This window comes from Micromonospora sp. BS32 (assembly GCF_059089345.1).
Genome location: NZ_JBSSHR010000030.1, coordinates 1 through 52,987 on the forward strand (window position 1 = coordinate 1; position 52,987 = coordinate 52,987).

50 protein-coding genes, 1 tRNA gene and 1 pseudogene are annotated in these 52,987 nt (G+C 72.4%); 17 read left to right on the forward strand and 35 right to left on the reverse strand.

The annotated features are described in order from the left end of the window. Positions 1 to 135: 135 nt before the first annotated feature. Positions 136 to 438, forward strand: a complete 303-nt coding sequence (locus AC5RWQ_RS28380; protein WP_494285698.1) for a DUF4190 domain-containing protein — start codon at positions 136 to 138, stop codon at positions 436 to 438. Positions 439 to 1,017: 579 nt separating this feature from the next. Here the strand turns inward: AC5RWQ_RS28380 and AC5RWQ_RS28385 are convergent. Continuing rightward, complete coding sequence (locus AC5RWQ_RS28385) at positions 1,018 to 1,434, reverse strand: hypothetical protein (protein WP_494285699.1); 417 nt, start codon at positions 1,432 to 1,434, stop codon at positions 1,018 to 1,020. 145 nt (positions 1,435 to 1,579) lie between these two features. Here AC5RWQ_RS28385 and AC5RWQ_RS28390 point away from each other — a divergent pair, with 145 nt between their 5' ends. Next, positions 1,580 to 1,837 (forward strand): hypothetical protein, encoded by a 258-nt coding sequence (locus tag AC5RWQ_RS28390; protein ID WP_494285700.1) that lies wholly within the window; start codon positions 1,580 to 1,582, stop codon positions 1,835 to 1,837. A 301-nt stretch (positions 1,838 to 2,138) separates the two neighbouring features. On the opposite strand, the gene AC5RWQ_RS28395 is transcribed toward AC5RWQ_RS28390, so the two are convergent. Both AC5RWQ_RS28395 and AC5RWQ_RS28400 read right to left on the reverse strand, forming a co-directional pair. Continuing rightward, positions 2,139 to 2,606, reverse strand: coding sequence for a DUF5959 family protein (locus tag AC5RWQ_RS28395; RefSeq protein WP_494285701.1), 468 nt, complete (start codon positions 2,604 to 2,606; stop codon positions 2,139 to 2,141). Positions 2,607 to 3,035: 429 nt separating this feature from the next. Beyond that, the gene (locus tag AC5RWQ_RS28400; protein WP_494285702.1) at positions 3,036 to 3,635 is read right to left on the reverse strand and encodes a TMEM175 family protein; all 600 of its coding nucleotides are present in this window, start codon (positions 3,633 to 3,635) and stop codon (positions 3,036 to 3,038) included. Positions 3,636 to 4,039: 404 nt separating this feature from the next. On the opposite strand from AC5RWQ_RS28400, the gene AC5RWQ_RS28405 reads away from it, so the two are divergent. Further along, entirely contained in the window at positions 4,040 to 4,354 is a 315-nt protein-coding gene (locus AC5RWQ_RS28405; protein ID WP_494285703.1) for a helix-turn-helix domain-containing protein, read from the forward strand. Between the two features lie 95 nt (positions 4,355 to 4,449). Here AC5RWQ_RS28405 and AC5RWQ_RS28410 read toward each other — a convergent pair whose 3' ends face one another. Beyond that, entirely contained in the window at positions 4,450 to 5,502 is a 1,053-nt protein-coding gene (locus AC5RWQ_RS28410) for an FUSC family protein (protein ID WP_494285704.1), read from the reverse strand. Between the two features lie 536 nt (positions 5,503 to 6,038). On the opposite strand from AC5RWQ_RS28410, the gene AC5RWQ_RS28415 reads away from it, so the two are divergent. Both AC5RWQ_RS28415 and AC5RWQ_RS28420 read left to right on the forward strand, forming a co-directional pair. Then, positions 6,039 to 6,383 carry a site-specific integrase gene (locus tag AC5RWQ_RS28415; protein WP_494285705.1) on the forward strand — a complete coding sequence of 115 codons (345 nt, stop codon included), beginning with the start codon at positions 6,039 to 6,041 and terminating at the stop codon, positions 6,381 to 6,383. Further along, complete coding sequence (locus AC5RWQ_RS28420) at positions 6,356 to 6,541, forward strand: hypothetical protein (RefSeq protein ID WP_494285741.1); 186 nt, start codon at positions 6,356 to 6,358, stop codon at positions 6,539 to 6,541. Before AC5RWQ_RS28415 ends, AC5RWQ_RS28420 begins: the two co-directional genes overlap by 28 nt. A gap of 17 nt (positions 6,542 to 6,558) precedes the next feature. On the opposite strand, the gene AC5RWQ_RS28425 is transcribed toward AC5RWQ_RS28420, so the two are convergent. Beyond that, a tRNA-Thr gene (locus AC5RWQ_RS28425) sits at positions 6,559 to 6,632 on the reverse strand. A gap of 133 nt (positions 6,633 to 6,765) precedes the next feature. Between AC5RWQ_RS28425 and AC5RWQ_RS28430 the strand changes: the two genes are divergently transcribed. Next, the gene (locus AC5RWQ_RS28430; protein ID WP_494285706.1) at positions 6,766 to 8,508 is read left to right on the forward strand and encodes a metallophosphoesterase family protein; all 1,743 of its coding nucleotides are present in this window, start codon (positions 6,766 to 6,768) and stop codon (positions 8,506 to 8,508) included. An 18-nt stretch (positions 8,509 to 8,526) separates the two neighbouring features. Here AC5RWQ_RS28430 and AC5RWQ_RS28435 read toward each other — a convergent pair whose 3' ends face one another. The 6 genes from AC5RWQ_RS28435 to tmk form a co-directional block, all read right to left on the reverse strand. After that, the gene (locus tag AC5RWQ_RS28435) at positions 8,527 to 9,366 is read right to left on the reverse strand and encodes a PSP1 domain-containing protein (RefSeq protein WP_494285707.1); all 840 of its coding nucleotides are present in this window, start codon (positions 9,364 to 9,366) and stop codon (positions 8,527 to 8,529) included. A gap of 261 nt (positions 9,367 to 9,627) precedes the next feature. Continuing rightward, complete coding sequence (locus tag AC5RWQ_RS28440; RefSeq protein ID WP_494285708.1) at positions 9,628 to 10,281, reverse strand: hypothetical protein; 654 nt, start codon at positions 10,279 to 10,281, stop codon at positions 9,628 to 9,630. Then, on the reverse strand, positions 10,281 to 10,586 hold the full coding sequence (locus AC5RWQ_RS28445; protein WP_494285709.1) for a hypothetical protein: 306 nt from the start codon (positions 10,584 to 10,586) through the stop codon (positions 10,281 to 10,283). The genes AC5RWQ_RS28440 and AC5RWQ_RS28445 overlap by 1 nt, the downstream gene beginning before the upstream one ends. Position 10,587: 1 nt before the next feature. Continuing rightward, positions 10,588 to 10,914 (reverse strand): YbaB/EbfC family nucleoid-associated protein, encoded by a 327-nt coding sequence (locus tag AC5RWQ_RS28450; RefSeq protein WP_494285710.1) that lies wholly within the window; start codon positions 10,912 to 10,914, stop codon positions 10,588 to 10,590. A gap of 109 nt (positions 10,915 to 11,023) precedes the next feature. Further along, positions 11,024 to 12,322 carry a DNA polymerase III subunit delta' gene (locus AC5RWQ_RS28455; RefSeq protein ID WP_494285711.1) on the reverse strand — a complete coding sequence of 433 codons (1,299 nt, stop codon included), beginning with the start codon at positions 12,320 to 12,322 and terminating at the stop codon, positions 11,024 to 11,026. Continuing rightward, complete coding sequence (gene tmk / locus AC5RWQ_RS28460) at positions 12,322 to 14,385, reverse strand: dTMP kinase (RefSeq protein ID WP_494285742.1); 2,064 nt, start codon at positions 14,383 to 14,385, stop codon at positions 12,322 to 12,324. The genes AC5RWQ_RS28455 and tmk overlap by 1 nt, the downstream gene beginning before the upstream one ends. 336 nt (positions 14,386 to 14,721) lie before the next feature. Here tmk and AC5RWQ_RS28465 point away from each other — a divergent pair, with 336 nt between their 5' ends. After that, positions 14,722 to 15,930 carry an amino acid deaminase/aldolase gene (locus tag AC5RWQ_RS28465; protein ID WP_494285712.1) on the forward strand — a complete coding sequence of 403 codons (1,209 nt, stop codon included), beginning with the start codon at positions 14,722 to 14,724 and terminating at the stop codon, positions 15,928 to 15,930. A 24-nt stretch (positions 15,931 to 15,954) separates the two neighbouring features. On the opposite strand, the gene AC5RWQ_RS28470 is transcribed toward AC5RWQ_RS28465, so the two are convergent. Then, positions 15,955 to 16,530: a TetR/AcrR family transcriptional regulator gene (locus AC5RWQ_RS28470; RefSeq protein ID WP_494285713.1), complete on the reverse strand. Its 576-nt coding sequence runs from the start codon at positions 16,528 to 16,530 to the stop codon at positions 15,955 to 15,957. 226 nt (positions 16,531 to 16,756) lie between these two features. Between AC5RWQ_RS28470 and AC5RWQ_RS28475 the strand changes: the two genes are divergently transcribed. Then, the gene (locus tag AC5RWQ_RS28475; protein ID WP_494285714.1) at positions 16,757 to 18,058 is read left to right on the forward strand and encodes a D-arabinono-1,4-lactone oxidase; all 1,302 of its coding nucleotides are present in this window, start codon (positions 16,757 to 16,759) and stop codon (positions 18,056 to 18,058) included. A gap of 32 nt (positions 18,059 to 18,090) precedes the next feature. Here AC5RWQ_RS28475 and AC5RWQ_RS28480 read toward each other — a convergent pair whose 3' ends face one another. Beyond that, positions 18,091 to 19,113, reverse strand: coding sequence for an NlpC/P60 family protein (locus AC5RWQ_RS28480; protein ID WP_494285715.1), 1,023 nt, complete (start codon positions 19,111 to 19,113; stop codon positions 18,091 to 18,093). Positions 19,114 to 19,479: 366 nt separating this feature from the next. Here AC5RWQ_RS28480 and AC5RWQ_RS28485 point away from each other — a divergent pair, with 366 nt between their 5' ends. Further along, positions 19,480 to 20,400 carry a hypothetical protein gene (locus AC5RWQ_RS28485; RefSeq protein ID WP_494285716.1) on the forward strand — a complete coding sequence of 307 codons (921 nt, stop codon included), beginning with the start codon at positions 19,480 to 19,482 and terminating at the stop codon, positions 20,398 to 20,400. Between the two features lie 72 nt (positions 20,401 to 20,472). Here the strand turns inward: AC5RWQ_RS28485 and AC5RWQ_RS28490 are convergent, their stop codons facing one another. The 11 genes from AC5RWQ_RS28490 to AC5RWQ_RS28540 form a co-directional block, all read right to left on the reverse strand. Next, positions 20,473 to 21,513 carry an NlpC/P60 family protein gene (locus AC5RWQ_RS28490; RefSeq protein WP_494285717.1) on the reverse strand — a complete coding sequence of 347 codons (1,041 nt, stop codon included), beginning with the start codon at positions 21,511 to 21,513 and terminating at the stop codon, positions 20,473 to 20,475. A 49-nt stretch (positions 21,514 to 21,562) separates the two neighbouring features. Further along, the gene (locus AC5RWQ_RS28495) at positions 21,563 to 22,045 is read right to left on the reverse strand and encodes a poly-gamma-glutamate biosynthesis protein PgsC/CapC (RefSeq protein ID WP_494285718.1); all 483 of its coding nucleotides are present in this window, start codon (positions 22,043 to 22,045) and stop codon (positions 21,563 to 21,565) included. Further along, the gene (gene pgsB, locus AC5RWQ_RS28500; RefSeq protein ID WP_494285719.1) at positions 22,042 to 24,243 is read right to left on the reverse strand and encodes a poly-gamma-glutamate synthase PgsB; all 2,202 of its coding nucleotides are present in this window, start codon (positions 24,241 to 24,243) and stop codon (positions 22,042 to 22,044) included. Before pgsB ends, AC5RWQ_RS28495 begins: the two co-directional genes overlap by 4 nt. Continuing rightward, on the reverse strand, positions 24,236 to 26,491 hold the full coding sequence (locus AC5RWQ_RS28505; protein WP_494285720.1) for a cache domain-containing protein: 2,256 nt from the start codon (positions 26,489 to 26,491) through the stop codon (positions 24,236 to 24,238). The genes pgsB and AC5RWQ_RS28505 overlap by 8 nt, the downstream gene beginning before the upstream one ends. A gap of 145 nt (positions 26,492 to 26,636) precedes the next feature. Continuing rightward, positions 26,637 to 27,929, reverse strand: a complete 1,293-nt coding sequence (locus tag AC5RWQ_RS28510) for a CapA family protein (protein ID WP_494285721.1) — start codon at positions 27,927 to 27,929, stop codon at positions 26,637 to 26,639. A gap of 53 nt (positions 27,930 to 27,982) precedes the next feature. Continuing rightward, the gene (topA, locus tag AC5RWQ_RS28515; RefSeq protein ID WP_494285722.1) at positions 27,983 to 30,841 is read right to left on the reverse strand and encodes a type I DNA topoisomerase; all 2,859 of its coding nucleotides are present in this window, start codon (positions 30,839 to 30,841) and stop codon (positions 27,983 to 27,985) included. A 339-nt stretch (positions 30,842 to 31,180) separates the two neighbouring features. Continuing rightward, the gene (locus tag AC5RWQ_RS28520; RefSeq protein WP_494285723.1) at positions 31,181 to 31,798 is read right to left on the reverse strand and encodes a hypothetical protein; all 618 of its coding nucleotides are present in this window, start codon (positions 31,796 to 31,798) and stop codon (positions 31,181 to 31,183) included. Continuing rightward, complete coding sequence (locus tag AC5RWQ_RS28525; RefSeq protein WP_494285724.1) at positions 31,789 to 32,331, reverse strand: hypothetical protein; 543 nt, start codon at positions 32,329 to 32,331, stop codon at positions 31,789 to 31,791. The genes AC5RWQ_RS28520 and AC5RWQ_RS28525 overlap by 10 nt, the downstream gene beginning before the upstream one ends. Before the next feature lie 114 nt (positions 32,332 to 32,445). After that, a complete protein-coding gene (locus AC5RWQ_RS28530; protein WP_494285725.1) occupies positions 32,446 to 34,806 on the reverse strand; it encodes a sodium-translocating pyrophosphatase in 2,361 nt (786 codons plus the stop codon). Between the two features lie 315 nt (positions 34,807 to 35,121). Then, entirely contained in the window at positions 35,122 to 35,559 is a 438-nt protein-coding gene (locus AC5RWQ_RS28535) for an ATP-binding protein (protein ID WP_334491467.1), read from the reverse strand. Then, the gene (locus AC5RWQ_RS28540) at positions 35,556 to 35,903 is read right to left on the reverse strand and encodes an STAS domain-containing protein (RefSeq protein ID WP_334491466.1); all 348 of its coding nucleotides are present in this window, start codon (positions 35,901 to 35,903) and stop codon (positions 35,556 to 35,558) included. Before AC5RWQ_RS28540 ends, AC5RWQ_RS28535 begins: the two co-directional genes overlap by 4 nt. A gap of 141 nt (positions 35,904 to 36,044) precedes the next feature. Between AC5RWQ_RS28540 and AC5RWQ_RS28545 the strand changes: the two genes are divergently transcribed. The 3 genes from AC5RWQ_RS28545 (at position 36,045) to AC5RWQ_RS28555 (ending at position 39,441) form a co-directional block, all read left to right on the forward strand. Beyond that, a complete protein-coding gene (locus AC5RWQ_RS28545; RefSeq protein WP_494285726.1) occupies positions 36,045 to 38,531 on the forward strand; it encodes a DEAD/DEAH box helicase in 2,487 nt (828 codons plus the stop codon). A 77-nt stretch (positions 38,532 to 38,608) separates the two neighbouring features. Beyond that, a complete protein-coding gene (locus AC5RWQ_RS28550; RefSeq protein WP_334491464.1) occupies positions 38,609 to 38,815 on the forward strand; it encodes a hypothetical protein in 207 nt (68 codons plus the stop codon). Between the two features lie 47 nt (positions 38,816 to 38,862). Continuing rightward, positions 38,863 to 39,441, forward strand: a complete 579-nt coding sequence (locus AC5RWQ_RS28555) for an LURP-one-related family protein (RefSeq protein ID WP_494285727.1) — start codon at positions 38,863 to 38,865, stop codon at positions 39,439 to 39,441. 213 nt (positions 39,442 to 39,654) lie between these two features. Here the strand turns inward: AC5RWQ_RS28555 and AC5RWQ_RS28560 are convergent, their stop codons facing one another. The 7 genes and pseudogenes from AC5RWQ_RS28560 to ssd all read right to left on the reverse strand — a co-directional run bounded on the left by AC5RWQ_RS28560 (position 39,655) and on the right by ssd (position 44,679). Further along, the gene (locus AC5RWQ_RS28560; protein ID WP_494285728.1) at positions 39,655 to 40,128 is read right to left on the reverse strand and encodes an Rv3654c family TadE-like protein; all 474 of its coding nucleotides are present in this window, start codon (positions 40,126 to 40,128) and stop codon (positions 39,655 to 39,657) included. Beyond that, the gene (locus tag AC5RWQ_RS28565; protein ID WP_494285729.1) at positions 40,125 to 40,493 is read right to left on the reverse strand and encodes a TadE family type IV pilus minor pilin; all 369 of its coding nucleotides are present in this window, start codon (positions 40,491 to 40,493) and stop codon (positions 40,125 to 40,127) included. The genes AC5RWQ_RS28560 and AC5RWQ_RS28565 overlap by 4 nt, the downstream gene beginning before the upstream one ends. Next, positions 40,490 to 40,657 carry a DUF4244 domain-containing protein gene (locus AC5RWQ_RS28570; RefSeq protein ID WP_120727603.1) on the reverse strand — a complete coding sequence of 56 codons (168 nt, stop codon included), beginning with the start codon at positions 40,655 to 40,657 and terminating at the stop codon, positions 40,490 to 40,492. The genes AC5RWQ_RS28565 and AC5RWQ_RS28570 overlap by 4 nt, the downstream gene beginning before the upstream one ends. A gap of 25 nt (positions 40,658 to 40,682) precedes the next feature. Then, positions 40,683 to 41,318, reverse strand: coding sequence for a type II secretion system F family protein (locus tag AC5RWQ_RS28575; protein WP_494285743.1), 636 nt, complete (start codon positions 41,316 to 41,318; stop codon positions 40,683 to 40,685). 69 nt (positions 41,319 to 41,387) lie between these two features. After that, positions 41,388 to 42,341: pseudogene (locus tag AC5RWQ_RS28580) on the reverse strand (hypothetical protein); the annotation flags it as partial. Between the two features lie 5 nt (positions 42,342 to 42,346). Continuing rightward, entirely contained in the window at positions 42,347 to 43,579 is a 1,233-nt protein-coding gene (locus tag AC5RWQ_RS28585; RefSeq protein WP_494285730.1) for a TadA family conjugal transfer-associated ATPase, read from the reverse strand. Then, positions 43,576 to 44,679 (reverse strand): septum site-determining protein Ssd, encoded by a 1,104-nt coding sequence (gene ssd, locus AC5RWQ_RS28590; RefSeq protein ID WP_494285731.1) that lies wholly within the window; start codon positions 44,677 to 44,679, stop codon positions 43,576 to 43,578. Before ssd ends, AC5RWQ_RS28585 begins: the two co-directional genes overlap by 4 nt. A 396-nt stretch (positions 44,680 to 45,075) precedes the next feature. Between ssd and AC5RWQ_RS28595 the strand changes: the two genes are divergently transcribed. Further along, a complete protein-coding gene (locus tag AC5RWQ_RS28595) occupies positions 45,076 to 45,903 on the forward strand; it encodes a VHL beta domain-containing protein (RefSeq protein WP_494285732.1) in 828 nt (275 codons plus the stop codon). 115 nt (positions 45,904 to 46,018) lie between these two features. Beyond that, positions 46,019 to 46,921: a hypothetical protein gene (locus AC5RWQ_RS28600; protein ID WP_494285733.1), complete on the forward strand. Its 903-nt coding sequence runs from the start codon at positions 46,019 to 46,021 to the stop codon at positions 46,919 to 46,921. A 53-nt stretch (positions 46,922 to 46,974) separates the two neighbouring features. Here the strand turns inward: AC5RWQ_RS28600 and AC5RWQ_RS28605 are convergent, their stop codons facing one another. Then, on the reverse strand, positions 46,975 to 47,841 hold the full coding sequence (locus AC5RWQ_RS28605; RefSeq protein ID WP_494285734.1) for a sigma-70 family RNA polymerase sigma factor: 867 nt from the start codon (positions 47,839 to 47,841) through the stop codon (positions 46,975 to 46,977). A 148-nt stretch (positions 47,842 to 47,989) separates the two neighbouring features. Here AC5RWQ_RS28605 and AC5RWQ_RS28610 point away from each other — a divergent pair, with 148 nt between their 5' ends. Next, positions 47,990 to 48,454, forward strand: a complete 465-nt coding sequence (locus tag AC5RWQ_RS28610; RefSeq protein WP_494285735.1) for a carboxymuconolactone decarboxylase family protein — start codon at positions 47,990 to 47,992, stop codon at positions 48,452 to 48,454. Positions 48,455 to 48,531: 77 nt separating this feature from the next. On the opposite strand, the gene AC5RWQ_RS28615 is transcribed toward AC5RWQ_RS28610, so the two are convergent. Further along, positions 48,532 to 49,164 carry a VOC family protein gene (locus AC5RWQ_RS28615; protein WP_494285736.1) on the reverse strand — a complete coding sequence of 211 codons (633 nt, stop codon included), beginning with the start codon at positions 49,162 to 49,164 and terminating at the stop codon, positions 48,532 to 48,534. Between the two features lie 452 nt (positions 49,165 to 49,616). Between AC5RWQ_RS28615 and AC5RWQ_RS28620 the strand changes: the two genes are divergently transcribed. Continuing rightward, complete coding sequence (locus AC5RWQ_RS28620) at positions 49,617 to 50,177, forward strand: NADPH-dependent FMN reductase (RefSeq protein ID WP_494285737.1); 561 nt, start codon at positions 49,617 to 49,619, stop codon at positions 50,175 to 50,177. Between the two features lie 295 nt (positions 50,178 to 50,472). On the opposite strand, the gene AC5RWQ_RS28625 is transcribed toward AC5RWQ_RS28620, so the two are convergent. Both AC5RWQ_RS28625 and map read right to left on the reverse strand, forming a co-directional pair. After that, positions 50,473 to 50,841 carry a nitroreductase/quinone reductase family protein gene (locus AC5RWQ_RS28625; protein ID WP_494285738.1) on the reverse strand — a complete coding sequence of 123 codons (369 nt, stop codon included), beginning with the start codon at positions 50,839 to 50,841 and terminating at the stop codon, positions 50,473 to 50,475. Between the two features lie 226 nt (positions 50,842 to 51,067). Next, positions 51,068 to 51,850 carry a type I methionyl aminopeptidase gene (gene map, locus AC5RWQ_RS28630; protein WP_494285739.1) on the reverse strand — a complete coding sequence of 261 codons (783 nt, stop codon included), beginning with the start codon at positions 51,848 to 51,850 and terminating at the stop codon, positions 51,068 to 51,070. Between the two features lie 66 nt (positions 51,851 to 51,916). Here map and AC5RWQ_RS28635 point away from each other — a divergent pair, with 66 nt between their 5' ends. Next, entirely contained in the window at positions 51,917 to 52,237 is a 321-nt protein-coding gene (locus AC5RWQ_RS28635) for a helix-turn-helix transcriptional regulator (protein ID WP_494285740.1), read from the forward strand. Positions 52,238 to 52,987: the final 750 nt, after the last annotated feature.

Below are 52,987 nucleotides of genomic sequence, written 5' to 3' on the forward strand. Positions count from 1 at the left end.
TGACTGGGCGGCGTGACGGTCCGGGCCGCCCGCCTGTTCACGCCGCCCAGTCAGGGCATCGAGCAGCATGTTTGCGCGAGAGCCGAACCGGATAGCAGGGAGGCCCACACGTCACACTTCACAAAGGAGGCTTCGATGAGCCAGCCCGCATACACCGACCCCGGCGCCGAGCACGGCCACCCGGCTCCCGTCGCCGGCGGTCAGGTCCGCGGCACCAACGTCATGGCGATCCTGTCGCTGGTCTTCGCCTTCGTCTTCTCGCCGGTCGGCATCGTCTTCGGGCACATCGCCAAGAAGCAGATCCGCCGCACCGGCGAGCAGGGCAACGGCCTCGCCACCGCCGGGCTCGTGCTGAGCTACATCTTCACCATCCTCGGCGTCATCTGGTTCATCCTGGTCCTGGTCGCGGCCGCCAACTCGGGCACGACGGGCAGCTGAGCCGCCGGCCGGCACGGGCCTGGCGGGGGAGGGTTCGAACGGAGATGACCGGTACGGCGGGTGGCCACGGCCGCCCGCCGTACGCATGCCCGATGCCGATCGGCAGCGTCGTCACCTCTTGCCGTCACCTGTTCTCATCGATGCATGAGGCCCTAAGCGAACGGTGGCCTGCTATGCGACCCTGGCGAACACAGAAACCCGTGAGCGGGGGTCCTATGGCAACACTGCTTCTGACTCGACCGCGCGACTCGGGCGCCATACTCAGGCGGATCTGGGTAACGGTGGACGGGCGTCGAGTTGCCGGGCTGCGGCCAGGTCAATCCGTCAGCGTCACGGTCGAGGAAGGTCGACGTGTCGTTCGGGCGGCCCTGGACTGGATCCGCAGCGAAGACCTGACCTTGCAGTTGGGCGACAGCGACGCCGCTTCGCTGGAGGTGTCGTGCCCCGCGCGCGCCTACTGGCAGACGTGGTCCAAGCCAAGCCGGGCCTTGGACATACGGCGCACCTGACCTCTCTCGTGCTACCACCTTGTGGCCCGTGGATGGCCCACCATCCGACGCGAGCGAGAGCCGCGACCGACTACTGAGTGAGCTTGGTCCGTTCGTAGTGGGTCCTAAGGTCGAAGAAGCGCAGGCCGTCCACCGCCACGTCGTTAGCGATCTCTTCTGCGGCCCACGGATGGTCGGAGTAGTCGTCCGTTGCGATGCCGCCTTGAGCAAGCAGCGCCAACGTCAGGCGGCGGACCTCCGCTGTCCCGTCAACCCGGCCCGAGACATCGACCTGAAATGCCCAACTGGGTCGCTGGCGGCAGGCCCGGCTCAGACCCTGCACGGCCTCCGGCTCCCAGTCCCGGTACAGGGAGTCATCCTCGGTCGTCAGCTCCACGTACAGGCACCCATCCACCAGCCACGGATGTCTCTGGCCGGGAGACAGCCGGTCGAGCAGAGCAACGACGGCGGCCTGCTCGATGGACGGGAAGACGAAGACGCCACGCACGTCAAGAGCGTCGCACGCGCCAGCCGATCGGCACCCGGACCTCGGGCTGGCTCGTCGTTGCCTCTCAACGGTTCACACCTCCTGCGGCGCTCATCCGTACTGAACTCGTACTAGTTGATCAAGCGCAGCCCGCTACGCTCCTGCTGTGCGAAAGCGGACCAAGTTCGTCCTGGCGCTGACGCCCGCAGACACGCGCCAGGTTGAGGCGGTGCGAGCTGATCACTCGTTGCCGCTGCGCGAGATGGTTGGGCACGCCGTTCTAGACGACGGGGTCACGGCCCTGTGCGGAGCCGAGGTCATTCCGGCAGCGCCGAGAACCGACTTCTGGGATGACCTCATGGATGAGCAATGGGGGCCGATCCGCCTGTGCGGGCCGTGCAGCTCGGCCGCCTTGCCGGGTTGACGATCGAGCTCGCCGCCCCTCCTTGCGAAGATCAGGACTGCTGTCGGCGGCCGTCGGTGGCTGACGTTGACCTGCTCGCCGAGTCGTCCTGCGTCTGCCTATGACCGGCAGGGTCGGCCGGCTTGGCTGTACGGATGGCTGTACGGCGACCATCTGATCCGTAGATTCCCAAGACCGCTTCCAGCCCGTCCGGTACGTCCGAGATCCCGTGGTCGTCGCATGCTCGGCAGCCCAGTCGGTTCGGTTTGGTTCGGCTCAGTGGCTCCCACACGTAGCTCCCGGCGAAGACTTCCTAAGTGTGTCAGGTCCGCCAGGTCAGTGCGCCGTACGACGTCCTAATGACCTCGCTCGGCCATGTTCGCCGGACCAGCTGCAGCCGGTCGCGGTGATCGGTGAGCCACCCACTGGCCAGGCGCACGGCGACGCGAACCGAGGTCATCGACATCACGGGGTCGATCACGGCGACCTCAAGGTAGTCAGAGTCGTCGGTCCGCTCGACCTGGATCTCCGGGTTACGGCCATCGTCCATCCAGCGGACGCTCTCCCCGGTATCCAGCGCGCCCAACGCCCGCTCCCAGTCGTCAAGGTCGTCACGAGACAGGGGCGTGTCCAGCTGCCCGCGAGCGAATCCGCTATTCACGACGATTTCTGCCCGGAGGTGGTCGTGGAAGGTCAGGACCCCTGGCGAGAATCGGCCGAGGACACGGACGATGACGCTGTTCTCCTCGTCCGCGAATCGGATCAGCTCTACCGGGCTAGGCTCGGGCATCAAAGGTCTCCTTCAACGACTCCGCTCAGGATGCCAACACCTTGCGGAGACCGTTCCATAGGGCGCCACCCTCTGATCCGTAGGAGCGTCCAACGTCGGCCTCTCCCCCGCTCGCCTCGTCAGCCGGTCCGCGTCGTTGTTCTCGTGATGGCACTCGGTTGCGCCTCGCTGGGGTCAAGCGGGGGTCAGCTGACCCCCGCTTTGCAAAGATCAGGCGCTCTGTCCGCCGGCGTCGCTCATCGCCGCTGACCTGCATCGCTCGTCGGCCCGTGCCGCTCTCGGTCGCCTGTCGCCGGCCGGCTTGGCTGTACTCATGGCTGTACTGTGCGCGGTCCTCAAAGCCTGAGGCTCATAGCCAGGCAGCCAGTCTCTGTGAGGCCGTATCTGCTCCTAATGGCATGCCGGGCGCAGGCCGAGGACCCACAGCGCTTATTTGCCGGACCTGTGGCTGCGGGACAGCCGCCGTGCCACCTGTCGGAACGGGACGACCACGAACACCGCGAGAGCGAAGTACAACGCTACGGCCAGTTGTGGCAGGGCGAGCCCGATGAGGGTCGCGATCACATATCCGATGATGATCGGCAGAGATTTTCGTTGGTCTGTGCGCAGTTCCTCGTCGGCATCGGACGGCGAGTAGAGGTGTTGGCGGCGCGCGTACGCGTCCAGGCCGAACGCCAGGATGCGGACTGTCAGCAGCGTTAGCCCGTACACGGTGACGAACACCCGTTCGCTGGCGGGTTCGCCCACGGCGGCGGCCATGAGCCGGGTCGGGAACGGCAGGACTGCCACCCCGAGCAGAAGGAGGAGGTTCATGCGCAGGAAGATCGCGTCGACGCGTGTGAGCCGATCGGTCAATGCCATGTGGCCGAGCCACGCACCGCCGATCGTCAGGAAGCTGATGAGGTACGCCCCGTACGAGGGCCAACCGTGAAGTAGCTGCTGCAGCGGACCGCCTGGCGGATGAATTGCGAGAGATACCGCGAGCAGTGTGATGGCGAAGCCGAACACGCCGTCGCTGAATCCCTCCATCCGACCCTTGTTCAGCGTCCGGTGCGCTCGCGGTGGCTCTGCGTCAGGTGGCATGGCACTGCCTCCTTGGCGTCGGACGAGAGGCGGCGGCAACCTTGGATCCGGGCCGTCTGCAAGGAGAACCGAGCAGCGCTTCCAGACTGCCTGGCCGACGTCGATCATGTGACGACAATCCTGTAATCCCCGGCAGAACAGGCGACTACGATCACGCGATTCGGCTCTGACGATGACCTTGCGGAGCGCCGGCCTACCGATCCCGACGTGCCGCCCCTCGGCCACCGCGTCCCCCGCGCGATATCCGAATGCATCCAGTGGCGGGCGCAGCTCGACGCCGCGAGACGCGCCGCCGACCCGCCCGACGTTTCGGCAACTCCGCTCGACGCTCACGACAAGGAGGAGCAACGGTGATTGTCTCCGACATGCGCCCTATGCCGGCGCGGCTGTGGGAGCTGCCGACTGATGACCTGCCGCCGCTGCTGCTGCTCCGGCCGGAGCAGGTGGCCCGGGTGCTGAACATCGGCCGATCCAAGGTCTTCGACCTGATCCGTTCCGACCAACTGCGATCGGTCAAGGCCGACGGCTCGCGCCGGATTTCGGCAATCGCCCTGCGCGAGCACGTCGCTCGTGTGGAAGCCGGGGAGGACGATCGGCCGGAGATCGCCAGCAGGCCGGGCCGGGCCGGCGCGGCCCGCTATGCGGGCCGCCTTGAAGACGTATAGCGGGCGATGGTCGACCGGATGATGAAGACCTCGGCCGCTACGTGGCGTGACCTCACCGGAGCGGTCCGGCAGGAGTCGGATCGCAGGCGCCTTGGCTAGACGTCGGCCTTTAGGCCCGCCTGCTTGTTCGCCTCGGCTTGTGGCAGTCCGGAGGCTTGGAGCAGATCGCTGACGGTAGCGCGCACTCGCGTGGCGACCACTGTCCCGGAGAACTCGACGCCTTCGGCGCATGCCTCGTTGACGTCTTTGATCGCCTGCAGTGCCCGCGCGCGCATAGGATCCGGCTCCCGGCCGGCGAGGAAGTCACGGGACAGGAGCCTCAGCGCCTGGCCGACGTGCTCGATCGACGTGGGAAGGCCGGCCGGCACTGGCTCATCGGCGCGTATGGTCGCTGCCGCCCACTTCATCATCTCGCGTGCGCCGCTGTAGGCGTTTTCCAGGTGCTCCGCGGCGTGCTGGTACCGGCGCATTATGCCGAGCCGTCGTCTCCGCCACGGTGAGAGGACCGCGACCTGCTGCGCTGCGGCGACCAGCTCGGCCGTCTTCTGTCTGTGCTCCCATGCGGCGGAGAAGCGTTGTAGGGCGTCCTCGGCCTGTTGAAGGTCACGGTGGGCTAGTGCCGTGGCGGCAGTGGTCAGTTCGCGTGCGAAGACGTCCACCGTCGGACCGACGGTGCGATGTACGACGCGCATCGGGTTGAGCGGCAGGATCAGGTACGCGACGGCGATGGCGACCACACCACCGAGCACCGTACTTTCCGTTCTCGACACCGCCAGATCCGGTCCTTGCGCCACCGACCCCAACAGCAAAGCCGTGCCTCCTGCCTGCGCCGTGACCGCGCCGCCGCCGCGAAACACGACGGCCACCGAGATGGCCAGTGCCACCACCACGCCCGTTTGTACCGGCCCTGCCCCGATCGTCCGTGTGATCAAATGCGCGACCACCGCCCCCACGATCACCCCGGCAATGACCTCCAGCGTCCGCCTGATCCGATTACCGATGGCTCCCGCGATCGTGCCGACCGCGACGGCGGGCGCGAACAACGGCTCCGCACTGTCCAGCACATCGCGCGTGATGAACCAGGACAGCTCGGCCGCCAAACCCGCCTGCGCCGCGACGATGAGGTACGTGCGAAGCCGCTCGTACACATCTCGGCCTGTCCGCCGTACGCTCTCCCGCGAAGTACTCCGAAGCCGGCTGAACACCTTCACCTCCGCGAGTCCATCGGCTGCCCAACGACATCGTCCTATGCCAACAGACGTTGCATGCTCGAGATCCGTGAATCGGAAGTCGGATGCGGAGCGGTGGGAGGCGTCCGTCAAGGCTGCCGTTGCGCGGGGTGACTTGATCGACCCAGCTCGGGCTCGGGTGACGGTGGGCGCCTGGGTGGCGCAGTGGATGGCGGCTCAGGTGCAGCTCAAGCCGTCTACTCGCGCCCGGTACGAGCTGGCGCTACGGCGGCAGATCCTTCCGACGTGGGAGGACATCCCGCTTTCGGCAGTCTCGTACGCCGAGGTCGCGGCTTGGGTTCAACGGCTCACCGCATCAGGCCTCGCCCCGGCAACGGTCCGGTACGCGCACCGGGGTGCTGTCACTGCTCCTGGCGCACGCCGTGCGGGAGGGTCGCATGTCTCGGAACCCGGCAGAGGGCGTGCGGCTGCCTCGGGTGGTGCGGGAGGAACCGGTGTTCCTCGACCACGACCAGCTGGCGAGGCTCGCGCAGGCATGCGGGCGGTACGGGCTGCTCGTGCGGTTCCTGGCCTATACCGGGCTGGGGTGGGGTGAGGCATCCGCGCTGCGGGTGTCGCGGCTGGATCTGCTGCGGCGTCGGGTGACGGTCGCCGTGGCGTTCGCGGAGGTCGGCGGGGAACTGGTCGAGGGGACGCCGAAGAATCACCAGCGCCGGTCGGTGCCGATTCCGCGGTTCCTCGTTGACGAGCTGGCCGCACACGTCGCCGGGAAGCGCCGCGGCGGGCGCCAACGTGAAGGCGGGTGCAGCGGATGCTCGGCCATGCCTCGGCGTCGATGACCCTGGACGTGTATGCCGGCCTGTTCGGTGACGACCTGGACGCGGTCGCCGACCGCTTGGACGAGGCGGTAGCCGCACGGAATGCGGACTATTTGCGGACTGGCACCACGGACGGCAGCGTGATCAACCTTGAAAAACGGCGAAGCCCAGGTCGTTGACCTGGGCTTCTGTACCGAGCCGCCTGACGGAATCGAACCGTCGACCTACGCATTACGAGTGCGTCGCTCTAGCCGACTGAGCTAAGGCGGCAACGATCGTCAAGTGTACGGCACGCCCGGCCCACCGGCCGAGGGGGTTACCCGCCCCCGGGAACCGGACATCGGGCGCGACCGGGTCGTCTGCCGGACAGCGGTGGTCGCGGGTCGGGACTACGCTGCGGCGGGTGAGCGACGATCACCGTCCCCCCGCGCAGGATCCCGGTCACGACGAGCACGCCCCGGGCGAGCGCGCAGTCCGCCGGCCGCTCAGCGTCGATCCCCTCGAGCTGGGCTTCACACCCCGCAAGCCGGTGCCGTGGCTCGCGCCGGCGCTGCTGATCAGCACCGGCATCCGTACGCTGCTGGCGATGCTGTTCGGGGCGTACCTGGACAAGCGGGAACTGCAGAACGCGCTGGACTCCAAGATCGGCAAGCAGGTCGGGCCGGACGGCGGGCTCTGGCTGGATTACGTGGCCGACCTGGGCGACGGCTTCGACGCCACCTACTCGGTGGCGTACCTGCTGGCGCAGCCGGAGCTGGAGGTGGACGGGCACCACCTGCCCCGGGGCCGAACCCTGGTGATGGGGGGTGACCAGGTTTACCCGTCGGCGGACTACGCGGCGTACGAGGACCGGTGCAAGGGGCCGTACCAGGCGGCGCTGCCGGTGTCGCCGCCCGACCGGCCGACGCTCTTCGCCGTCCCCGGCAACCACGACTGGTACGACGGCCTGACGGCCTTCCTGCGGCTCTTCGTCCGCTCCCGGGACCGGCACTTCGGTGGCTGGAGCACCGGCCAGTCCCGGTCGTACTTCGCCGTCGAGCTGCCGGCCGACTGGTGGTTGCTGGGCCTGGACGACCAGTCCGGGTCCTACCTGGACGATCCGCAGCTCGCCTACTTCGACGAGGTGGCCGGCCGGCTGGGGCCGCAGAGCCGGTTGATCCTGGTGGTGCCGGCGCCGACCTGGGTGAAGTCCGTCGACCACCCCACCGCGTACGACTCGATCGACTACTTCATCCGGACGATCATCGCCCCCACCGGTGCGCACGTGCGGCTGCTGATCTCCGGCGACCTGCACCACTACGCCCGGTACGCCGGTCCGGAGCGACAGCTGATCACCTGTGGCGGCGGCGGGGCGTACCTCTACCCGACGCACAAGCTCCCGGAGCGGCTGGAGGTGCCGCCGAAGGACACCCTGTCCCGGCGGGCCAGCCAGACCCGCGGGTACGACCTGGTCGCCCGCTACCCCGACCCGGCCCGCTCCCGGCGGTACGGCTGGGGCATCTTCCACCGGCTGCCCCGGCGCAACCCGGGCTTCGGCACTCTGCTCGGCACCCTGCACACGCTGCTGATGCTGGCCATGGCCGGGGTGGCCGCGAACCGGATCGACACCACTGAGCAGCGGCTGTTCAGCGTCCCCCTGGTGATCATGTTGGCGGTGACGCTGCTCGGCGCGGGCTTCTTCGCCAAGCCACCGAGCGCCGGCGGGAAGCGGCATGCGCGGCACTGGATGCTCGGGGTGGGGCACGGGCTGGCCCACGTCGCCCTGGCCGCCGCCGGCACCTGGGCCTGGATCCACCTGCCCTTCTACGACTGGCCGTGGCCGCTGCCGGCGGTCGCCGCGGCGGTCCTCTACGGCCCGGTCGCCGGTCTGGTCGCCAGCCAGGTGGTGGCGGCCTACCTGCTGGTCGCCGGATCGCTCGGGGTGAACGTCAACGAGCTCTTCGCCGCCCAGGGCATCGAGGACGCCAAGTCGTTCCTGCGGATGCGGTTCGATCCGGACGGATCGCTGACGATCTATCCGGTGGCGGTGGACCGGGTGAACCACGACTGGGCGGTCAACCCGGACCAGGAACCGCACGCCTCCTGGCTGGTCCCGAAGGGGTCGCTGCGGGCGCGGCTGGCGGAGCCGCCGATCACCCTGCGCTGAGCCCGGGGAGCCGCCGAATCAGGTGGAGTATTGCTGGTCGTGGGCCTGACGGGGGCCGCAGACCGAGGCGCGGGAGCAGGAGCAGCGGGAGCCGTCGGCGTCGAGCCGTACCGTGACGGCGTCCCGGGGGACGCTGTGGCCGACCACCTTGCCGTCGCCCTCGGGCGTGGTGACCCGGCTGCCGATCGGCGGCGCCGACTCCTGGAATTTTTGGTAGAGCGGATGTTCATATTTCAGGCAGCACATCAGCCGGCCGCACGCGCCGGAGATCCGCAGCGGGTTGAGCGGCAGGTCCTGGTCCTTGGCCATCCGGATCGTGACCGGCTCGAAGTCGTTGAGGAACGTCGCGCAGCACAGGTCCCGACCGCAGGAGCCGATGCCGCCCTGCACCCGGGCCGAGTCGCGGGCGGAGAGCTGGCGCAGCTCCACCCGGCAGTGCAGGGTCGCCCCCAGGTCGCGGACCAGCGAGCGGAAGTCCACCCGGTGCGGCGCGGTGAAGTAGACCGTGGTGCGGTCGCCGTCACCGTCGGCGGCGCCGAAGACGTGGTCGACGGCGACCACCTTCATCGGCAGGCCGTGCTCCCGGATCAGCCGCTTCGCGGCGACCTTGGCTTCGGCCTTGCGCCGCCGCAGCAGCTCGTCGCGGCGCAGGTCCTCCTCGCCGGCCATGCCGGCCAGCTTTGGGAAACCGTCGGTGGACTCGGTGACCCACTGGGCGGCCCAGACGCACTCGGCCACCTCGGGCCCGTCGTCGGTGGGCACCAGCACCCGGTCGCCGACCTGCGGGCTGAACTCCCCCGGGTCGAGGTAGTAGAGGCGCCCGTACCGGTTGAAGCTGACCGCGCAGAGCATGCCCATGGCCCCCACCCTACGACGGACGGCCGGTGCCGACCCGGCCACCCGTCGCCGAACGGTTACCCCGTGCAGTCATCGACGCCGTCGAATCGTGTGCATGCTCCTCGCCCGGACGGCTGAATAGTGCCGCCGGCCGGGGACAACGGCGGCCCGGTGCCGTTGAGTGGAGGCAGACCTGCGGGGGGTGCAGGGAAGACCACGGCGCCGCTGCCGGGCCCGGTGCGAACCGGCCGCCCCGCGCGGCGCCGTGGCCCGTGCAGCGGTTCAGCGGCCGACCCGGGTGGTGCCCTCGTAGCTCGCCGCCCCGCCCACGGGCGACCGCCAGGCCGACTCGGCCAGGCTCGGCGACCACTGGCGCAGCAGGGTCTCCGCCCCGTCGTAGGCCACCCCGAGCACGGAGAGCACCCGGGTGGCGATCTCCGCCGCGGCGAGGCTGCCCGCCCCCGGGCCGGTCGCCCCGAGCACCCGGACCGCCTCGGCGGAGCCGAGCACGTCGGCGAGCACCCGGGCCACCGTGAGCCGGCTCCCCTCCACCCAGTGGGCCAGCGCGTCGGCGTACCCGGCGGTCGACCCCAGCCGCCCCACCAGGCTCTCCGGGCCCTCGTCGAGGTGGCGCAGCAGCGTCGAGCGGGCCTCGTCGTACGCCCCGGCGGCGGGGCCGGACCAGATGCCCGGATCGGTCAGCGCGGCGCACGCGTCGTCGTACGCGGGGACGAGCCGGCGCACCGCGTGCCCGGCGCTTGCCAGCGGCGCCGGGTGCAGGTCGAGGAAGGCACGCAGCGCGTCGCCGGGCAGCACCTGCATGCGGCGCAGCAGCGGCCAGACCGGGTGCGCCTCCGCGGCGCCGGTGGCGAGCAGGGTGTCGACCCGGGCGAGCAGGTGCAGCCCCGGCTCGGCGAGCCGGTCGAGGGCGTCCATCACCGCTCTCCGGCCAGCCGGCGGCGGGCGGTGTCGTCGGTGGCCGCGTAGTGGTCGGCGGCGCTGCGCACGGCGGCCGCGGCGGCGGCCAGGCGGGCGGCGGCCGCGCCGGCCTCCCGGGCGCGGTCGCCGGTGGCGGTGGTCCACTGCCGGTGCAGGGCCCGGCCGATCTCGCCGGGCCGGCCAGGGGCGTGCGCCCCGAAGGCGGGGTGGGCGGGGTCGCTGGCGGTCACCGTGCGGGCGAGCGCGGCGAGGGTGTCGCTGGCGTCGTCGAGGCGGGCGGCGAGGGCGCGCAGGGTCTCCATCTCAGGCCCCCGTCAACGGCCGATACGCCGCGAAGGTCTCGTTGTGCAGCTTCTCCCGGGCCCACTGGGCCGCGTCCTCGGCGGCGGTGACCGCGGCCTGCACCGAGCCGGCGACGTCGCGGGGTTGCCGGGCGTGCAGCGGCCCGAGGAAGCGGACATCGGTGATCCGGCCGCCGGCGGTCACCACCACCTCGACCAGCCCGTCCGGCGAGCGGACGGTCACCTCGACGCTGGCCACCGCCTGGTCGAACTCGGCCTGGAGGGACTCGATCCGGCGGTAGCGCCGCACCGCCTCCTCGATCCACGCCTCGTCGATCTCGCGCGGCATCGATTCTCCCCCCGGCCGAACTCACCCAGCGTGTCGTTGTCGTCACCACGGCACACCGGACCGTACCCCACGCCGACGACACCTGTCGATGCCCTGTGGACGACGGCGGTCAGCCCCGCCAGAGGGAGAGCATCATCGCCTCCACCGCGATCCGCGGCTTGACGTTCGCCTCGATCGCGGCCCGGCACTCCAGCACCGCCTCCAGTCGCCGCAGGGCGCCCTCGGCCGCCCACTTCTGCGCGCCCGCCTCGGCCAGCGCGGCGGTGTCGGTGTGCACCGGGGCGACCGGCGCGCGCAGCGCCATGGTGAGCGCGTCCCGGTAGAAGCCGGCCAGGTCGACCAGGGCCCGGTCCAGCGCGTCGCGTTGCGCCCGGGTGGCCCGCGACTTCTGCCGCTTCTCCAGGTCCTTGAGCTGGCCGGCGGAACCCCGGGCGGCGCCGGCGGCGCCCCGGCCGGTGCCCCCCGCGCCGAGCGCGGTCTGCAACGCGGCCCGCTCGGCGGCGTCGGACTCCGCGACGGCCGCCTCCGCCTCCGCCTCGGCCGCCTCGATCAGCGCGGACGCGGCGTCCAGCGCGGTGCCCACCCCGGTCAGCCGGCGCGGCACGGCCAGCACGGCGTCCCGACGCTTGCGCGCCTCCGGGTCGCGGGCCAGCCGCCGGGCCCGCCCGACGTGCCCCTGCGCGGCCGCCGCGGCCCACTGCGCCACGTCGGGGGCGATGCCGTCCCGCCGCACCAGCACCTCGGCCACCGCGTCGGCCGGCGGCTGCCGCAGCGGTACGACCCGACAGCGCGACCGGATGGTCACCGACACGTCGTCCGGGTGGGTGGACGGGGCGCAGAGCAGGAAGACCGTCCGCGGCGGGGGCTCCTCGATGGCCTTGAGCAGGGCGTTCCCGGCCGCCTCGGTGAGCCGGTCGGCGTCTTCGATGATCACGGCCTGCCACCGGCCGCCGGACGGGGTGCTGGCGGCGCGGAGCACCAGTGCGCGCATCTCGCCCACCCCGATGGAGAGCCCCTCGGGCACCACCAGCCGGACGTCCGCGTGGGTGCCGCCCAGCGTGGTGTGGCAGCCGGGGCACTCGCCGCAGCCGGTGCCGTGCACGCACTGGAGGGCGGCGGCGAAGGCCCGGGCGGCGACCGAGCGGCCGGAGCCGGGCGGCCCGGTGAAGATCCAGGCGTGTGTCATGCCGGCGCCCGGGTCCGGGCCGGTCGACGTCGGGCCGGTCCCGGCCGGCCCGTCGGCGTCGGCCTCCTCGGCGAGGGCGTCCAGGTCGTCCCCGGCCCGGCCGGCGGGCACGGATGCCGGTCGGTGGGCGGCGCGCAGCACGGCGGCGGCCCCGGCGGCGGCCCGGCGCAGCGTGTCGACCGCCTCGTCCTGGCCGACCAGGTCGGCGAAGACGTCCGGCATCAGGTCCGGTGCTCCATCGTCACCAGCTCCGAGTCGGATAACTCGGGCTGCACCGAGGTGTCCGGCCCGTGCGCCGGGCGCGGGTGCACGATGCCGGCCGGATCCGTCAGGAACTCGTCGACCCGGCGGGCGACCAGGGCGGCGATCTCCTCGGCCGGCCGGGACGCGTCGAGCACCAGGTAACGCTTGGGGTCGTTGGCGGCGAGGTCGAGGAATGCGTAGCGGACCCGCTCGTGGAAGGCGTGCGACTCCGCCTCCAGCCGGTCGGCACCCTGGTTGCGGGCGGCGACGCGGGACATCCCGGTGTGCGGGTCGACGTCGAGGAGCACCACCAGGTCGGGCTTGAGCCCGCCGGTGGCCCAGGAGGAGAGCCAGGAGACCTCCTGGACCGGGAGGGTCCGGCCGGCGCCCTGGTAGGCCAGCGAGGAGTCGACGTACCGGTCGCTGATCACCACCGCGCCGCGGATCAGCGCGGGCCGGACGACGGTGGCGACGTGATGCGCCCGGTCGGCGGCGTAGAGCAGCGCCTCGGCGCGCGGCGACGGTGCCTCGTCACCGGAGTTCTCCAGCACCAGGGAGCGGATCCGCGCGCCGACGGCGGTGGCCCCCGGCTCGCGGGTGACCACCACGTCCCGGCCCCGCCCGCGCAGCCGCTCGGCGAGCGCCTGCAGCTGGGTGGACTTGCCGGCGCCCTCGCCGCCCTCGAAGACCACGAAGAGGCCGTTGGAGACGAAGGGCTCGGCCGGCATCAGCGGGCGGCCCCGGATCGAGCCCCAGAGGTCGGCCAGGACCGGTACGCCCTTCTTGTCGTCCATCTGCCCGAACGCGCTGATTCCGGCGAAGATGCCGGCGACGCCCGCGGCCAGCAGCAGCAGCCGGGTCGACGAGACGGAGATGCCGAGGTCGGCGATGGTCAGCTTGCGGGAGCCGCCGACCCCGACCAGCAGGCTGCTCAGCCCGATGGCCAGGATCAGCACCAGCCGGGTGCCGATCTGCACCACCGCGAAGACCCGGCCGCGCACCTCGTCGGCGACCTCGCCGCCGAGCAGCGTGGTGCCGGCGAGGAAGGCCATCCCGGCGCCGGCGCCGACCAGGATCGCGCCGAGGATCGCCATCGACAGGTGGATGGCGAAGGCGAGCACCAGCACCGAGGCGCTGGCCAGCACGATGCTCATGCCGAACCAGCGGCGCCGGGACATGTCCCGGACGATCGTCGGGCCGAGCCCGATGCCGATCGCCAGGCCGACGAAGATCGCGCCGAAGAGCATGTAGAAGGCGGCGTCACCGGCGCCGAGCGAGGCGGCGAAGAACTTGGCCGTGCCGATCACGATGCCGCCGCCGGCGAACGCGCCGAAGATGCCGAGCACCAGGCCGCGGACCAGCGGGGTCTGGCCGATGAACTTCCAGCCCTCGGTGAACTGGCTCATCATGCCCTGCCCGGTGCGCTCCTGCTCGTCGGCCTGCGTCTGGCTGATCTCCTTGATGCCGAAGAGCACCACCAGCGCGGTGGCCAGCCGGGAGAAGGCGTTGAACCAGAGGGCGAGCTGGGCCGGTTCGGCCCAGCCGGGCATTTCGCCGCCGGTGATCCCCCGCACGCTGCGGTCGAGCACCGCCAGGCCGATCGCGGCGGCGACCGGGGTCAGGCCGTACGTGGTGATCAGGGTGAGCTGGTTGGCGGTCTCCAGCCGGGCGCGCGGGATCAGGTTGGGGACCGCGGCCTCCTTGGCCGGGATCCAGAGCAGGGTGATCGACTCGATCAGGAAGGTGGCGATCGCCGCCCAGCCGACCACCACGCCGCCGCTGACGCCGAGCAGCGCGACGAGGGGAATAGAGGCGAAGAGCAGGAAGCGCAGCAGGTCGCAGATGACCATCGTCCAGCGGCGGTCGAACCGGTCGGCCAGCACGCCGGCCACCGGGCCGAGCACCAGCGCCGGGAGCAGCCGGACCGCGATCACACCGCCGAACGCGGCGCCCTGGGCGGTGCTGCCGGAGACCTGCGCGGCGGCGAAGACCGAGGTGGCGAGCAGACCGAGCCAGTCGCCGAAGGAGGCAGCGCCGAGCACGATCCAGAGCCGCCGGAACGGCCGGATGCGCAGCACGGAGCGGATCGCGGCGGCGCCGGACCGGTCGGCGGCGCTCTGGCTTCCCGCGCCGCCCTGCGGGTTCTCGGACGACGACACGCCGGACGACTCGCCGTTCTGCTGGCTTTCGATGGCCGTACCTCCACGTGCCGGCCCAACGCTGGGCAGTCCCGGTGGAACACTCTAGACCCGGTGGGGGGCCTCCCCACCGGCGACATTCTCCTGCTCGCCGAGCGTAGGCCGCCGGGACCGGCGACCGCAGCCCGGCCGTACGTGAGGGTGTTTCGCATCGCTCCCCCGGACAGTTAGCGTGCATCCGTGGCCATCGACAGCGACACCATGCGCGAGCGCCTCGACCGGGCGACCGCCCACCTCGACCCGCCGTACGCGGTGCTCGACCTCGGCGCCTTCGACGCCAACGCGACGGCGCTGGCCGGACGGGCCACGGGCAAGCCGGTCCGGGTGGCCAGCAAGTCGGTCCGCGCCCGCGAGCTGATCGGCCGTGCGCTGGGTCACCCCGGCTGGGCCGGCGTGATGGCGTTCACCCTGCCGGAGGCGATCTGGCTGGTCCGGTCCGGCGTGACCCGGGACGCCCTGGTCGCCTATCCGACAGCCGACCGGGGGGCGCTCGCCACGCTCGCCGACGACCCGGATCTCGCCGCGGCGGTGACCCTGATGGTCGACGGGACCGAACAGCTCGACCTCGTCGACGCGGTACGCGCCCCCGGCCACCGGGCGGAGCTGCGGATCTGCCTCGACCTGGACGCCTCGTGGCGCCCCCTGGGCGGCCGGGTGCACGTCGGGGTACGCCGGTCACCCGTGCACAGCGCCCCGGCCGCCGGCACGCTGGCCGCCGCCGTCGCCGGCCGGCCGGGCTTCCGACTGGTCGGACTGATGTCGTACGAGGCGCAGATCGCCGGTCTCGGGGACGCCCCGCCCGGGCAGGCCGCCCTGGGCACCGCGATCCGCATCGCCCAGCGCGGGTCGTACCGGGAACTGCTGGCCCGCCGCAGTGCGGCGGTCGCCGCGGTACGCGAACACGCCGACCTGGAGTTCGTCAACGGCGGGGGCACCGGCAGCGTCGCCGCCACCAGCGCCGATCCCGCGGTCACCGAGGTCACCGCCGGATCCGGCCTGTACGGGCCGACGCTCTTCGACGCGTACCGTGCCTGGCGGCCGACCCCGGCGGCCTTCTTCGCCTGCGCGGTGGTCCGCCGCCCGGCGCCCGGGTTGGCCACGGTGCTCGGCGGCGGCTGGATCGCCTCCGGTCCGGCCGCCGGCAGCCGGCTGCCCCGGCCCTGGCTGCCGAGCGGGTTGGCGCTGGTCGGCACCGAGGGCGCGGGCGAGGTGCAGACCCCGCTGGCCGGCGCGGCGGCGGACCGGTTGCGGATCGGCGACCGGGTCTGGTTCCGGCACGCCAAGGCCGGCGAGCTCTGCGAGCACGTCAACGAGCTGCACCTGCTCGACGGCGACACGATCGTCGGCGCCGTCCCCACCTACCGCGGGGAGGGCCACGCCTTCCTCTAGGCGCGGCCCGTCACCCGGAATCGGTCAGGCCTGCCCGACGGCCTCGGCCTCGGCCTCGACGTGGCGGTGCAGGTATTCCCGGATGAGCGCCTTGGCCTCGGCGAGGACCCGCTCGTCCCCCTCCGGCCTACGGCGGAACGCCAGCTTGATCAGGGCATCCGCGGCCTCCACGGCGATCTCCAGACAGAACCGCAGCCGGGGTTCGTCGGTCATCCCGAACCGCTCGGTCAGCACCCGGGCCAACTGGTCGGCGATCACGCCGTTGTTGTCGCGCCGCTCATCGAGCAGGTGCAGGTCGACCACGTCGCCGAAGTGCAGGGTACGGAACCCCGGGACGGTGCGGTGCATCGTGATGTACTCGTCGATCCCCGCGTCGACGCCGTCCCACCAGTGGGTCAGGTCGTCGGAGGCGAACCGCTCGTCGAGCCGCTGCAGGTAGGACTCCATCGTGCGCAGGGTCAACGCCTGCACGATCGCCCGCTTGTCCGGAAAGAACTGGTAGACCGACCCGATCGCCACCTCGGCGCGCTCGGCGAGCAGCGTGGTGGTCAGTCCCTCGTACCCCACTTCGTCGACGAGTTCGGCACAGGCGTCCAACATCCGCTGGACCCGCGCGACACTTCGACCCTGCACCGGAACGCGGCGCAGCGGCCCGGTCGTGGCGGCTGGTGTGGACACTCGGCGCCACCCCCCTTCGACGGAAGAAACATATCCATATGTCACGAAGCCGTGACTACCGGTACAACGAGCGGGCCTTGATTGCGGTGTTTACCAGGTACAACGTTCCTGATATGAAGGCAGTTCATATTCATTTCGAGGAGCGTAGATGGCCGTCACCACCCCAGCCTGGTCCAACTGGGCCGGCAACCAGCACAGCGTCGCCACCGCCATCCTGCGCCCCCGCACCGTCGACGGCGTCGCCGAGGCGGTCCGGGACGCGGCGGGCGCGGGCGAGCGGGTCCGGGTGGTCGGCAGCGGCCACTCGTTCACCCCGATCGCCGTACCCGACGGCCGGCTGCTGGAACTGACCGATCTGGACACCGGCGTCCGGGTCGACGGTCACTCGGTCACCGTGCCGGCCGGGACGACCCTGCACGCGCTCAACGAACTGCTCGCCGCGCACGGCCTGGCCCTGCCCAACCTCGGCGACATCGACGCGCAGACCGTCGCCGGCGCGATCTCCACCGGCACCCACGGCACCGGCGCGGCGTACGGCTGCCTCTCCACCTTCGTCGAGGCGCTCACCCTGGTCACCGGCGCGGGCGAGGTGCTGCGCTGCTCCGCCGACGAGCACCCCGACGTCTTCGCCGCCGCCCGGGTCGGGCTCGGCGCGCTCGGCGTGCTGGTCGAGGTGACGCTGCGCTGCGTCGACGCGTTCACCCTGCGGGCGCACGAACGGCCCGCGCCGCTGGCCGCCGTGCTCGCCGAACTGCCGGAGCTGGTCGAGGCGCACGACCACGTCGAGTTCTACTGGTTCCCGTACACCGACCGGGTGCAGGTCAAGACCAATGACCGGGTACCCGCCGACGACCGGCCGCTGTCCCGCTGGCGCGGCTGGCTGGACGACGACTTCCTGGCCAACACCGTCTTCGCCGGGGCCTGCCGGCTGGGTCGCGCGGTGCCGGCGCTGGCCCCCCGGATCAGCGCGGTCTCCGCCCGGGCGCTCACCGAACGCACCTACACCGGCCGCTCCGACCGGGTCTTCTGCACCCCGCGCCGGGTCCGCTTCGTGGAGATGGAGTACGCCCTGCCGCGGGCGGCCCTGCCCACGGCGCTGGACGAACTGCGCCGGATCGTCGACGGGCTGCCGTTCAAGGTGCTCTTCCCGGTCGAGGTGCGGTTCACCGCCGCCGACGACATCTGGCTCTCCCACGGCTACGGGCGGGACTCGGCGTACCTGGCCGTGCACCAGTACGTCGGGATGCCGTACGAGCCGTACTTCCGGGCCGTGGAGGAGATGGCGACGGCGCTGGGCGGCCGTCCACACTGGGGCAAGCTGCACTACCGGGACGCGGCGTCGCTCGCGCCCGCGTACCCCCGGTTCGCCGACTTCCTGGCGCTACGCGACCGGCTGGACCCGGGCCGGGTCCTCACCAATCCCCACCTGGACCTGATCCTCGGCGGCTGAGCCGGCGGACCCGCGGGTGCGGGTCGCGGCCGTCAGATCCGGCGGGCGGTGAGGAACCGGCCCGACCAGACCGACCCGTCCAGCACCGAGTCGCCGCCGAAGGTCGGGCCGTCCGCCTTCGCCTGGCTGGAGAGGAACCGGTGGTGACCGGTGTCGTCGACGCCGAGGTAGATGCCCGACCGCGTGATGGCCGTGCCGGCGGACCCGCCGTCGTTGAAGAAGACCAGGTCGCCCTCCTGGAGGACGCCGTAGTCGCGGACCGCCCGGCCGGTGTTCGGGACGAGCACGGCGCCGGGGCCGAAGCCGGCGATCGCGAACGCGTGACGCGGCAGCCCGGGCCCCCTGGTGTCGGTGCCGCGCAACAGGCACCCCATCCGGTGGCCGTAGACCATCCGGATGAGACCGGAGGAGTCGAGGCTGCCGAGGCGGCCCGCGGCCGGACGCTCGGGCCCGCTGTCCGGGAAGTCCCACTCCACGCCCAGGTAGTCGTGGAAGTCCGAGTCCTCCGCCCGGCCGTCCGGGTCGGCGGCGTCGAGCGGCCCGAAGGAGGCGTCCCCGGCGAACCGCCGCCCCTTCGGGTCGGTGCGGCTCGGCACGCCGTCCAGGTAGTCCATCGAGATGGCGAGGGCGTCCCGGCCGAGGTTGCGCAGCGCCCCGTCCAGCCACGGCCGGAACCACGGAGCCTTCTCCGACCCCTCCCGCCAGGTCCGCGGAGCCAGCCGGATCCAGGCGTCGGTGGTGACCGACGCCCTGGTGAAGCGCGGGTCGGTGAAGGTGCGCCGGGGGCCGGAGATCCGCACCGTACGGGCGCCGTCGGTGAACACCGCCAGCACCCGGCCGGAAGCGTCGCGGACCTGGGTACGGTCCGGTCCGGCGAGCCGGGTGTACGTCAGCTCGGCGGAGTCGGCCGACACCGGGCCGGGCCGGCCGGCCTCCACGACCGGCGCGGCGATCGAGTTGGAGTCGTCGGGACGGCTGACCGCGTCCACGACCACACCTGCGGCGACCAGGGCGACGGCCAACGCCGCCCACGTCCACTTTCTGCTCTGCGACACGGCGCCTGCCCGCTTCTCTCTGCTCGGTCGTCGCGGTCGACCCGGGCTCGCCGGACCGGCTCCACGCCCGTCAGGATGCCACGAAAGCAGGATGCCGTTCCGTCCCCCGGTCCCGCGGCCAACTGCCGGACGAGGTTCGGCAGCCCGGCCCACCCACTCGTGGCAGCCGGAGAGGCGACCGGCCCGTACCCCTCCCGGGTGTAGATGCGCGGAGTGAGCGCCTCCCGGAGGCGCGCCAGCAGGACCACCGCCTCGTCCAGCGTGACGGCGAACATCTTGTCTTCCGAGTCCAGCGAACGGAACTCGTCACTGCGCTCGAAGTACGGGCCCGCAGCGGCCGGGGCGGGCACGGTAACCTGCCTGACGATGTACCGAACCCGCGCGTCCCGCATCGGCCTCGTCGCCCTCTGCGCGACCCTGTCGCTGGCCCTCGCCGCGTGCGAGAGTTCGGCCGGCGCGCCCACCGCCGCTCCGCCCGCCTCCGCCGACCCGGGCGCGGTGGTGACCGACTTCGTCAGCCGGCTCAAGCCCACCGCGCCGTACCGGGACCCGAACGCCGACGAGCGCCGCGCCGCGCGCAAGGCGGTCACGCTGCTGCTGGACGGGCGGTCGGGGCTGGACGAGGCGACCGGCGTCCTGGTCGACCTGGGCTTCACCGCCAGCCGGGGCCGGGACCCGCAGACCGGCCGGGACTACGCGCTGTTCACCACCGAGGCCGGCGGGGAACGCGCCTGGGGTCTGATCATGGTGGATCTGTCCCAGCCGGTGGAGCTCGCCGTCGAGGTGCCGCACCCCAACTCCGACCTGCACACCGAGGACATCGGGCTGCGGCTGTTCCGGGCGGTGCCCGGCAGCATCATGCTGGTCGCCGGAGCGCACCGCCGGGCCGGCGACCAGAAGGCCGACGCCGCGCACAACTCGGACGGCCTGTTCCAACTGGTCAGCGACCGATTCGCCCGCAACAAGATCAACCAGATCCAGCTGCACGGCTTCGCCGAGCAGAGCCTCCCCGACGAGGAGGTGGTGGTCTCCAACGGGCAGAAGCGGTCGAACCCCGCCCTGCGCCGGACCGCCGACGCGCTGGCCGACGCCGGCTTCGTCACCTGCCGCGCCTGGTCCACCAGGTGCGGTCAACTGGAGGGCACCACCAACACCCAGGCCGAAGAGGCCCGCAAGCAGGGCGCGGTCTTCATCCACCTGGAGATCACCTGGGCGGTACGCCGCGACGAGGACCGCCGGGCGGACCTGGTGGAGGCGCTGGCCGCCGCCGACCTCCCCCGCGACTGACGCCGGCCGGCCCTCGCGTTCCCGTGCCGACCGGTCGGGTCGGGCCGCCGGAGCGACCCGACCCGGTCCGCGTCAGATCCGGCGAGCGGCGAGGAACCGGCCCGACCAGTAACCCGGCCCGTCCAGCAGCGACTCGCCGCCGAAGTCACCGAACGTCGGGCCGTCCGCCTTCACCCGGCTGGAGAAGAACCGGTGGTGGCCGGTGTCGTCGACGCCGAGGTAGATGCCGGAGTGCTCGATGCTCGGGCCGGCGTTCACCCCGTGGTTGAAGAAGACCAGGTCGCCCTCCTGGAGGACGCCGTAGTCCCGGGCGGCGCGGCCGGTGTTCGGGATCAGCAGCGCGCCCGGGCCGAAGCTGGCGATCGCGAACGCCCGGCGCGGCAGCCCCGCACCCTTGGTGTTGGTGCCGCGCAGCGGGTACTTCATCCGGTAGCCGTAGACCATCCGGATGAAGCCGGAGCAGTCCAGGCTGCGGAAGTGGTCCTTGGCCGGCCGCTCGTGCTTGCCGTCCGGGAAGTCCCACTCCATGCCCAGGTAGTCATAGAAGTCGGAGTTCTCCGCGCGACCGTCCGGGTCGACGGACGAGAGCGGACCGAACGAGGCGTCCCCCGCGTACTGGCGTCCCTTGGCGTCCTTCCTGCCGGGCGCGCCGTCCAGGTAGTCCATCGCGATGGAGAGGGCGTCCTGGCTGCGGTCCTGCACCGCCTTGTTCAGCCACGGCCGGAACCAGGCCGCCTTCTCCGCCCCGGCCTTCCACGGCGTCGGGGCGAGCCGGATCCAGGCGTCGGTGGTCACCGACGACCTGGTGAACCGGGGCTCGGTGAAGGTCCGTTCCGGGCCGGAGATCCGTACCGTGCGGGCGTTGTCGGTGAATACCGCCAGCACCCGGCCGGCGCCGTCCCGGACCTGGGTACGGGCCGGCTTGGTCAGCCGGGTGTAGGACAGCTCGGCGGAGTCGACCGACACCGGGCCGGACTTGCCGACCTCCAGGACCGGCGCGGCGATCGAGGAGGACTGGTCGGGGCGGATCGCCACGGCGACGATCACACCGGCGGCGATCAGGACGACAGCCAGCGTCGCCCAGATCCACTTGCTGCTCTGTGACTGCGACACGGTGGTTGCCTGCTTCCTGGCTCGGTCGGTGCCGGTCGACTCGGGCTCGTCAGCTCACCGGCACCAGGCCGGCCAGGATGCCGCTGACGATGATCAGGTACGAACCCACGGAGACTGCGCCGGTGGCCAGCATCGTCGCCACCGGCGGCTGGCGGACCAACTGGTACGCGATCAGGCCGGGCGCCACGAATCCGAGGGTCTGGTGCGAGAAGAGGAGCGGGAAGTCCTGCTGGATGATCAGGAAGAGGGTGGTCTGGAGCAGCACGCTGAGCAGCACGATCGCCGCGAACAGCCGCTTGCCGTAGAGGATGACCACCCGCTGCATGACCTTGGTCAGGGCCCAGGTGACCCCGGTCATCACGATGATCACCGCCACCTGCCGGTACTCCTCGACCAGGGCCAGCGCCATCCAGCCGGGCGTGATCATGCCACCCGGGGAGAGGTTGGTGGTGAGGTAGCAAGCAAGCGCGAGCACCAGCCCGACACCCAGGCAGAGCGTCGACAGCTCGGGCGTCAGCTCTCCGTTGATCATTGGGAACTCCGGTAGACGGACGGCCGCCGCTGCGACGGGTGCGGATAGGGATCGGGATCGGGCCGCTCGGATCCGGGGGCGGGCGGCCGGGCCGGTCCCCGACCCCGGACGATGCCATGGGCGGGCATGGTCCGGTCGGCGTCGTACCCGGGCGGCTGCGCCTGCTCCGGCGGCGGACCGTAGGACGGCGGGACCGGCCGCCGTGGCGGAGCCGACTGCGGCCCGGGACCCTGCGGCGGCGCCTGCCGCGGCTCGGGATCCTGCGGCGGCGGCGCCTGCCACGGCACGCGCGGCGGCGGACCGTACTGCCCGGCAGGCCGGGCGGGGCCCTCGTACTGGTCCGGAGCGCCGTACGACGGACGGGCGTCCTGCGCCGGACCGGGGCCGTAGGGCGGCCGGGCGTCGTAGGACCAGGGCGCCTCGGGGGACGGCCGCGTTTCGTCGGACGCCGGGGCGTCACGGCGGGTCCGGCCGCCGTAGGGCGCGCCGTGGGGCGGCGTGGCCTGGGCCGGCCACTCCTGCGCCGGCCGGCCGTGCCTGGTCGGCGGTTCCTGCGCCGGGGCGCCTTGGCGAGTCGGCGGTTCCTGCGCAGGGGCGCCATACGGGTCCAGCTGCTCCGGGGACAGGGCGCTGTACCGGTCCAGCGACTCGGGGGCGAGCGCGGCGTATCGGTCCGGCACGTCGTACGGCCGGCTCGCCGGGTCGCCGGGTCGGGCCGGGACGCGGGGCGGCGTGTTCCCGGGCGGGCCACCGTAGGGCGCCGCGCCGCCGTAGGGCGCGCCGTAGGTGGGCCCTTGCGGGGTGCCGGTGCGGGCGGGCGCGCCGTACGTACCGCCCGACACCGGGACACCATGGGGCGCGCCGTACGCGCCGCCCGACACCGGGCCACCGTGGGGCGCGCCGTTACGGGCTGGTGCGCCGTACTGCCCGCCGCGGGACGGGCCGGCGGGCCGGTCGGCGCGTACCGGCTCCGGCGTCGCGGGCCGGGCGGGTGGTGCGGCCCGGTCCTGGGGCGTGGGACGCTCCAGGCCACCGAGCTGGGCGAGCAGGATCTCGCCCTGGCCGTGGATGTTGCCGATCGCCAGCACCGAGGCGAAGCCGTCGATGCTGTCGAGCACGCCGTCGAGCAGCTCCTGGGCGCCGATCTTGCCGCCCAGGTCGACCACCCGATCCTGCCACTTGTCGTCGATCTTGGCGCGGGCGCTCCGGGTCGGCTCGCCGATCAGGACGATCTTGTCGGGGTCGATCCGGGAGATCAGCGAACCCATCTGACCGTTCCGCTCGACCCGGTCCGGCCGGCAGTTGATCAGTACGTGCAGCGGGCGCGGGATGGACCCCTGCTCCTCCAGCTGCTGGATGTTCATGAAGGTCGACTCGGGGTCGTTGGCGGCGAAGATGTTCGCGAAGCGCAGCGACTTCTCGCCCCTGCGGTACTCCTCGACGCTGAGCACGCCCGGGTCCGGCGGGGCGGTCCACATGCCGGTCAGCGCGGCCTTCCGGGGCACCCCGAGCAGCTCGGCCACCTTGAGGGCGATGGCCACGTTCTCCTTGAACGTGGTCCAGGTGAAGCCCTTCATCTCCTCGTCGGCGACCGACTCGGGGTCGACCGCGATGAGCTTGCAGGACCGCTTGTCGGCCTCCTCCTGGAGGATGTGCAGCCGGTCCTTCTCCGCAGTGACGCAGACGCCGCCCACCGGCATGGACCGGCTCAGCGAGCGGGCCACGTCGTCCAGCGTCGGCCCCATCTCGGCGAGGTGGTCCTCCCGGACGTTGCACAGGATGCCGATGGTGGACTGGATCAGCTTGGTCTGGTTGAGCTCCTGCAACGGCGGCATGACCGCCATGCACTCGATCACCAGCGCGTCCGGGTAGTACGAGGCGGCCCGCCGGACGATGCCGATCTGCTCGACCACGTTGGCGATGCCGAACTTCCGGTAGACCGGCTCCTCGCTGGCGTCCGGGAAGATGAACCGGGCCGCCGTGCCGGTCGTCTTGGCCACCACGACCAGCTTGCCGCCGCGCAGCGCGCCGGCGGTGAGCCGGGTGATCGAGCTCTTGCCGCGGATGCCGTTTACCAGCACCCGCTGCGGGATGCTGTGCAGGCTGCGGTGGTGGTTGCGCTGCTCGATGATGCCGCCCACCAGCAACCCCAGGCAGGCGAGGAGGAACACCAGGTAGAGGAAGAGCACTTCAGTCACCCCTCCGCGACGACCGGCCGCCGCGGCCGCCAGTCTTCCGCCGCTCCGGGACCTTCGTCATGATCGCGGTGGGCATGCCTTCGGTGCCGCGCAGCCGCGCCGCGCCGCCCAGCCGCTGCTCGCCGTGGACCGCCGCCTGGCGGCACACCTCCATGCAGACCGCCACCGCGCCGATGTCGTCGTGCCAGCGCGGCGAGATCACCCGGGTGGTGTCCCCGCCGGCCAGGGCGGTCGCCTCCCGGGACAGGTTGCGCAGCGGCCGGAGCTGGAAGAAGTAGTACCAGCTGAACAGCAGCAGCCCGATGCCCACCGCGACGACCACCACGAGCAGCCCGCCCTGGCGCAGTTCGTTGCCGGGCAGCGCGTAGTCGGTGACCGGGCGCTCGGCCACCACCGTCCATTCCAGTTGCGCCGCCGACCCCTCCAGCGCGACCGGCGCGGCGATCAGCAGCTTGCGGTCACCGTCGACCTCGGTGACCTGGGCGTACGGCTTGCCGGTGAGCGCCTGGGCCGCCGCGGTCCGTATCTGCGGGGTGGAGATCTGCTCAAAGGCGAGATAGCCGCCCGAGTCGAGAATGTCCCGCTGGTCCACGTCGAGCACTCGCAGCCGCCCGTCCATCCGCTCCAGGAGCCGGGTCAGGTAGCGCAGGTCGAACTCGGCGACCAGCGACCGCCCATCCGCCAGCAGGGTGTACGCGTAGACGATCGGCAGCCGGCCCTGCACGTCGTGCAGCACCACGCCGCCCTCGCCGGGCACCGGACCGTTGGGCCGCAGCGGCTCCCGGCCGACGCTGGTGATCACGCTGCCGTCCGCCGACACGAGGTAGCCGCTGCGGAATCGGTTGTTCTCATCGAGCAGGCGGTCCAGCACTCGGCGCATCTGCTCGGTGCCGGCCTTGCCGTTGTCCCGGCCGAGCAGGGCGAGCTTGGCGTACCCGCCGTCCAGGGTGTCGCCGACCGCCCCGGCCACGGCGCCGACCTGGTTCTCCGAGTCCCGGACCACCTGGCCCGGAAGGTCCTGCTCGCTGGGCACGAGGGTCGCCATGATCCCGCCGGCGGCCAGCAGTACGGCGACGACGGCCGCGACGACCGCCGCGCCCGCCGGGACGCCACCGGTGCCGGAGTCCCGCTGCGCCGCCGCGCCATCCTGCCGGGCGGCGAGCGTGGTCAGCGCCGAGGCGATCCGGTTGACCTGGGCGTTCGCGGTCCGCGGCGGCCCACCCGTCGAGTTGCCGGAGGCCACCGCCTTGGCGTGGGCGAGGAGCAGCCGTACCGGCCGGACCAGGCCGAACTGGAGGATCAGCAGCACCGCTACGGCGGCCACCAGCAGGGCGAGCGCTGCGAGCAGGGGTTCCCGGGTGACCGCGGCGTCGGTGACCGGGACGTACACCAGGGAGACGACGGCGAAGCCGAGCTTGCCGACGGCGTCCGCGGTGACCAGCGGGGCCACCGGCGTGGCCGGGCCCTTGTCCGTGGCGGGCGCGGCCGCCGCGCCGGTGCGGGTGGCGGTGGGCTCGCCGGAGGTCGCGCCGACCGCCCCGGCGATCAGACCGTCCAGCGCGGGGTCGGCCTGGATCGGCGAGCCCTGGGCCAGGGCGCGGCCGCCGCCCGGCACGGCGATCAGGACGCCCTGCTTCGACTTCGGGTCCAGTCGGAGGGTACGGATGTGCAGGTCGAGCTCGGCGACGAGCAGCCGGCCGTCGGCCAGCGGCTCGACCAGGAGCAGCCGGGGATCGTTGCCCTCGACCACCGGCACCGCGGCCCGCCCGGGGGCGACGCCGGCCGGCAGGGTGACCGGCTGACCGACGGTGGCCACGCCGGAATTTCCGTCCGCCTCGAAGACGCCGACGCCCCGCCACTTCGTCTGGTCCTTGGTCAGCGCCGCCAACTGCGCGGCGGCCCGGTCCGGCCGATCGTTGTAGGCGGCCACCGTGCGCGCCAGTTCCTCCCGGCTGCGGCCGACCGAGTTGTTCAGGCCGCGGGAGATCTCGCTGACGAACTGCCGCTGCGACTCGGCCACGGCTCGTGGCACGCCGGCCGGGCTGGTCCGACTCAGGTAGGCGAAGGCGAAGATGGCGAGCAGGGTGAGCAGCAGCGCGGCCACCAGTGCCGGCGTACCCACCGCGGACAGCAGGCGCGGCTGCGGAAGCTGCTTCTCCAGGCTGATCAGGCGCCAGCGGGCGAGTTCCGCCCGCTCGCCACCCGGCCGGCGGACATTCGTCCGACCCGCCTGTGGCGTGAAGGTCATCCGCCGGTCCGCATCAGACCGTGGTCACCCATGTACCCGTTCCTCCCCGTGGCCCAGCCAGCGTGCGAGGTTAACAAGGCTCGCCCCTCGCTGGACAGGGCGATTGGTCACCTATCAGTCGAATTGCGGAGTTCACTCCTGTGATTTACCCGTTCGGCGTAGCCGCCTTGCTGACCGGGCCGAGCACCTTGAGACCGTTCGATGCCCCACCCCGCGCCAACAGGTGCCCCCGGATGCGGTCCTCGGCGGCCTGGTAGATCACCCGGCGATTCGCCGGGGTCGCCGGGTCCGCCAGCGCCGCCGGCAGGTCCACCAACCGGATGTCCGGATTGAGGTCCATCCAGGTAGGGATGGCCTCGGCCAGGGTGACCCGCCACTTCCCCTTGGCGATCTCGGTGAAGGTGAACCGGCTCATCACCCCCTCCCGGTTGGCGAAGACCGGCTCGAGGTGCCGGGCGACCTGGTTGCCCATCCCGTAGGCGATCCACTTCTGACCGACCTTCTCGATCGGCTGCACCACATGCGCGTGGTGGCCCAGGATCAGGTCGATGTCCGGGGACGCGATCAGCGGCTTCGACCACTCCTCCTGCTTGGCGTCCGGCAGGTTCTCGTACTCGGTGCCCCAGTGCAGGCTCAGCACCACGATCTCCGCGCCGGCGGCCCGCAGCTTCCGCGCCGCGGCGAGGATCTTCGCCGGCTCGATCAGGTTGGCGATCCAGTCCTTGCCCGCCGGCCGCTGGAGGCCGTTGAAGTGCAGGGCGTACGCCAGGTGCCCGACCCGTACCCCGTTCTTGGTGTAGATGCGCGGGGTGAGCGCCTCCTTCTGGGTACGCGCGCTGCCGGTGTGCCCGATCTTCGCGGCGTCCAGCGCGGCCAGGGTGCGGTTCACCCCCGCCTCGCCCTGGTCGATGGTGTGGTTGGAGGCCGTCGAGCAGACGTCGAAGCCGGTGCCCCGGATCGCGTCCACCACCTGCGGGGGGACGCTGAACTTCGGAAAGCCGACGAACGGCCCGTCCGGCTTGGCCAGCGGGGTCTCCAGGTGGCAGATCGCCAGGTCGGCGCCGGAGACCGCGGGGCGCGCCTGCTGGAACAGCGGGTTGAAGTCGAGCGAGCCGGGGCGCCCGGAGCGGGCGGCGTCCCGGCGGGCCTGGCTGGTCAGCTCCGGGTGCACCAGCACGTCACCGGCGCCCAGGATGGTGAACAGCCGGCGGCCGGAGGAGTCCCGCCGCACCTTCGGGTCGGCCGGGGTCGCCACCGGCCCGGCCCCGGCGACCGGTGCGCCCGCGCCGATGCCCGGCACGTCACCGATCGCGTCGCCCCGCATCCAGCCGGTACGCCAGACGATCAGCCCCGCTCCGGCGAGCACCGCCACGACGAGGGCGACGATGCCCGCCACCTTCGCCGGACTGCCGCCGCCCGCACTCCCCGCTTTCGACACCGCGACAGACTAGGTCATGGCACGCCGAACGTGAGCCCCCGCTGTGCGGCGACTCACTCTCCGTCGGCGTTTGCCGTGGCCTTCCTGGGGGCAGCCTTGCGGGCCGGCGCCTTCTTCGCCGCGGTGTCCGTGGTCTTCGCCGCCGTCGTCTTCTTCGCCGCCGTGGTCTTCTTCGCCGCCGTCGTCTTCTTCGCCGCCGTGGCCTTCTTCGCCGCCGTGGCCTTCTTCGCCGGGGCCGCCTTCTTCGCGGCGGCCTTCTTGGGTGCCGGACCCTTCGCCCGCTTCTCGGCCAGCATCTCGGAGGCCTGCTCGATGGTCAGCTCCTCCGGCGTCTGGCCCCGGCGCAGCGACGCGTTGAACTCCCCGTCGGTGACGTACGGCCCGAACCGGCCGTCCTTGATCACCAGCGGCTTCTCGGTCAGCGGGTCCACGCCCATCTCCCGCAGCGGCGGGGCGGCGGCACGCCGCTGGCGGGCCTTCGGGGCGGCCAGCAGGGCCACCGCCTCGTCCAGCGTGACGGTGAACATCTTGTCTTCCGAGTCCAGCGAACGGAACTCGTCACCACGCTTGACGTACGGCCCGTAGCGGCCGTTGTTGGCGACGACCTCGTTGCCGTCGGCGTCGGTGCCGATCACCCGGGGCAGGCTGAGCAGCTTCAACGCCTCGTCAAGGGTGAGCGAGTCCGGCGACTGCGAACGGAGCAGCGAGGACTTCCGCTCGCCGCTGGCCACGTACGGGCCGAACCGGCCGGACTTGAGCAGGATCGGCTCGCCGGTGGTCGGGTCGTCACCGAGCTTGCGCTCGCCGCCGCCGCCCAGGAAGAGCTCCTGCACCTTCTCCGGGGTCAGCTCGTCGGGCGCCAGCCCCTCCGGGATCGGCGCCCGGTCGCCCTGACCGCCGCCCTCCTCGCCCTCGACCTTCGGCGCCGGCTGCTCGCCGGGGAGCGCCCGCTGGAGGTACGGCCCGAACCGGCCGACCCGGACCACGATCTCGCGACCCTCGTCGTCGGTGAAGAGCGGGATCGAGTTGATGCTGCGGGCGTCGATGTCGGTGATGTTCTCGGTGACCAGCTTCTTCAGGCCACCGGCGTGGGCGATGGCCTGGTCGCCGGTGCCGTTGGTGCTGCCGAAGTAGAAGGAGGTGAGGAAGTCGACCGAGGCGTGTTCGCCGCCGGCGATCTCGTCCAGCTCGTTCTCCATGCTGGCGGTGAAGTCGTAGTCGATCAGGCGCGGGTAGTGCCGCTCCATCAGCCCGATCACGGCGAACGCCAGGAACGACGGGATCATCGCCTGGCCGCGCTTGAAGACGTACCCGCGGTCCTGGATGGTCTGCATGATCGACGCGTACGTCGACGGGCGGCCGATGCCCAGCTCCTCCAGGGCCTTGACCAGCGACGCCTCCGTGTAGCGCGACGGCGGCTGGGTGTGGTGCCCCTGCGCGGCCAGCTCGTCGGCGGTCAGCGGCTGGTCCTTGACCAGGGTGGGCAGCCGGCGCTCGGCGTCCTCGGCCTCGGCGTTCTCGTCGTCGCTCGACTCGACGTACGCCCGCAGGAAGCCGGGGTCGGTGATGGTCTTGCCGGTCGCGCCGAAGTCGGCCTCCTCCTGGGCGGAGGAGACGGCGCGGATGCGCACCGAGACGCTGGAGCCGACCGCGTCGGTCATCTGCGAGGCGATGGTGCGCCGCCAAATCAGCTCGTAGAGCCTGAACTCCTCGGCCGACAGCTCCTTGGCCACCTCACCCGGGGTGCGGAAGTTGTCCCCCGCCGGGCGGATCGCCTCGTGCGCCTCCTGCGCGTTCTTCACCTTGCCGGTGTACCGGCGCGGCTCCGGCGGCACGCTGCGCTCGCCGTACAGCTCGACGATCTGCCGGCGGGCCGCCGCGATGGCGGTCTCCGACAGGTTCACCGAGTCGGTACGCATGTAGGTGATGTAGCCGTTCTCGTAGAGCCGCTGCGCGGTGCGCATCGTCTGCTGCGAGGAGAGGCGCAGCTTGCGGGCCGCCTCCTGCTGGAGGGTGGAGGTGATGAACGGCGCGTACGGGCGGCGGCGGTACGGCTTCTCCTCGACCCGGGTGACGGTGAACGGCCGACCCTCCAGGCGGGCGGCCAGCCCCCGGGCGCCGCTCTCGTCGAGGTGCACCACGCCGGCGCCGGCCCTGACCCGACCGGTGGTCGGCTCGAAGTCCTTGCCGGTGGCGATCCGGTCGCCGCCCAGGGCGATCAGCGTGGCGTTGAAGCTCCGCGGCCCGTCACCGGCGTTCCCCACCGCGAGGGTGGCGAGGATGTCCCAGTACTCGGCGGTGCGGAAGGCCATCCGCTGGCGCTCCCGCTCGACCACGATCCGGGTCGCCACGGACTGCACCCGGCCCGCCGAGAGCTTCGGCATGACCTTCTTCCACAGCACCGGGGAGACCTCGTAGCCGTAGAGCCGGTCGAGGATGCGCCGGGCCTCCTGGGCGTCGACCAGGTCCCGGTCGATCTCCCGAGGGTTGGCGACCGCGGCCTGGATCGCCGGCTTGGTGATCTCGTGGAAGACCATCCGCTTGACCGGCACCTTGGGCTTGAGCGTCTCCACCAGGTGCCAGGCGATCGCCTCGCCCTCGCGGTCCTCGTCCGTCGCCAGGAAGATCTCGTCGACCTCCTTGGCCAGCTTCACCAGCTTGCTGATCTGCTGGCGCCGGTCGGCGGAGACCACGTACAGGGCGTGGAAGCCGTTGTCGACGTCCACCCCGAGCCGGGCCCAGGGCTCACCCTTGTACTTGGCCGGCACGTCGGCGGCGTTGCGCGGGAGGTCCCGGACGTGGCCGAAGCTGGCCTCCACGACGTATCCCGGGCCGAGGTAGCCCGAGATCGTCTTGGCCTTCGCCGGAGACTCGACGATGACCAGACGGGTGGTTCCAGCGTTGCTCGGCACGTCTCTCCCCGACCTCACTCCTGCTCCATGCCCGTTTCGGGCGGTGTCGCGATGCCCGTTTCGGGCTATGTCGCGCCCCCCGGACCGCCGGCGGCCCGGATGTCCAACGTAACGCGCCGCCCGGCTTTCGGGTTTCGCGGGCGACAATCCGCCCCCCGCGCCTTGGGGCCACCGGCGCCACGTGGACGGCACCGGCCGGACGGCGCCACCGTACACCGTGGGTAGGCCCCGGAGCGGAACACTGTGACGATGGCGGACCCTCGGCCGAGGCGCCCCCGGCCGTTTCTCCAGCCGGACCGGCGCGCCGGCTGTCCGCGATCGGACACCCGCCGGGCGAGGTCACGCCGGGGGCGTCGGCCAGTCGGCCCGCGGCGCGGCAGTGGGGCGGTCGCCGACCAGCTCGGCGAGCCGGGCCAGCCGTCGCCGGCCGCCGATCCGGTACGCCGGACCGCCCGCGTTCGCCTCGACCAGCGCCGCCGGCAGGCCCACCACGGCCAGCGCGGCGCGCACGGTCGGCCACCACTCCTGGTCGCCGTCGCCGAGCCGGAGCAGGAACCCGGCCTCGTCGGCCCCGCCCGCCGCGGCCAGCCAGAGCCGCAGCCGCCGGCCGTTGAGGTGGAACCCGGCGGGCGGGCGCTTGCGCTCGCCGACCAGCCAGGCCGTGGCCAGCGGGGCCAGGGTGCGCACGTACGAGGTGCGCACCGCGTACCGCTGGTCCTCGGTCTGCTCCCAGCTGGCGGCCAGCCCGCGCAGGGCGAGCTCGGCGACGAGCACGTGCACCCGCCAGGCCGCGTCGACCACGACCGACAACCGGGCGGTACGACCCATCCGGACCACCCCGCCGGGCCCGGCGAGCAGTCCGGCCAGGTCGGCGACGGACGGATCCGCCGCCTCGGTGCCGAACAGCGACAGCTGGCGCACCGGATCGGGGGGTGAGTCGGGAGGGGTCAGCGACACTCCGGGACCTCGTCGAAGGCCTGTTTGAGCTCTTCCGAATTGAGCCGGCTGGTGTCCAGCGCGCTCGCGTCGTACTCCTTGTTGAGGGTGTCCACGGCGGCCTGGACGCCGTCGTAGAAGGCGGTGGGCTGCGCGGTGCCGAGCCTGTCGATGGTGTCCCGGGCCCGGCCGTAGGCGTCCCGGATCTTCTCCAGCGAGGTGCGGAAGCCACGGGAGATCTCGTCGCCGTGGTCGGTCTCCGGCACGCCGGCGTCGGAGATGCGGCGGCGGGCGTCCTCGCTGGCGTCCTCCGCGCCGGCGAAGAGCCGCACCAGGTTCTCCTTCGCCTGCGCCGGTGTGGTCTGCGCGGTCATCTGCTGATGGGTGCTGCTGGTCAGCTTGTTGATCTCGGCGCGCCAAGGGGTGAGCGCCTCACAGACCGAGGCGGCCCAGGCCCGTGGGCTGGGCCCGCCACCGCAGCCGGAGACGACGAGCACGAGCGTGGCCAGGACCACCGTGAGCTTTCCGGCGGCACTCGCCCGGCACGTACGCATGCGAAGCAGCGTACGGCCTCCCGGTGAATGCGCCACCGGTCAGCCGGACGGCCGCAGCAGGGCGGACGGGTCCCCGGCCGGCGTCGCGCCGACCGGGGACCCGGGGTGCCGCACTCAGACGTTGACCGTCTCCGCGTGCTGGTCCGGGCTGCCCGCCCCGGTTCCGCCGTCGCCGGAGTCGGACATCGCGATGCCCTTGCGCTTGCTGAACACCACCGCGGCGACCACGATCAGCGCCGCGACCAGCGCGATGGTGATCCGCAGCGGGGTGTTCCGGTCGTCGCCCACGCTCCAGGCCACCACGGCCGGCGCGATCAGCAGCGAGACCAGGTTCATCACCTTGATCAGCGGGTTGATCGCCGGGCCGGCGGTGTCCTTGAACGGGTCGCCGACGGTGTCGCCGATGACCGTCGCGGCGTGCGACTCGGAGCCCTTGCCGCCGTACGCGCCGTCCTCGACCAGCTTCTTGGCGTTGTCCCAGGCGCCACCGGAGTTGGCCAGGAAGACCGCCATCAGCGTGCCGGCCCCGATCGCCCCGGCCAGGTACGACGCCAGCGCGCCGGGCCCGAGACCGAAGCCGACCGCGATCGGCGCGAGGATGGCCAGCAGACCGGGGGTCATCAGCTCGCGCTGCGCGTCCCGGGTGCAGATGTCGACGACCTTGCCGTACTCGGGGCGCTGGGTGCGGTCCATGATCCCGGGCATCTCGCGGAACTGCCGACGCACCTCCATCACCACCGCGCCGGCCGAGCGGGAGACCGCGTTGATGGCCAGACCGGAGAAGAGGAAGACGACCGCCGCGCCGATGATCAGGCCGACCAGGTTGCGCGGGTTGGCCACGTTCAGCGCGTTCAGGATCTCGGCCGCGGCGTCGCCCACACCCGCGTCCTCGTACGAGCTGCGCAGCGTGTCGGTGTACGACCCGAAGAGCGCGGTGGCGGCGAGCACGGCCGTGGCGATCGCGATGCCCTTGGTGATCGCCTTGGTGGTGTTGCCGACCGCGTCCAGCTCGGTGAGGATCCGCGCGCCGTTCTCGTCGATGTCGCCGGACATCTCCGCGATGCCCTGGGCGTTGTCGGAGATCGGGCCGAAGGTGTCCATCGCGACGATCACGCCGACGGTGGTGAGCAGGCCGGTGCCGGCCAGCGCGACCGCGAAGAGCGAGAGCGTGATGGAGCTGCCGCCGAGCAGGAACGCGCCGAAGACGCCGGCGCCGATCAGCAGCGCCGAGTAGACCGCCGACTCCAGGCCGACGCTGATGCCGGCGAGGATGACGGTGGCCGCGCCGGTCTGCGAGCTCTTGCCGATGTCCTGCACCGGCCGCCGGTTGGTCTCGGTGAAGTAGCCGGTCAACGCCTGGATGGCGGCGGCCAGCAGGATGCCGATCACGACCGCGCCGATGGCCACCAGCCGCGGGTTCCGGTCGACGTCGGTGAGCCCGCCCTCCAACTCGCCGAAGGTGGCCGGGAGGTAGAGGTAGGCGGCGATGCCGACCAGCACCGCGGAGATCACCGCGGAGAGGTAGAAGGCCCGGTTGATGGCGGTCAGGCCGTTGCGGTCGGAGGGGCGGAGCCGGGTGATGAAGACGCCGATGATGGCGACCAGCACGCCGATGGTGGAGATGATCAGCGGGAAGACCAGGCCGTCCTCGCCGAACGCGGCCCGGCCGAGGATCAGCGCGGCGACCAGGGTGACCGCGTACGACTCGAAGAGGTCGGCGGCCATGCCAGCGCAGTCGCCGACGTTGTCGCCCACGTTGTCGGCGATGGTGGCGGCGTTGCGCGGGTCGTCCTCGGGGATGCCCTGCTCGACCTTGCCGACCAGGTCGGCGCCGACGTCGGCGGCCTTGGTGAAGATGCCGCCGCCGACCCGCATGAACATCGCGAGCAGCGCGGCGCCGAAGCCGAAGCCCTCCAGCACGGTGGGGGCGTCGCCCCGGTAGATGAGGACGACCAGCGCGGCGCCGAAGAGGCCGAGGCCGACGGTGAGGAAGCCGACCACGCCACCGGTCCGGAAGGCGATCTTCATGGCGGTCTCGCGGCCGCCCTGCGCCTCCCGCGCGGCGGCGGCGACCCGCAGGTTGGCGCGGGTGGCCAGCCACATGCCGGCGCCGCCGATGGACGCGCTGAACAGTGCCCCCACCACGAAGAAGGCAGATCGGCCGATCTTCACCCCGAGCTCGCCGCCGTCGGTGTCGTGCACCGGCAGCAGGAACAGCAGCACGACGGCGATGACCACGAAGATCGCCAGCGTCCTGAACTGCCGGAGCAGGTAGGCCGAGGCGCCCTCCTGCACCGCGCCGGAGATCTCCTGCATGTTGGTGGTGCCCTTACCGGCTGCCAGCACGGCCTTGGTCAAGGCGGCGGCGAAGACGAGTGCCACCAGCGCGAGCACCGCGGCGATGACGACGTACGTCAGGTTTGCTCCGGTAAGGGACAGCGCGCCGCCCTCGGGGGCGGCCAAGGTCCCGGACATCTATGTCCTCCTGTACCGAACACTGTCGCGCCGGCCAGCGGACGTACTGACCCGGCGCCTGGATGCGGTTGCGCAAGCGCTCCGACCCGACGCAGACCAGCGATGAACGCACATACCCGCTGGTTGCGGGAAGGATCACTTGCTGACAACCCCGGTACTGTAGCCCTGCGCAGTGTTGGAGGTCACATGCGGGGGAGACCATGTCCGGATGATCTTCGTAACTGTGTTATGAGGAAAAATCTGATATAGGGGCCCAGCAGCGCGACGAGGCCGCGACCCACGCGGGGTCACGGCCTCGTCGGCGAAGAATGACGGTCAGCGGCCGACCGGCCACACCATCCGGACCTCGGTCCCGACGCCCTCGTCGACCGGGCGGACCTGGAGGTCCTCCACGAAGCCGGCGAGCAGGGCGAACCCCACACCGGTGGTGAGCGCCTCGTCGGTGAGCGACTCGTTGGCCAGGTCGTCCGCGTCGAGTTTGGCCAGGCCGATGCCGGCCTCGATCGGCGCCCGGTCCACCACCCGGACCGCGTACACCCCAGAGTCGGACATTTCCACCAGCACCGGATCGGCCAGGCCGTACTGCCGGTGCAGGGCGACCGCCCGCGTGCACGCCTCACCGATCGCCAGCCGGACCTCGTCGAGCAGGTCCTCGCGCACCCCGGCCCGGCGGGCCACCGCGACGCCGACCAGACGCGCGGTGCGCACGTGCACCGGAGCCGGCGAGAAGGAGAGCCGGACCGTCGCCATCACGCGGTGGGGTCCGCGGCGATCGCCGCGTCGACCGTCGGATGCAAGGGGAAGACCTGGTCCAGCGCGGTGATCCGGAAGATCTTGAGCAGCGGCTCCTTGTCGCAGACCAGCGCGAAGGAACCGCCGGCGGAGCGGAGCCGCTTCAAGGCGCCGACCAGCACGCCCAGGCCGGTGGAGTCGAGGAAGTCGACCCGGCCGAGGTCGACGACGACCTGCCGGGCGCCACCGTCGATCAGCTCCAGGAGCCGTTCGCGCAGCCGGGGTGCGGTGTAGACGTCCACCTCACCGCCGACCTCGAGCACCGTGTGCTCCCCCACCGTGCGGGTCGCCAGCGACAGCTCCATCAGTCCTCCTCCGAGAGCCGTAAACTCTCCTGGGCATCTAACCATCCTCGCCGGAACGCCCCGAAAGGTCACCGGCGGAGGCTCCTCCTTACCCACGCCCCCGGTTGTTCACTACCGAACACCAGTGCGAGAGTGCAGGACGTGAACCCCGCAGCCACCGTAACCGCAGGCCAAGGCCCCGGGCGACCGCCGACGGCGGCGCCGGGCGACCTGCTGCGCCGGCTGCGCGCCCGTCACCACGGCGCAGACCCGGTCACCCACGTCGAGCGGGTACCGGCCCGGCCCGGCGAGCCGGCTCCCTGGCCGCAGTGGGTTCCCCCGGAGCTGCGGGCGGCGCTCGTCGGGCGCGGGGTGGTCGCGCCCTGGCGGCACCAGGCCCAGGCCGCCGAGCTGGCGTACGCCGGTGAGCACGTGGTCGTGGCCACCGGCACGGCGTCCGGCAAGTCCCTGGCGTACCAGCTGCCCGCGCTGGCCACCCTGCTCGACGACCCCCGGGCCACCGTGCTCTACCTGGCCCCGACCAAGGCGCTCGCCGCCGACCAGCTACGCGCCGTCGCCGCCCTGGAACTCGACGGGGTACGCCCCGCCACCTACGACGGGGACACCCCGCGCGCCGAACGGGAGTGGATCCGCCGGCACTCCCGGTTCGTGCTGACCAACCCGGACATGCTGCACCACGGCGTCCTGCCCGGGCACGCCCACTGGTCCGGCTTCCTGCGCCGACTGGCGTACGTGGTGATCGACGAGTGCCACACCTACCGGGGTGTGTTCGGCTCGCACGTGGCGCACGTGCTGCGCCGGCTGCGGCGGCAGTGCGCGAAGTTCGGCCGTACCCCCGTCTTCGTGCTGGCCTCGGCGACGTCGGGTGACCCGGCGGCGGCGGCCGGGCGGCTCACCGGCCTGCCGGTGGCGGCCGTCACCGAGGACACCTCGCCGCGCGGCGGGGTGACCTTCGCGCTCTGGGAGCCGCCGCTGCTGCCCGCCGAGCCCGGCGTCGACCCGGCGGTCGCGGACCTCACCCAGGTCCGCCGGTCGGCGCTGCGCGAGACCGCGGACCTGCTCGCCGACACGGTCGCCGAGGGGGTACGCACGCTCGCCTTCGTCCGCTCCCGCAAGGGAGCCGAGGTGGTGGCGGCGAACGCCCGGCGGTCGCTCGACGAGGCGGTTGCCGGGCTCGGTGACCGGGTGGCCGCCTACCGGGCCGGCTACCTGCGCGAGGAGCGACGCGAGCTGGAACGCGCCCTGCTCCACGGCGACCTGCTCGGGCTCGCCTCCACCAACGCGCTGGAACTCGGCGTCGACCTGGTCGGGCTGGACGCGGTGCTGATCTGCGGCTGGCCCGGCACCCGGGCGTCGCTGTGGCAGCAGGCCGGCCGGGCCGGCCGCTCCGGGGACGAGGCGCTCGCGGTGCTGGTGGCCCGGGACGACCCGCTCGACACCTACCTGGTGCACCACCCCGAGGCGCTCTTCGGGCGGCCGGTCGAGGCGACCGTGCTCGACCCGGCCAACCCGTACGTGCTCGCCCCGCAGCTTGCCTGCGCGGCGGCCGAGGCCCCGCTCACCCCGGCCGACCTGGAACTCTTCGGCGAGGGCGCCAAGGAGGCGGTCGACTCGCTGGTCGAGGCGGGCGTCCTGCGGCAGCGGCCGACCGGCTGGTACTGGCGGCACCGGGAACGCCCCGAGGTCGACCTGCGCGGCGAGGGCGGCGCCCCGGTCTGCGTGGTGGAGGCGTCCACCGGACGGCTGCTCGGCACCGTCGACGGCGGCTCCTCGCACTTCCTGCTCCACACCGGCGCGGTCTACCTGCACCAGGGCGTCTCGTACGTGGTCGACTCCCTGGACCTGGCCGACGGGTGCGCGCTGGTGCACGCCGAGGAGCCGGACTGGTCCACCCACGCCCGGGACGTCACCTCGCTCTCCGTCGTATCGGTGCGCTCCTACGTGGACGCCGGGCCGGTCGGGCTGTTCCTCGGCGAGGTGGACGTGACCAGCCAGGTCGTGTCGTACCAGCGGCGGCGGATCGCCTCCGGCGAGGTGATCGACACCCGGCCGCTGGACCTGCCCGCGCGGGAGCTGCGCACGGTGGCGGTCTGGTTCACCGTCTCGCCCCAGTCGCTGGCGACGGCCGGGGTGGAGGCGGCCGACATCCCCGGCGCGCTGCACGCCGCCGAGCACGCCGGGATCGGGCTGCTGCCGCTGATGGCCACCTGCGACCGGTGGGACATCGGCGGCCTCTCCACCGCCCTGCACCCGGACACCGAGGCGCCGACCGTCTTCGTGTACGACGGCCATCCCGGCGGGGCGGGCTTCGCCGAACGGGCGTACGGGACGGCGGCGGCCTGGCTGCGGGCCACCCGGGACGCCATCGCCGAGTGCGGCTGCGAGACCGGCTGCCCGTCCTGCGTGCAGTCCCCCAAGTGCGGCAACGGCAACAGTCCGCTCTCCAAGCCGGACGCGGTGCGGGTCCTCGACGTGGTGCTGGCCAACCTGCCGGCGGAGCCTGCCGAGCCGATCCCGGTCGATGCCGTCCCGGCGCCGGCCGGCCCCGCCGGGCCGGCGGAGAACGTGGCGTGCGCGCCGGCGGTGCCCCACCAGGGGGAGCGGACGGCCGACGTGGAGCCGGCCTGACCCCGTCCCGACGGTGGATCGGTAACGGGTTCCGGGATACGTGCATGACTGACTTCTTCCCTGCGAAGGAGGAAGCCGTGGCCGATACCATCGCCGAGACCGTCGACCTGCTCTACACGATCGACCAGGAAAAACTCACCCCCGACCAGCAGATCGCCCTGGGCTCCGCGCTGGCCAGCCTGGCCCAGGCGGAACGCCTCGACCAGATCAACGAGCGGCTGCGCGGCATCCACCAGGTACTCAACGCCTGGGCGATGAAGGCGACGATCGAGGGCGGACGGTGACCGGTGGTCTGTGCGAGACTCCGGCGCACCCTTCTGAGGAGATCTCGATGCAGCTCGACAGTTTGCAGGCCCAGCACCAGTTCCACATCCGGCAGCGGCTCCGGATGATGGTCAACCAGTACGAGGTACACGCCGTGGCGCCCGACGGCACCGAGGGGGAACTGCTGGCGTTCGCGCAGCAGAAGCGGCTCGCCTTCAAGGAGCAGGTGACCCTCTACACCGACGACTCCAAGCAGCAGCCGCTGCTCGGTTTCAAGGCGCGTCAGCGCCTCGACCTCGGTGCCACGTACGACGTCACCGACCACGCCGGTACCCCGATCGGGCTGTTCCGCAAGGACTTCGCCCAGTCGCTGCTGCGCTCGACGTGGCACGTCGAGCAGGCCGGTCTGCCGCAGATCACCGGTCAGGAGCGGAGCCTGCCGGTGGCGCTGCTGCGCCGGTTCGTCGACTCGCTCTCCTGGCTGCCGTACCACTTCGACTTCGTCGCCGGTGGCCAGCCGGTCTTCTCCGTGATCAAGAAGTGGGGCCTGCGCGACCGGTACGTCGTCGAGGTGCAGCACCCGCAGGTCGACCGTCGACTGGTGATCGCCATGGCGATCGGCCTGGACGCGCTCCAGAGTCGCTGACCCCACCGACGGCCGGGACGGCCGTTCCGCTGGGCCGACCGGTTCACCGGTCGACCCGCGGGACGGGTCGCATCCCGGCCGTCCGCACCTCCCCCGCCACCGCTTCCACCCGCGACATCGCCGCCCCGCTATCGCGGTCAGCCGCAAACCAGGCGGGGTCGTTCCGCCGCCCATCCGCGCCATTGGCGGTCGCCGACGTGGTCCCGCCGCAGTTCAGCTGCGGACCGGGTCGGCCCGGGCGGTGGCGACGGCCACCCGTCGCAGGCCGGGTAGCGGGGTGACCGCCACTTCGACGGTGACCAGCACGTCCAGCCCGTCCGCCCGGCATCCGGTGAGCGTGGCGCCGTTCGCCCGGGCCAGCTCGTCGGCCGACGCGCAGGCCGCCTCCGGTCCGCGCAACGCCCGCCCGGCCCCGGCGAGCGCACCGAAGTCCGCCGCCACCCGGGCCTGATGCCGGGCGACCCGGGCGGCGCCGACCGCCGCGCCGGCGAGGCCGAACAGGACCACCACCAGCCCGACCGCGAGCAGGCAGACGGTGGCGCCGCCCCGGTCCCGACGACCGACCTGGCCCGCCGGCGCCGCTGCCCGAGGTGGCCCGCCGGGCCCGGGCCGGCGACCCGCAGCGCGGGCGGCGCGGGCGGTGGGGTGGAGGTCGGCGGTGCGGTCGACCCGCTCCCGGCCGGTCACGGCTGGGCAGCCGACGCGCCGGGTTCGACGGCGGAGACCGCGGTGGCCGTCACGGTGAGCCGGGGCAGCCGCGCGCCGAGGGCACGGACGGGCGCCCGTACCGTCGCGGCGGCCCGATCGTCGTCGACCGAGACGGAGACGGTGCCGCCGGGCGGCGCGAGTCGGCTTCCCGCTGCCGTGCCGTCCCCGCCCCGGGCGGCGGCGAGCGCGGCCTCCCGCGCGGCGTCCACGCAGGTGGCTTTCGTGGTGACGGCGTCGACGGCGGTGAGACCGGCGAGCAGCAGCAGGAGCAGCGCCGGCAGGCCAGCCGCCAGCTCGGCGGTGAACGAACCCCGGTCGCGACCGGCCCACCGGCGCGGGCTCACTTCAACGCCCGGTCGATGACGGCCGTCAACGCGGACTGCACGTTGCCGGAGGTGAGCACCTTGAGCAGGATGCCCGCGAAGGCGACCGCGGCGAGCGTGCCGACGGCGTACTCGGCGGTGTTCATCCCGGCGTCCCCGCGGAGCCGGGCGATGAGTCTGCGCATGGAGGTTCCCCTTCTCGATCGGTTGTCAGAGCACGTCGCCGAGGACGGCGACGATCACCGGCACCAGGCCGGCGAGAATGAAGGCCGGCAGGAAGCAGAGACCCAGCGGCAGCACGATCAGCACGCCCGCCCGGCGGGCGGACGCCTCGGCGGCGGTCGACCGGTCGGCACGCAGGTCGTCGGCGACGCGGGTCAGCGCCCCGGCCAGGGCGGCCCCGCTGCGGGAGGATCGCAGGGCGGCGGTGACCATGCGGTCCGCGCCCGGCGCCGGCCCCAACTGTGCCCACGCCTCCTCCGGACCACCGCCGAGCCGCAGGGTCCGGCCGACCCGGTGCAGGCGCTCGGCCAGCGGCCCGCCGAGCGCCTCCGCCACCGCCAGCACCGACCGATCCACCGGTGCCCCGGCGCGCAACGCCGCCGCGAGGAGGTCCGCGGCGAGCGGCAGGTCGGCGGCCTCCCGCAGCCGGCGCTCCCGGCTGGCCGGCGGTTCCATCCGCCGGAGCAGGCGCTCCGCCACCAGGGCGGCGACGGCCCCGACCAGGCAACCGGTCCAGCCCCCGACCAGCAGCGCCACCGCCACCCCGGCCAGGGCCGCACCCGCCCGGATCCGGTCCGGCCGCCAGCGCGACCGGCCCGACGACCGGGCGCCACCCTCGGGCAACTCACCGGACCCCGCAGCCTCCCGCCCGCTCCCGCCCGGTGCCGGGCCGCTCCCGCCCGGTGCCCGGCCGAGCCGCTCGGCCCATAGCAGGCCGGCGATCTGCAGGCCCATCGCGGTGACCGCGCTGGCCGCACCGACCGGGGTGTGCAGCAGCACCGCCACCGGATCGGCGCCGATGCCGTAGCCGAGGCCGATCCCGCCGAGCGGCAGGGCGGCGAGCAGCAGTGCGGTGGCGCGGGCGCCGGCGGCCTGCGCGGACGCGGCGGCCAGTCCCCGGTCGACCGCGCGGGCGTCGGCCTCGATGCGTTCCAGGAGTTCGGCCACGGGCGCGCCCGTCCGGTCGGCGAGCCGGACCGCGGCGCCGGTCAACCGGTCCAGCCGGTCCGTTCCGGGCGGCGGGTCGGTCCCGGGCGGCGGGCCGGTTCTGGGCAGCCGGTCGGTCCCGGGCGGCCGGCCGGCCTCGCCGAGTTCGGGGTGGGCGGTGTCCGGGGCCGGTACGGGCAGGCCCGCCCGCAGATCGGCGGCGAGCGCGCAGAGCTGGTCCAGCCGGCGGCGGTGGGCGTGTTCGGCGGACCGACCGGCTCGCCGCCGGAGCAGGGCGCGGGCGCCGAGCACGCCGTACCCGGTCAGCACGACCGCCGCCACCGGCCCGCCGGTGAGCCCGCCGACGGTCGCACCCACCACCCCGACCAGCGGCAGGGTCCGGCGGGGACGCTGGAACAGCAGGTCGACCAGCGGCGGGCGCGGCCCCGGCCGCCCGCCCACCGACGGCTCAGCAGGCCGGGTGGCGACGAGGAGGGGCCCCGGTGCCGTGACCGGGCGGCGGGAGTCGCGGCGCCCGGGCGGCCGGGTGGCCGGTGGCTCGCTGACCCGCGACGACGGAGGCGTCCACCCGGCGGAGAAGTTCGGCCGGGTGGCCCGGAGCACGGCGCGGCGCCGCCGACGGGCGCTGCGCACCGGCCAGGCCACCACCGCGGCGGCGCCGATCAGGAGCACCGCCACCGCCCAGACCGTGCCGGTCATGCCAGTCATGCCGGTCCTGCCGAGCCTGCCGGGCCTGCCGGTCCTGCCGAGCCGGGCCACGGTTCGGAGAGGATCGGCGGCACCGGCACGCCACGATCGCGCAGCAGCACGGCCAGCGCTCGCCCGGCCAGCCCGAGGCCACGCCCCCGGATCCAGGCCGGCACCACGGTGACCAGCCGGTCGGGACCCTCGGGCAGCAGGAGACAGACCGACTCCAGCACCCGGCCCCGGGAAGACCGCCGGACCTGGAGCACCACCTGAAGGGCGGCCACGACCTGGGCGTGCAGCGCGGCCCGGGGCAGCCCGCCGAGCAGACCGAGCGCCTCCAACCGGGCCGGTACGTCGGCCGGCGCGTTCGCGTGCAGCGTCCCCGCCCCGCCCTCGTGGCCGGTGTTCAACGCGGCCAGCAGGTCGACCACCTCCCCGCCCCGGCACTCCCCGACCACCAGCCGGTCGGGCCGCATCCGCAGTGCCTGGCGGACCAGCTCGCTCAGCCCCACCGCCCCCGATCCCTCCACATTGGCGGTCCGGGCCTGAAGCCCCACCACATGCGGGTGCACCGGGCGCAGCTCGGCGGCGTCCTCCACCAGCACGATCCGCTCGGTGCCCGGGACCAGACCGAGCAGCGTGTTGAGCAGGGTGGTCTTGCCCGAGCCGGTGCCACCAATGACCAGGTACGCCAGTCGGGCGGCCACCACGGCGGCCAGCACCGGCGCCATCGGCCGGGGCACGGTGCCCTGGCGTACCAGGTCGTCGAGGGTGAACGGGCGCTGCCGGAAGGTGCGCAGGGAGAGGTAGGGACCGTCGGTGGCCACCGGGGGCAGCACGGCGTGCAGTCGGGTGCCGTCGGGCAGCCGCGCGTCGGCGTACGGGGAGCCGTCGTCGAGCCGGCGGCCAGCGCCGGCGGCGAGCCGCTGCGCCAACCGGCGTACGTCGTCGACCGACCCGAGCGGCACGGCGACCTGGCACAGGCCGTCGCCCCGGTCCACCCAGACCCGGGTGCCGTTCACGAGCACGTCGGTGACCTGCGGGTCGGCCAGCAGCGGGGCGAGCGGACCGGCGCCCACCAGGTCGTCGTGCACCCGGTCGGCCATCCGCAGCACGGCGGTGTCGCCGAGCACGGCGGCACCCGGCTCGGCGCGTACGGCGGAGACGATCGTGGCCGGGGTGACCGGGGCGGCGGTGCCGGCGATCCGCTGCCGGACCCGGGCGGAGAGCTCGTCGGGCTGGCCGGTCATGCCGCGCCCGGCACCGGCAGGCCGGTCAGCTCGGCGACGATCCGCCGGCAGAGGGCGGCGAGCGGGCCGCGCCCGGCACCCGCCGGCGCCTCGCCGCGTTCCAGCCCCCGGCACAGCGCCGGCTCGGGCCGCAGCGTGCCGGCGAGCGGCAGGCCGAGGGCGCGCGCCACCTCGGCCGCCTTCAATCGGCCCGGTGCGGGACCGCGCACGATCACCCCGAGCGACGTGCAGTGCGGTGCCGCCGCTGCGGCGACCCGGGCGGCCGCCGCGGTGGCCCGCAGCTCGGCCGGTACGACGAGATAGGTCTGGTCGGCCGCCTGCAACGCGACCACGGCCGCGTCGTCGAGCTGGCGGGGCACGTCGATCACCACGAAGTCCCGGCCCCGACGGGCGGCGTCGACGGTGGCGGCCATCGCCTGGGCCGGCAGGTTGAGCAGGTCGCCGCGGTCCCAGGAGAGCACCACCAGGTCACCTCGGTTGGGCAGGGCGTGCACCAGGGCGGGCGCGTCGACCCGGCCGTCCGCGTCGGTGAGCGCCGGCCAGCGCAGGCCGTCCAGCTCCTCCCAGCCGAGCACCAGGTCCAGCCCGCCGCCGAGCGGGTCCGCGTCGACCAGCAGGGTGCGCAGGTGTGCCCGGGCGGCGGTGACCGCGAGGCCGCCGGCGAGGACGCTCGCGCCGGCGCCGCCCCGACCACCCAGCACGGCAACCGTACGGGCCGGTCCGCCGGGCGGCCGGTCGTGCCCGCACTCGGTGAAGCGGTCGACCAGCCATGGTTCGGCCGCGGGGAGGGCGGCGACGTGCTGGGCGCCGATCAGCTCGGCGATCTCCCAGCCGGGGTCGAGCTGCCCGGAGCGGCCGACCAGCACGGTGCGCGGCCGGTGGGGCAGGCGGGCCCGCAGGCAGGCCTGGGCCTGGTCGGCGCCGACCAGCACCAGCGGCGCCGGCACCCAGCGGGCCCGGGCGGCGGCGGGATCGGCGGCCAGCTCGACCTCGGTGCCGCCGGCTGCGGCGAGCCGCAGCAACTCGTCGAGCAGGTCACCGTCGGAGGTGACCACCAGCGGAAGCCGAAGGTGCGGTGGAATCGAGGTGCGCGATGGCATGCCGGCCTCCAGCAGTCAGGGGTGCTGACCGCGACCCTGCCGCGCGACCCCGTCGCTCCGGCGGCCGGCAGGTCCCGCCTGTGGACAACGGGCCGCCCTGTGGACAACCACCGCGACGCCCGGCGGATCTGCTATGCGGGCGACACGGTCCACACCCGACGGATCGGCGAACGCGCCCCAGCGAGCCGCGCCGTTACATCATGTCGACGTCCACGCCGAACGAATGGCCGATCGACCCTGCGCAGATCACGGTCGGCGGGGCGGGGCCGCGAAACGGCCCGCGTACGGTCGGCATGTTTTCCACCTCGGGAACCATTGACGACATGCGACGCCGTGCGCCGATAATCGGACCCCACGCCGCCGTCGAGGTGGCACCGCGCTCTCGGAGACGGGGCCATGGCCGACTCACCCGACGACACCCACCGCACCGATCCGACCCTGCGCATCGGCGGTCGGCTGCCGGGGTCGCGCCACCGCGAGGGGCTGCCGTCGTACCCATCGACGGTCGACCACGACGGCCGGCATCGGACCGAGCCCTCGCCGCTGGTGGGCCGGTCCGCTCCCGGTCCCCGGTGGGACCCGGCTCCCGGCGGCCCGGGGCGGACGCTGGTGCTGGCCTGCGTGGCGGTCGGGGTGCTCGCCACCCTGGTCTTCGCCCTCTCCCCGTTCTGGTCGGGCCCGGAGCCGGCGGAGGACGGGGCGGCTCCCGCGGCACCCTCGGCCGGGGCGGCGGACTCCGAGGTCGTCGGCCTGGAGAGCGCCACCCCAAACGTGATGTTCTCCCCCGCGCCAGTCTCCCTCTCCACTCGGGCCGCGCTGCCGCCCCGGCCGCCGACCCAGCGGCCCACCCTGCCGGCCGGCGGTACGACCAGCCGCCCCGGCCCGTCGACCACGCCACCGAAAGCCCCGGCCACCGGGTCGCCGGTCGCCCAGCCCCGGCCGGACGAGCTGCAACCGATGCCCCCGTCCCAGGAGCCGGCGCTGCGCTCCAGCAGCGGCGGCCCGGAGACCTTCATCGACTTCGTCAACGCACGCGGCTCGCAGGTCGTCGTCTACTGGCTCGACTACGGCGGCCAGCGGCAGCCGTACGCGGTGCTGGAGGCCGGCCAGGAATACCGGCAGCAGACCTACGTGGGCCACCCCTGGGTGGTCACGGACGCCGGCGGCACGGCGCTGGTCTGCTTCCTGCCCGCGCCCGAGACGAAGAAGGCCGTCGTTCGATGAGGACGCCGGGATCGAGCCTGTAACGCCTGTCCGGTCGGCACCGCTTGATCATCGGGACGGGCGGACCGTTCCGCCGGTCCTTTGTGGGCTGGCCCCTCCGCGCACCGAGGTATCGATGCCCTTCACCTCTTCTGCCCGACGACACACCCTGGGCGTCCGCGTCGCACTCGGCGTTCTGGGCGCCCTGCTGGCCGCGACGGTGCCCGCCGCGCCGGCTCTCGCCGCGCCCAGCCGCGCCGACCTGGCCGTCACCGCCTCCGCCGACCCGACAACCGTGGTGGACGTGGGCGGCGGGGCGGCCGTCCAGGTCGACGTCCGCAACGCCGGAACCAAATCCGCCGCGGACATCACCCTCCGGTACGTCCTCCCGCCCGGCGCCTGGTTCACCGACGGCAACTCCGTTCCGGCCGGCTGGCAGTGCGACTTCCGGACGACCCTGAGCTGCACGTACGGATCGCTCGCCGCCGGCGCGACCGCTCCCCGGCTGCGCTTCTACGTCTCCTTCCCGGGCGGGCAGGTCGGCGAGACCGCGACGGTCACCACCACCGCATCGACGAGCAGCAACGAGTCCTCCCTGGCCAACAACACCGGCACGGCGACCATCAGCTACATCCGTGGCGTGACCGACCTGGCGCTCACCCAGCTCTCCGCCCCGGCGCAGGTCCGGGTGGGTGACACGGTGGACATCACCGTGGACGTGGCGAACAGCGGCAACATGACGGCCCAGGAGGTCTATGTCACGGTGCCGCTGCCGGCCGGCTTCACCCGGGTGTCGGAGGCCCCGAACGGCCCCTGGTACTGCGACTTCGTGGACGACCCGGCGCTCGGTGGGCCGCAGTGGCGGTGCACCCTCTACCAGCTCGTCAGCGGCTGGCAGGCGGACACCCTCTACCTGACCGCGACCGTCACCTCCGGCACCCCGGGGGACACCGTGCCGGTGAGCGCGTCGGTCTCCACCAACTCGCCGGAGGACAACCTCGGCGACAACAGCGCCCAGGCGAGCATCATCATCGCCTGACCGGGCACCCGCGGCCCCGGCGTCGGGTCACACCCCGGCGCCGGGGCCGCCGGTCAGTCCACGACCAGCTCGATGGCACCGATCTGGTCCGGGTCGGCCACCACCTCGATGCCGATGATCCGGTCGGTGACCACGAAGCTGATCACGATGCGGGTACGGCCGCCCACAGCCACCACCGCGCCCGGTGCCCCGTCCACGAACGCCGGCACGGCGGCCTGGGCGCGTCCGGAGAAGAAGCCGGCCACGGCGGAGCGGCCGCGCACCTCGCCGGCCCCGCCCATCCCGACGGCAGCGGCGTCGGAGCGCAGGACGACGTGTGGGTCGAGCAGGGTGAGCAGGTCGTCGAAGCGCCCCTCGCGAGACGCGGCGAGGAACGCCTCCACGACCCCGCGCTGCCGGGTGCGGTCCGTCTCCGGCGTCGGTGATTCGCCCTGTACGCGACGGCGGGCCCGACTGGCGATCTGCCGTACGGCGGCCGGGCTGCGGTCGACGACGGGCGCGAGCTCGTCGAAGGAGACCGCGAACATGTCGTGCAGCACGAAGACCAGCCGTTCGGTGGGGCCGAGGGTCCGCAGCACCACGTCCAACGCGCGTCCCACCGACTCGGTCAGCAGCGCCTCCCGCTCCGGATCGACCTCACCGGTCCCGGCCGTGGTCGGCTCGTCCGCGGCCACGTCGGCGGGCCGTTCGTGCCGCGCGGTACTGGAGCCCAGCCGATCGAGGCAGACCCGTCCGACGGTTGTGGTGAGCCAGCCCGGCAGGTTGTCGATGCCGTCGACGTCGGCGCGGCTCAGCCGCAGCCAGGTGTCCTGGACAGCGTCGTCGGCCTCGGCCCGGGAGCCGAGCATCCGCTGGGCCACGGACCGCAGCCGAGGACGCTGCTCCTCGAAGCGCTCGGCCAGCAGGTCGTTGTCGGTCATGGCATCGCAATCCTGGCTGACGTCCGCCTCGGCGTGACTGCGGTCACATCTGTCACGTCACCCGTCCCATCGTCGACATCCCGATGACGGACGAGAACGCGACGGCGACGAGCGCCGGCCAGCGTAACAGGAAGGACGGGATGGACAGATGACCATTCAAGCCCGCATGCAGAACCCCGCGACGCTGCTCCCCGACGCGGTGAAGGCGATCAACCTGCTCTACAAGGCGGCGCACTCCGCCGGAGTCCCCACCAGCACGCTGGAACTCGTCCATCTGCGGGCCAGCCAGATCAACGGGTGCAGCGCGTGCGTCGACTCCGGTGCCCGCGGCGCCCGGAAGGCCGGCGAGACCGAGGAGCGACTGTTCGCGCTGGCGGCCTGGCGGGAGACGCCGTACTTCACCGACGCGGAGCGGGCCGCGCTCGCGCTCGCCGAGGCCGCGACCCGGCTCGCCGACCGGGCCGACCCGGTGCCCGACGAGGTGTGGGACGAGGCCACCCGGCACTTTGACGAGAAGGAACTGGCCGCGGTGGTGCTCTGGCTCGCCACCACCAACTTCTTCAACCGACTGAACGCCACGACCCGCCAACTCGCACCGCAGAACTGGGGCTGAGCGGGCATCGACAGCGGCTCGGGCGGCGGTGGGCAAGCCGTCGCCCGAGCCCTGTCGGGGCGCTCGCAGTGCCTTACTTACTTCGGCAGATCCGCGCCTGCCTGCTCCCGCACCATGTACTCCGCGTACCAGTCGGGCCAGTTCGCGTCCGTCTCGCCAATGCGCTTCTCGTGCTCGCCGTGGGCGGCCGCCGCCCGCCGAAGCGCGCTCGCCAGGTCGCTCGCCGAGCCGAACGAGGTGGCGGCAGACTCGATGCGCCCGGGAAGCCGGGTCGTGATCTCCTGGAGCAGCCAGTTGTTGCCGTCGGGGTCACTGAACGAGGCGCGCGAAAAATAGCTGCGCCGCTCGGGATCCAGACCGCTCTCCGGGCCGCCGGGGCCGATGTGGAAGAGCTCGCTCACCTCGACACCGGCGGCGACCAGCGCGTTCCGGGCCGCCTCGATGTCGGACACGATCAGGTACTCGCTGGCTGAACCGGGCGGGGCCGACGTGAGGTTCGGTCCGAACTGGACCGAGCACCCGGAGCCGGGCGGCGTGAACTGGACAATGCCAGGCGGTGTCTGGTCGAGCCGCCACCCGAGGCGCCCGTAGAACTCCTTCGCGCGGTCGACATCCGAAACCGGGATGACGACCACCTCGAGCTTCATGTCGACGTTCTTGATGGTCGTCGTGCCGCTCGCTTCGTTGCTCCGGACATTCGTCGTGCTCATCGCGGCCTCCCTGGGGCTGAGTCAGGGCATCAGGCGCTTCCCCGGCGGCGTCGTACCAGCGGGACTCCCCGATCGGTCTCCTGGCCTCCGTGCAGCGCCAACGAACCCGACGCCCAGGCATCAGGCGGGCCGTCGCACCCACGGAGGCCGCCGGTGAGGCGGGGTCTCGATGACGACGGTACTGCTTCCGCACCTGCGGGAGGCCTCGTTCTCGGCATCGCCTCCACCGTCGACCGGGACGCCCACCGAGCGCGTTCGCGCCAGCATCCTCGGAGACCGGACAAGATCCTCTCATCCAGATTGGGGCCGTTGTGCCCCTTCCTGCGATGCCGTCGGGTTCGCTTGTGACGGTAGGCACGTGCGCACCTCAATTGCTTGACCAAGCAATGACTTGCCGTACCGTTGCTCCGTCACGCAGGGCCAGATGTGACCTGCACGAGGAGGAACCGCAGATGACCAGGATCGGAATCATCATCGGCAGCACCCGGCCGGGGCGGAACGGCGCCGCCGTGGGGCAGTGGGTGCACGAGGTCGCCAAGCAGCGCACGGATGTCGAGTTCGAGCTCGTCGACCTGCTCGACTACAAGCTGCCGCACCTGGACGAGGCGTACCCGCCGTCGATGGGGCAGTACCAGCAGCCGCACACGCTGGAGTGGGCCAACAAGATCGCGTCGTTCGACGGGTTCGTGATGGTGACGCCGGAGTACAACCACTCGACCTCCGGGGCACTTAAGAACGCGATCGACTTCCTCTACGGCGAGTGGAACAACAAGGCCGTGGGATTCGTCAGCTACGGCTCGGTGGGTGGCACGCGGGCGGTGGAGCACCTGCGGCTGATCGCCGGTGAGCTGCAGATGGCCGACGTGCGGTCCCAGGTGGCGCTCTCGCTCTTCACCGACTTCGAGAACTTCAGCGTCTTCACGCCCAGCGACTTCCAGCGCGACGCCCTGAACGCCACCCTCGACCAGGTCGTGGCCTGGAGCCAGGCCCTGGCGCCGCTGCGCGCCAAGTAAGGGACCAACGCCCCGCACGGAAAGACAAGAGCTCAACCACCGCCCGCTGATCCAGCAGCTCCGCCACGCTGGCGCCGGGCCGACCGGTGCTCACTTCGCAGGGGTACGAGACGCCACGCCCGCCGCATGGGACGGTCCGCGACACGTCCGACGACGGCGTCGCATGCGGCGAGGCGTTTCCCGCCAACCTTGACCCCGACCACCTGAGCGGGATACTCACTCCAATTCGGCACGACAGGACGTTTCGTCAGCGGGCCGACCTGTCGTATGCCGGCCAACGGTCACGCACGTCGCCTCAGCCGGTCGGGTCCAACGCGACCACCAGCGAGGTTGCGGCCCAGTCGGAGAGCTGCTCGCCCTCCCGCCAGCCCTGATATTTCGCCGCCAGTAGGCGCCGGGCAAGCGCGCCCTCGGCCGGGTCGGCCACGAACCGGGCGGTCACCGCGACCGTTCCGGGCAGGTCGTCCCGCAGTTCGCGGGGACCGCCGAGGCGCATCCGGGCGCTCGGCTCCCGGCGCAGGTTGCGGACCCAGTCGGCGGCGTCCCCGTTGCCGGAGAGCAGATACCGGATGCCGTCGTGCTCCGCGTACCAGATCTCAATGGTGTGGGGGCGGCCGCTGCGCCGGCCGACGGTGGTCAGGTAGGCGAAGTCGCTGAGGGGCACGGGAGCGAGCCTATGACGTGCGGCGGCCTGCTGCCGAGGGCGGCTTCGAGCACCAGTGGGCCTGGGTGCGGGTCCCCCCGCCGCTGCTCTGGGTGTCCTGGCCGGGGATGTTGATCAATCGGTGAAGGGCGGCTGGTTGGCCCACGCGGTCGCACCTGGCAGCCTTCCATTTCAGCGACGACGGGTGGTGAACTGCTGGGAGCGGGGAACGCGGATGACTGTCACCTCACGGTTGCGCCTGCTTCGGCAAGGTGAGAACTTCGGCTCCATCGTTGGTGATAGCGATCGTGTGCTCACTGTGCGCTGTCCGGCAGCCTGTCGCGCTTCGGAGTGTCCAGCCATCGGCATCGGTGACGAGCTCGGCGGTGTCCGCCATGACCCATGGCTCCAATGCCAGCAGCAGCCCAGGGCGCAGCCTGTATCCGCGACCGGGCCGCCCCGTGTTTGAGACGTGCGGGTCCTGGTGCATCGTCGATCCGACGCCATGACCGCCAAACTCGGTGTTGATCGGATATCCCGCCTCGCTGAGGACCGAGCCAATGGCATGGGAGATGTCACCGATGCGAGCTCCGGGGCCGGCCGCGGCTATCCCTGCGCACAATGCGCGCTCGGTCGCGTTGATCATCGCAACGCTCTCCGGGGGCTTTACGTCGCCGACAATGAAGCTGATGGCGGAATCAGCGACAACTCCGCCTCTGGAGACAGCGAGGTCGAGCGTCAGCAGGTCGCCGTTGGCCAACGTGTAGTCGTACGGCAGTCCGTGGAGCACGGCGTCGTTAACTGACGTGCAGATGTAGTGGCCGAACGGCCCGCGTCCGAAGGACGGCTCATAGTCGACATAGCAGGACTGCGCCCCGGCCTCGGTGATCATGCTGTGGGCCCACAGGTTGATGTCCAAGAGGTTTGTGCCGACCGTGCTGCGGCTCTTCAGTGTCTGCAGCATGCCGGCGACCAGGGCGCCGGCGTCCTTCGCTCGCAGCAGGTCTGTGGGGTTCAGGATCTCGATCATGCAGCCCCTTCCTCGCGCGCCCAATAAGTATCCCGGCCATATTATCCCGGTACTAGAATCGGAGCCATGGTCAGGTTGCCGCTCACTCCCGCAGAGGTCGAGCGCGGACAGCGCCTCGGCGCCCTCCTGCGTCGAGCCAGGGGGGAGCGTTCGATGCTCGGTACCGCGCTGGACGCAGGTGTCTCGCCGGAGACTCTTCGGAAGATCGAGTCCGGTCGCGTAGCCACCCCTGCCTTCCCGACCATCGCTGCGATCGCCGACGTCCTCGGCCTCTCCCTCGATGCAGTGTGGTCAGAGATCAACCAGTCAGCCGGCGGGGCCGAACTCGCAAGATCAGGTCGCCACGCGGGTGAGCGGTTGGCCTCGTCTGCTGCATCCGGCCGGTGAAACGCCGCCGTAGAGCGTCCTGGCAGACGAGGGAGACACCCTGTGACCGGAGCGCTTGCCCCGGAAAGGGACGGCCCCCGTCGGGGGGAGCCTGGTCGATGTTGTCGGGCAGTGTCAGCGGGTGTCGTTCCCTGTGGTCCCGCCCTCGGTGTCATGCCGGCTGTGACCATTGGAGTCGGTCGCGCACCACAGCGTTCGCTGATTTTCTGCTGACGCGGTGCCTTCTTGACCCCGCAGACAGCACGAGTGCCCCTTCCGGCGGCCAGAACCGGGCGCGCAGGGAGGAGCGCAGTACGTGAATGGGCAGATCAGCCGATCGTGACCGGCGACTTCGATGCCGTTCGCATCGTGCTCGAAGGCCGCCATCAGGGCGGCGCTGTTGGACGACGACTTGCCTGCTGGTGCAGTCTTGCGCGGCGACTGTTCCAAATCTTGTCCACCACGCGTCAACTACGACATGGGTCGCTAGCTTTCCGGTTCTTCCCCGCATCGGGGGGCGGTCTTACTTTTGGTATGTGACGGTGCGTCGGCGGGCGCTGCCGATGTGGCTGACCGCCATGTTGATGTTTGCAGTTGCCGGTTGCGGGACCGGCACGTCACCCAAACTTGAGCAGGTTGAGGAGGGGTCTGCTGCACCGATAGGTGACAGTTTCAGTCACGCGGCCTGACTGGCCGGTGGGGTCATGATGGTCTCGTACTCGATAGGGGTCAACCGGGACAGAGAGTGTTGTCGTCGGCGGCGGTGGTAGG

Excerpts from the sequence above, each read along its gene's own strand:
- AC5RWQ_RS28380 (WP_494285698.1), top strand. The coding sequence starts at position 136 with ATGAGCCAGCCCGCATACACCGACCCCGGCGCCGAGCACGGCCACCCG.
- AC5RWQ_RS28395 (WP_494285701.1), bottom strand. The coding sequence starts at position 2,606 with ATGCCCGAGCCTAGCCCGGTAGAGCTGATCCGATTCGCGGACGAGGAG.
- AC5RWQ_RS28400 (WP_494285702.1), bottom strand. The coding sequence starts at position 3,635 with ATGGAGGGATTCAGCGACGGCGTGTTCGGCTTCGCCATCACACTGCTC.
- AC5RWQ_RS28420 (WP_494285741.1), top strand. The coding sequence starts at position 6,356 with ATGCTCGGCCATGCCTCGGCGTCGATGACCCTGGACGTGTATGCCGGC.
- AC5RWQ_RS28435 (WP_494285707.1), bottom strand. The coding sequence starts at position 9,366 with ATGGGCATGCTCTGCGCGGTCAGCTTCAACCGGTACGGGCGCCTCTAC.
- AC5RWQ_RS28440 (WP_494285708.1), bottom strand. The coding sequence starts at position 10,281 with ATGGACGCCCTCGACCGGCTCGCCGAGCCGGGGCTGCACCTGCTCGCC.
- AC5RWQ_RS28445 (WP_494285709.1), bottom strand. The coding sequence starts at position 10,586 with ATGGAGACCCTGCGCGCCCTCGCCGCCCGCCTCGACGACGCCAGCGAC.
- AC5RWQ_RS28450 (WP_494285710.1), bottom strand. The coding sequence starts at position 10,914 with ATGCCGCGCGAGATCGACGAGGCGTGGATCGAGGAGGCGGTGCGGCGC.
- AC5RWQ_RS28455 (WP_494285711.1), bottom strand. The coding sequence starts at position 12,322 with ATGCCGGACGTCTTCGCCGACCTGGTCGGCCAGGACGAGGCGGTCGAC.
- AC5RWQ_RS28470 (WP_494285713.1), bottom strand. The coding sequence starts at position 16,530 with ATGTTGGACGCCTGTGCCGAACTCGTCGACGAAGTGGGGTACGAGGGA.
- AC5RWQ_RS28475 (WP_494285714.1), top strand. The coding sequence starts at position 16,757 with ATGGCCGTCACCACCCCAGCCTGGTCCAACTGGGCCGGCAACCAGCAC.
- AC5RWQ_RS28485 (WP_494285716.1), top strand. The coding sequence starts at position 19,480 with ATGTACCGAACCCGCGCGTCCCGCATCGGCCTCGTCGCCCTCTGCGCG.
- AC5RWQ_RS28495 (WP_494285718.1), bottom strand. The coding sequence starts at position 22,045 with ATGATCAACGGAGAGCTGACGCCCGAGCTGTCGACGCTCTGCCTGGGT.
- AC5RWQ_RS28505 (WP_494285720.1), bottom strand. The coding sequence starts at position 26,491 with ATGACCTTCACGCCACAGGCGGGTCGGACGAATGTCCGCCGGCCGGGT.
- AC5RWQ_RS28525 (WP_494285724.1), bottom strand. The coding sequence starts at position 32,331 with ATGCGTACGTGCCGGGCGAGTGCCGCCGGAAAGCTCACGGTGGTCCTG.
- AC5RWQ_RS28530 (WP_494285725.1), bottom strand. The coding sequence starts at position 34,806 with ATGTCCGGGACCTTGGCCGCCCCCGAGGGCGGCGCGCTGTCCCTTACC.
- AC5RWQ_RS28540 (WP_334491466.1), bottom strand. The coding sequence starts at position 35,903 with ATGGAGCTGTCGCTGGCGACCCGCACGGTGGGGGAGCACACGGTGCTC.
- AC5RWQ_RS28555 (WP_494285727.1), top strand. The coding sequence starts at position 38,863 with ATGCAGCTCGACAGTTTGCAGGCCCAGCACCAGTTCCACATCCGGCAG.
- AC5RWQ_RS28570 (WP_120727603.1), bottom strand. The coding sequence starts at position 40,657 with ATGCGCAGACTCATCGCCCGGCTCCGCGGGGACGCCGGGATGAACACC.
- AC5RWQ_RS28585 (WP_494285730.1), bottom strand. The coding sequence starts at position 43,579 with ATGACCGGCCAGCCCGACGAGCTCTCCGCCCGGGTCCGGCAGCGGATC.
- ssd (WP_494285731.1), bottom strand. The coding sequence starts at position 44,679 with ATGCCATCGCGCACCTCGATTCCACCGCACCTTCGGCTTCCGCTGGTG.
- AC5RWQ_RS28595 (WP_494285732.1), top strand. The coding sequence starts at position 45,076 with ATGGCCGACTCACCCGACGACACCCACCGCACCGATCCGACCCTGCGC.
- AC5RWQ_RS28600 (WP_494285733.1), top strand. The coding sequence starts at position 46,019 with ATGCCCTTCACCTCTTCTGCCCGACGACACACCCTGGGCGTCCGCGTC.
- AC5RWQ_RS28605 (WP_494285734.1), bottom strand. The coding sequence starts at position 47,841 with ATGACCGACAACGACCTGCTGGCCGAGCGCTTCGAGGAGCAGCGTCCT.
- AC5RWQ_RS28610 (WP_494285735.1), top strand. The coding sequence starts at position 47,990 with ATGACCATTCAAGCCCGCATGCAGAACCCCGCGACGCTGCTCCCCGAC.
- AC5RWQ_RS28615 (WP_494285736.1), bottom strand. The coding sequence starts at position 49,164 with ATGAGCACGACGAATGTCCGGAGCAACGAAGCGAGCGGCACGACGACC.
- AC5RWQ_RS28620 (WP_494285737.1), top strand. The coding sequence starts at position 49,617 with ATGACCAGGATCGGAATCATCATCGGCAGCACCCGGCCGGGGCGGAAC.
- map (WP_494285739.1), bottom strand. The coding sequence starts at position 51,850 with ATGATCGAGATCCTGAACCCCACAGACCTGCTGCGAGCGAAGGACGCC.
- AC5RWQ_RS28635 (WP_494285740.1), top strand. The coding sequence starts at position 51,917 with ATGGTCAGGTTGCCGCTCACTCCCGCAGAGGTCGAGCGCGGACAGCGC.